Source organism: Marinobacter alkalisoli, assembly GCF_045449795.1.
Classification (GTDB): Bacteria; Pseudomonadota; Gammaproteobacteria; order Pseudomonadales; family Oleiphilaceae; genus Marinobacter.
Genome location: NZ_JBJJLB010000006.1, coordinates 288,358 through 330,425 on the forward strand (window position 1 = coordinate 288,358; position 42,068 = coordinate 330,425).

At 55.9% G+C, this 42,068-nt stretch carries 47 protein-coding genes (1 of these 47 running past the window's edge); 23 read left to right on the top strand and 24 right to left on the bottom strand.

The window, feature by feature from the left end; all coding sequences use genetic code 11:
- From ACJO3M_RS03080 to ACJO3M_RS03100, 5 genes are all read left to right on the top strand, one after another.
- Nucleotides 1-425 carry the end of an 8-oxoguanine deaminase gene (locus ACJO3M_RS03080; RefSeq protein ID WP_406999609.1) on the top strand. 931 nt of this gene lie to the left of the window's left edge, so the window shows 425 of its 1,356 coding nt (coding positions 932-1,356); the start codon falls outside the window, past its left edge; it ends in the stop codon at nucleotides 423-425.
- Between the two features lie 56 nt (nucleotides 426-481).
- A complete protein-coding gene (locus ACJO3M_RS03085; RefSeq protein WP_406999611.1) occupies nucleotides 482-1,840 on the top strand; it encodes a uracil-xanthine permease family protein in 1,359 nt (452 codons plus the stop codon).
- A complete protein-coding gene (locus ACJO3M_RS03090; RefSeq protein WP_406999613.1) occupies nucleotides 1,837-2,238 on the top strand; it encodes a heme-binding protein in 402 nt (133 codons plus the stop codon). Before ACJO3M_RS03085 ends, ACJO3M_RS03090 begins: the two co-directional genes overlap by 4 nt.
- 65 nt (nucleotides 2,239-2,303) lie before the next feature.
- A complete protein-coding gene (locus ACJO3M_RS03095) occupies nucleotides 2,304-4,226 on the top strand; it encodes a methyl-accepting chemotaxis protein (protein ID WP_406999615.1) in 1,923 nt (640 codons plus the stop codon).
- Between the two features lie 54 nt (nucleotides 4,227-4,280).
- Complete coding sequence (locus tag ACJO3M_RS03100) at nucleotides 4,281-5,102, top strand: transporter substrate-binding domain-containing protein (protein ID WP_406999617.1); 822 nt, start codon at nucleotides 4,281-4,283, stop codon at nucleotides 5,100-5,102.
- A gap of 44 nt (nucleotides 5,103-5,146) precedes the next feature.
- Here ACJO3M_RS03100 and ACJO3M_RS03105 read toward each other — a convergent pair whose 3' ends face one another.
- The 3 genes from ACJO3M_RS03105 to ACJO3M_RS03115 are packed head-to-tail and all read right to left on the bottom strand — an operon-like array spanning nucleotide 5,147 to nucleotide 7,170.
- On the bottom strand, nucleotides 5,147-5,872 hold the full coding sequence (locus ACJO3M_RS03105; protein WP_406999619.1) for a J domain-containing protein: 726 nt from the start codon (nucleotides 5,870-5,872) through the stop codon (nucleotides 5,147-5,149).
- A gap of 56 nt (nucleotides 5,873-5,928) precedes the next feature.
- Nucleotides 5,929-6,624, bottom strand: a complete 696-nt coding sequence (locus tag ACJO3M_RS03110; RefSeq protein WP_406999621.1) for a VWA domain-containing protein — start codon at nucleotides 6,622-6,624, stop codon at nucleotides 5,929-5,931.
- Nucleotides 6,625-6,651: 27 nt separating this feature from the next.
- Complete coding sequence (locus ACJO3M_RS03115) at nucleotides 6,652-7,170, bottom strand: class I SAM-dependent methyltransferase (protein ID WP_406999623.1); 519 nt, start codon at nucleotides 7,168-7,170, stop codon at nucleotides 6,652-6,654.
- Nucleotides 7,171-7,535: 365 nt separating this feature from the next.
- On the opposite strand from ACJO3M_RS03115, the gene ACJO3M_RS03120 reads away from it, so the two are divergent.
- Nucleotides 7,536-8,345 carry a hypothetical protein gene (locus tag ACJO3M_RS03120; RefSeq protein WP_406999625.1) on the top strand — a complete coding sequence of 270 codons (810 nt, stop codon included), beginning with the start codon at nucleotides 7,536-7,538 and terminating at the stop codon, nucleotides 8,343-8,345.
- A gap of 112 nt (nucleotides 8,346-8,457) precedes the next feature.
- The gene (locus tag ACJO3M_RS03125) at nucleotides 8,458-9,672 is read left to right on the top strand and encodes a hypothetical protein (protein WP_406999627.1); all 1,215 of its coding nucleotides are present in this window, start codon (nucleotides 8,458-8,460) and stop codon (nucleotides 9,670-9,672) included.
- Between the two features lie 154 nt (nucleotides 9,673-9,826).
- On the opposite strand, the gene ACJO3M_RS03130 is transcribed toward ACJO3M_RS03125, so the two are convergent.
- Nucleotides 9,827-10,465, bottom strand: coding sequence for an SDR family oxidoreductase (locus ACJO3M_RS03130; protein WP_406999629.1), 639 nt, complete (start codon nucleotides 10,463-10,465; stop codon nucleotides 9,827-9,829).
- 490 nt (nucleotides 10,466-10,955) lie between these two features.
- Here ACJO3M_RS03130 and ACJO3M_RS03135 point away from each other — a divergent pair, with 490 nt between their 5' ends.
- Nucleotides 10,956-12,077, top strand: a complete 1,122-nt coding sequence (locus ACJO3M_RS03135) for an aminotransferase-like domain-containing protein (protein ID WP_406999631.1) — start codon at nucleotides 10,956-10,958, stop codon at nucleotides 12,075-12,077.
- Between the two features lie 38 nt (nucleotides 12,078-12,115).
- Entirely contained in the window at nucleotides 12,116-13,090 is a 975-nt protein-coding gene (locus ACJO3M_RS03140; RefSeq protein ID WP_406999633.1) for a helix-turn-helix domain-containing protein, read from the top strand.
- Here the strand turns inward: ACJO3M_RS03140 and ACJO3M_RS03145 are convergent.
- The 4 genes from ACJO3M_RS03145 to ACJO3M_RS03160 form a co-directional block, all read right to left on the bottom strand.
- Entirely contained in the window at nucleotides 13,036-14,358 is a 1,323-nt protein-coding gene (locus ACJO3M_RS03145; protein ID WP_406999635.1) for an MFS transporter, read from the bottom strand. The two genes, ACJO3M_RS03140 and ACJO3M_RS03145, sit on opposite strands and share 55 nt — an antisense overlap.
- A gap of 110 nt (nucleotides 14,359-14,468) precedes the next feature.
- Nucleotides 14,469-14,843 (bottom strand): TM2 domain-containing protein, encoded by a 375-nt coding sequence (locus ACJO3M_RS03150; protein ID WP_406999637.1) that lies wholly within the window; start codon nucleotides 14,841-14,843, stop codon nucleotides 14,469-14,471.
- Entirely contained in the window at nucleotides 14,821-15,078 is a 258-nt protein-coding gene (yidD, locus tag ACJO3M_RS03155) for a membrane protein insertion efficiency factor YidD (RefSeq protein ID WP_406999639.1), read from the bottom strand. Before yidD ends, ACJO3M_RS03150 begins: the two co-directional genes overlap by 23 nt.
- Nucleotides 15,079-15,081: 3 nt before the next feature.
- On the bottom strand, nucleotides 15,082-15,303 hold the full coding sequence (locus ACJO3M_RS03160) for a DUF4177 domain-containing protein (RefSeq protein ID WP_406999640.1): 222 nt from the start codon (nucleotides 15,301-15,303) through the stop codon (nucleotides 15,082-15,084).
- Nucleotides 15,304-15,651: 348 nt separating this feature from the next.
- Here ACJO3M_RS03160 and ACJO3M_RS03165 point away from each other — a divergent pair, with 348 nt between their 5' ends.
- Both ACJO3M_RS03165 and ACJO3M_RS03170 read left to right on the top strand, forming a co-directional pair.
- Complete coding sequence (locus ACJO3M_RS03165) at nucleotides 15,652-16,320, top strand: glutathione S-transferase family protein (RefSeq protein ID WP_406999642.1); 669 nt, start codon at nucleotides 15,652-15,654, stop codon at nucleotides 16,318-16,320.
- Nucleotides 16,313-16,885, top strand: coding sequence for an NUDIX hydrolase (locus ACJO3M_RS03170; RefSeq protein ID WP_406999644.1), 573 nt, complete (start codon nucleotides 16,313-16,315; stop codon nucleotides 16,883-16,885). The genes ACJO3M_RS03165 and ACJO3M_RS03170 overlap by 8 nt, the downstream gene beginning before the upstream one ends.
- Nucleotides 16,886-16,910: 25 nt before the next feature.
- On the opposite strand, the gene ACJO3M_RS03175 is transcribed toward ACJO3M_RS03170, so the two are convergent.
- Together ACJO3M_RS03175 and ACJO3M_RS03180 are read right to left on the bottom strand one after the other, a co-directional pair.
- Nucleotides 16,911-18,014, bottom strand: a complete 1,104-nt coding sequence (locus ACJO3M_RS03175) for a mandelate racemase/muconate lactonizing enzyme family protein (RefSeq protein ID WP_406999646.1) — start codon at nucleotides 18,012-18,014, stop codon at nucleotides 16,911-16,913.
- Nucleotides 18,015-18,104: 90 nt separating this feature from the next.
- The gene (locus ACJO3M_RS03180) at nucleotides 18,105-18,839 is read right to left on the bottom strand and encodes a ZIP family metal transporter (protein WP_406999648.1); all 735 of its coding nucleotides are present in this window, start codon (nucleotides 18,837-18,839) and stop codon (nucleotides 18,105-18,107) included.
- Nucleotides 18,840-18,985: 146 nt separating this feature from the next.
- Between ACJO3M_RS03180 and tenA the strand changes: the two genes are divergently transcribed.
- The 3 genes from tenA (at nucleotide 18,986) to ACJO3M_RS03195 (ending at nucleotide 21,211) form a co-directional block, all read left to right on the top strand.
- A complete protein-coding gene (gene tenA, locus ACJO3M_RS03185; protein ID WP_406999712.1) occupies nucleotides 18,986-19,654 on the top strand; it encodes a thiaminase II in 669 nt (222 codons plus the stop codon).
- Between the two features lie 7 nt (nucleotides 19,655-19,661).
- Nucleotides 19,662-20,153 carry an MOSC domain-containing protein gene (locus ACJO3M_RS03190; RefSeq protein WP_406999649.1) on the top strand — a complete coding sequence of 164 codons (492 nt, stop codon included), beginning with the start codon at nucleotides 19,662-19,664 and terminating at the stop codon, nucleotides 20,151-20,153.
- Nucleotides 20,154-20,230: 77 nt separating this feature from the next.
- The gene (locus tag ACJO3M_RS03195) at nucleotides 20,231-21,211 is read left to right on the top strand and encodes a GlxA family transcriptional regulator (protein ID WP_406999651.1); all 981 of its coding nucleotides are present in this window, start codon (nucleotides 20,231-20,233) and stop codon (nucleotides 21,209-21,211) included.
- Nucleotides 21,212-21,252: 41 nt separating this feature from the next.
- Here the strand turns inward: ACJO3M_RS03195 and ACJO3M_RS03200 are convergent, their stop codons facing one another.
- Nucleotides 21,253-22,542: an MFS transporter gene (locus tag ACJO3M_RS03200; protein WP_406999653.1), complete on the bottom strand. Its 1,290-nt coding sequence runs from the start codon at nucleotides 22,540-22,542 to the stop codon at nucleotides 21,253-21,255.
- A gap of 460 nt (nucleotides 22,543-23,002) precedes the next feature.
- Between ACJO3M_RS03200 and ACJO3M_RS03205 the strand changes: the two genes are divergently transcribed.
- Both ACJO3M_RS03205 and ACJO3M_RS03210 read left to right on the top strand, forming a co-directional pair.
- Nucleotides 23,003-23,965, top strand: a complete 963-nt coding sequence (locus ACJO3M_RS03205) for a DUF6635 family protein (RefSeq protein ID WP_406999655.1) — start codon at nucleotides 23,003-23,005, stop codon at nucleotides 23,963-23,965.
- Nucleotides 23,966-24,235: 270 nt separating this feature from the next.
- Nucleotides 24,236-24,442, top strand: coding sequence for a cold shock domain-containing protein (locus ACJO3M_RS03210; RefSeq protein WP_406987203.1), 207 nt, complete (start codon nucleotides 24,236-24,238; stop codon nucleotides 24,440-24,442).
- Between the two features lie 76 nt (nucleotides 24,443-24,518).
- Here ACJO3M_RS03210 and ACJO3M_RS03215 read toward each other — a convergent pair whose 3' ends face one another.
- From ACJO3M_RS03215 to ald, 9 genes are all read right to left on the bottom strand, one after another.
- The gene (locus tag ACJO3M_RS03215; RefSeq protein ID WP_406999657.1) at nucleotides 24,519-24,725 is read right to left on the bottom strand and encodes a PFL_1563 family small protein; all 207 of its coding nucleotides are present in this window, start codon (nucleotides 24,723-24,725) and stop codon (nucleotides 24,519-24,521) included.
- A 32-nt stretch (nucleotides 24,726-24,757) separates the two neighbouring features.
- Nucleotides 24,758-25,225, bottom strand: coding sequence for a hypothetical protein (locus tag ACJO3M_RS03220; protein WP_406999659.1), 468 nt, complete (start codon nucleotides 25,223-25,225; stop codon nucleotides 24,758-24,760).
- Nucleotides 25,226-25,529: 304 nt separating this feature from the next.
- Nucleotides 25,530-25,979, bottom strand: coding sequence for a hypothetical protein (locus ACJO3M_RS03225; RefSeq protein ID WP_406999660.1), 450 nt, complete (start codon nucleotides 25,977-25,979; stop codon nucleotides 25,530-25,532).
- Between the two features lie 393 nt (nucleotides 25,980-26,372).
- Complete coding sequence (gene trxC / locus ACJO3M_RS03230; protein WP_406999662.1) at nucleotides 26,373-26,813, bottom strand: thioredoxin TrxC; 441 nt, start codon at nucleotides 26,811-26,813, stop codon at nucleotides 26,373-26,375.
- A 188-nt stretch (nucleotides 26,814-27,001) separates the two neighbouring features.
- Nucleotides 27,002-27,949 (bottom strand): DUF4124 domain-containing protein, encoded by a 948-nt coding sequence (locus ACJO3M_RS03235; RefSeq protein WP_406999664.1) that lies wholly within the window; start codon nucleotides 27,947-27,949, stop codon nucleotides 27,002-27,004.
- A gap of 6 nt (nucleotides 27,950-27,955) precedes the next feature.
- Nucleotides 27,956-28,813, bottom strand: a complete 858-nt coding sequence (locus ACJO3M_RS03240) for an ion transporter (RefSeq protein WP_406999666.1) — start codon at nucleotides 28,811-28,813, stop codon at nucleotides 27,956-27,958.
- 49 nt (nucleotides 28,814-28,862) lie between these two features.
- A complete protein-coding gene (locus tag ACJO3M_RS03245; protein ID WP_406999668.1) occupies nucleotides 28,863-29,318 on the bottom strand; it encodes a CopD family protein in 456 nt (151 codons plus the stop codon).
- A 291-nt stretch (nucleotides 29,319-29,609) separates the two neighbouring features.
- On the bottom strand, nucleotides 29,610-30,998 hold the full coding sequence (locus tag ACJO3M_RS03250) for an alanine/glycine:cation symporter family protein (RefSeq protein ID WP_406999670.1): 1,389 nt from the start codon (nucleotides 30,996-30,998) through the stop codon (nucleotides 29,610-29,612).
- Between the two features lie 115 nt (nucleotides 30,999-31,113).
- Nucleotides 31,114-32,238 carry an alanine dehydrogenase gene (ald, locus tag ACJO3M_RS03255; RefSeq protein WP_406999672.1) on the bottom strand — a complete coding sequence of 375 codons (1,125 nt, stop codon included), beginning with the start codon at nucleotides 32,236-32,238 and terminating at the stop codon, nucleotides 31,114-31,116.
- Nucleotides 32,239-32,428: 190 nt separating this feature from the next.
- On the opposite strand from ald, the gene ACJO3M_RS03260 reads away from it, so the two are divergent.
- From ACJO3M_RS03260 to ACJO3M_RS03270, 3 genes are all read left to right on the top strand, one after another.
- The gene (locus ACJO3M_RS03260; protein ID WP_428922320.1) at nucleotides 32,429-32,917 is read left to right on the top strand and encodes an Lrp/AsnC ligand binding domain-containing protein; all 489 of its coding nucleotides are present in this window, start codon (nucleotides 32,429-32,431) and stop codon (nucleotides 32,915-32,917) included.
- A gap of 158 nt (nucleotides 32,918-33,075) precedes the next feature.
- Nucleotides 33,076-35,064, top strand: a complete 1,989-nt coding sequence (locus ACJO3M_RS03265; protein WP_406999674.1) for a hypothetical protein — start codon at nucleotides 33,076-33,078, stop codon at nucleotides 35,062-35,064.
- Between the two features lie 19 nt (nucleotides 35,065-35,083).
- Nucleotides 35,084-36,097 (top strand): MBL fold metallo-hydrolase, encoded by a 1,014-nt coding sequence (locus tag ACJO3M_RS03270; RefSeq protein WP_406999676.1) that lies wholly within the window; start codon nucleotides 35,084-35,086, stop codon nucleotides 36,095-36,097.
- Here ACJO3M_RS03270 and ACJO3M_RS03275 read toward each other — a convergent pair.
- A complete protein-coding gene (locus ACJO3M_RS03275) occupies nucleotides 36,082-36,864 on the bottom strand; it encodes a helix-turn-helix domain-containing protein (protein WP_406999678.1) in 783 nt (260 codons plus the stop codon). The two genes, ACJO3M_RS03270 and ACJO3M_RS03275, sit on opposite strands and share 16 nt — an antisense overlap.
- 151 nt (nucleotides 36,865-37,015) lie before the next feature.
- Between ACJO3M_RS03275 and ACJO3M_RS03280 the strand changes: the two genes are divergently transcribed.
- Nucleotides 37,016-37,423 (top strand): hypothetical protein, encoded by a 408-nt coding sequence (locus ACJO3M_RS03280; RefSeq protein WP_406999680.1) that lies wholly within the window; start codon nucleotides 37,016-37,018, stop codon nucleotides 37,421-37,423.
- Between the two features lie 96 nt (nucleotides 37,424-37,519).
- Here the strand turns inward: ACJO3M_RS03280 and ACJO3M_RS03285 are convergent, their stop codons facing one another.
- The 3 genes from ACJO3M_RS03285 to ACJO3M_RS03295 form a co-directional block, all read right to left on the bottom strand.
- On the bottom strand, nucleotides 37,520-37,915 hold the full coding sequence (locus ACJO3M_RS03285; protein ID WP_406999682.1) for a hypothetical protein: 396 nt from the start codon (nucleotides 37,913-37,915) through the stop codon (nucleotides 37,520-37,522).
- Nucleotides 37,916-38,062: 147 nt separating this feature from the next.
- A complete protein-coding gene (locus ACJO3M_RS03290) occupies nucleotides 38,063-38,458 on the bottom strand; it encodes a hypothetical protein (RefSeq protein WP_406999684.1) in 396 nt (131 codons plus the stop codon).
- Nucleotides 38,451-39,392: a hypothetical protein gene (locus ACJO3M_RS03295; protein WP_406999686.1), complete on the bottom strand. Its 942-nt coding sequence runs from the start codon at nucleotides 39,390-39,392 to the stop codon at nucleotides 38,451-38,453. The genes ACJO3M_RS03290 and ACJO3M_RS03295 overlap by 8 nt, the downstream gene beginning before the upstream one ends.
- Before the next feature lie 334 nt (nucleotides 39,393-39,726).
- Here ACJO3M_RS03295 and tnpA point away from each other — a divergent pair, with 334 nt between their 5' ends.
- The 3 genes from tnpA (at nucleotide 39,727) to tnpC (ending at nucleotide 42,053) form a co-directional block, all read left to right on the top strand.
- Nucleotides 39,727-40,101: an IS66-like element accessory protein TnpA gene (gene tnpA, locus ACJO3M_RS03300; RefSeq protein WP_406999688.1), complete on the top strand. Its 375-nt coding sequence runs from the start codon at nucleotides 39,727-39,729 to the stop codon at nucleotides 40,099-40,101.
- Complete coding sequence (tnpB, locus tag ACJO3M_RS03305; RefSeq protein ID WP_406999690.1) at nucleotides 40,098-40,433, top strand: IS66 family insertion sequence element accessory protein TnpB; 336 nt, start codon at nucleotides 40,098-40,100, stop codon at nucleotides 40,431-40,433. The genes tnpA and tnpB overlap by 4 nt, the downstream gene beginning before the upstream one ends.
- 75 nt (nucleotides 40,434-40,508) lie before the next feature.
- A complete protein-coding gene (tnpC, locus tag ACJO3M_RS03310) occupies nucleotides 40,509-42,053 on the top strand; it encodes an IS66 family transposase (RefSeq protein ID WP_406999692.1) in 1,545 nt (514 codons plus the stop codon).
- Nucleotides 42,054-42,068: the final 15 nt, after the last annotated feature.

The window sequence follows — 42,068 nt, forward strand, 5'->3', positions numbered from 1 at the left end:
CCGCAGGCGCACCGGTTGGGTTGGCGGTCGATGGTTCAGCCTCGAACGACCACTCAAACCTTGCTTCGGAAATGCGTCAGGCACTGCTTCTGGGGCGCTTGCGTTATTCCCCGAGTGACGTGACCCACGAGGCCGTAATCCGCTGGGCAACAGAAGGCTCGGCCCGATGCCTGGGACGAACGGACATCGGCGGACTGGAGCCTGGCCAACAGGCTGACCTGGCACTGTTCAAACTTGATGAGCTGCGCTTCTCAGGCGCAGAGAATCCATTGGCTGCATTGCTGCTGTGTGGCGCTCACCGCGCTGACCGGGTCATGGTCGCCGGGCGCTGGAGAGTTACCGGCGGTCAACCCTGCGATATCGATCTTGATGCGCTGATGGCACGCCATGACGAGGCTGCCCGCCAGCTTAGGAGGGCTATGTAGAACCATTGGTAGCCGACCGTCAGGAATTCCTACAAAAACAACATCAGGAGAGACCCATGACCATAAGCACATCCGAAGGGCTGGACACCCGGCCGAGCGAGAATTACAGCACCACCGCCAGCGCCCGCGACGTCAATTCCATGCCACCATTGAGTCGCGCGATACCCTTGGGCATCCAGCACGTTCTGGCGATGTTTGTTGGCAACGTGACAGTGCCCATCATAATCGCCAGGGCAGCGGACCTGCCTCCCGATCAGACCGCTTTTATGGTTCAGGCGGCGATGTTTGTTGCAGGCGTCGCCACTCTATTGCAATCGCTGGGCGTCGGGCGAATCGGTGCTCGCCTTCCAATCGTCATGGGGACCAGCTTCGGATTCGTACCAGTCCTCATTCCCATCGCGGTCGGCATGGGGCTGCCTGCCGCCCTGGGGGCGGCGCTTTGCGGAGGCGTCGCGATGGCACTGGTGGGACTGTTTCTTCCCTGGTTTCGATTTCTGTTCCCGCCAGTGGTGACCGGAACCTTTGTCGTTATGCTGGGCATTTTGTTGATGCCCGTTGGCCTTGCCTACGCTGGCGGCGGTTTCGGCGCATCGGATTTCGGCGCTCCCCACCATCTGGGGCTGGCATTTCTTGTTCTTATCGTAACAGTCGGTCTTCATCAGTTCGGCCGAGGTATCTGGAGTGAAATTGCCCCATTGGCCGGCTTGCTGGCTGGCTTCGCCGTCGCCACGGCTTTTGGCTATGTGGATTTCTCCAAAGTGGGCAATGCAGACTGGGTGACGCTCCCCTCCCCGCTCAGCATTGGGCTCGAGTTCCATATGGCGGCCATCATCCCCGTGGTGCTGCTGTCACTGGTGACCGTTGCCGAATCCATTGGCGACATAGTGGGCACCACTGCGGGCGGACTGAATCGTGAGCCCACCAAAAAGGAGCTCTCCGGCGGCGTAATGGCCGACGGTATCGCCAGCGTGTTTGCCGCCATTTTTAATGCTTTTCCCCAGGTCAGCTTCAGCCAAAACGTCGGCATGGTCGCGCTGACAGGCGTCGTTAGCCGCTATGTCGTCGCGATCGGCGGCGGATTCCTGATGTTGGCCGGTCTCCTGCCCAAACTCGGCGGCCTCGTTTCCAGTATTCCGAACGCCGTACTCGGCGGCGCGGTGCTCATCATGTTCGGCATGATCGCCAGTGCAGGCATCAAAATGCTCAGCGGCGTCCCGTTCGACAAGCGCAACATGCTGATCATCGGCACCTCTCTCACAATCGCGGTGGGTTTGCCGGCGCAAGAGGGACTCTACGCCAACCTGTCTGAGAACCTGCAAGCCATGATCGAATCCGGTTTGATCCCCGGGGCCATTACCGCCATCGCGCTGAACCTGATCCTTCCGAAATGCCCTGAATCAAGGAGAACACAATGAAGACAAAACCGGTACTGGACCTGACAGACGTCAATCTGATTCTTGATGCGGCTCAAAAAGAAGCCGAAGCCAACAGCTGGCCGGTGACCATAGCGGTGGCTGACGACGGCGGCTATTTGCTGGGCCTGCGCCGGCTGAATGCAACGGCACCATTCACCGCGGCTGTCGCTACGGAAAAAGCCCGTAGCGCCGCCATCGGCCGGAAAGAAACCCAGGTCTTTGAAGACATGATCAACAACGGGCGAAATGCGTTTCTTTCCGCACCGCTTCAGGGGCTTCTCGCCGGCGGCGTGCCGGTGATCCTGGACGGTCAGGTAGCCGGGAGCGTGGGCGTCTCCGGCGTTAAGCCCGACCAGGATGTGCAGATAGCCAAGGCCGGCATTGGCGCGATCACCTGATCCTCGAAGCGCCCTGAAAAACCGGCTTTCATGCTGGGTATCGACGCAACCGCCCTGGAGTATCAATGAGCATTCGTCTAAAGCTAATAACAGGAATGGGGGCAGCACTGTTTGCCAGCACTTTAGTGTTGGTTGCCCTCAATATCTTCCAGATGCGGGAGCTTCTGGATCGGTACCTTCTCAATTCAGCACTTCCGGCCAGCCTGGAGGCCATAGCAAGCTCCGTTGAGCGAGACCTCCAGGCCCCTATCACGGCCTCGCGCTTGGTTGCTGAGAACAGCTACCTCAAAGAGTGGATCAGCGACCGCGAGCCAGAGCAAGGTCTCGCGCCTGCAACCCGTTACCTGGAAGGCGTACGGCACAGCCAGGAAGCCGCTTCTGCCCATTTCGTGTCAGTGGAAACGGGTAAGTACTACACCCACAAAGGCATCGACAGAGTAGTGACCCGCCAGGAGGACTCCTGGTTCTACGATTTTCTGAAAAGCGGCGAGAGGATGGAGCTTTCGCTGGACGTGGACAAAGCGACGGGCAGGCCCACCCTGTTTATCAATGCGCGCATGGAGGATCGCGGCGAAGCGGTAGGGGTAACCGGGATCGGGATCGGGCTTGATCAGATGGCTGAACGGATCAGGGCGTTCCGCTTTGCCGAAACCGGTATCGTGTACCTGGTGTCTGCAAAGGGCCAGGTCAACATACATCCAGACCTGCAGCAAACAGACCAACCCCTATCGAAGGTTATTTCTCCAACGTCCGCCGAAGAGTTGCTGGAAGGCTCGACATTCCAACTGACCGAGTTTGATCGTGAGGGCAGTCGCTACATCGCCGCCAGCTTGCCTCTGTCGATAACGGACTGGCGCATCGTAGTAGAGGTTCCGTCTGCCGAGATCTATGGCGAGGCAAACCGTGCCAACCAGATCTCGTTACTCGTTGGCGTCCTCGTTGCCCTCGTTTTCCTGGGCATCATAGCCCTGGTCGCCACCCGCATGACGCAACCACTCACAAAAATTACGCGAGCACTGACCGAAATTGCCAAAGGTGGCGGTGATCTCACCCAGGAACTGACGGTCGAAAGCAAAGACGAGCTGGGCCAACTGGCGGATGGGTTTAACCGCTTTGTAGGGGCTCAACGAGAGATGGTTCGGGGTCTTTTAGAGACAGCGGTCCGGCTCAAGTCATTTGTCGAGCAAACCTCCACCGTCATGTCCGCCAACACCGGCCGAGCCAAGGAGCAAAGCAGCCTGACGGACTCCGTTGCCACGGCGGTATGCGAAATGGAAGCCACGGTTCAGGAAATTGCCAGAAGCGCTACGGATACTGCAAACCAGCTGGAGCAGGTCGGCAAGAGCGCAAATGATATTCGTGAAGGTATGTCTCGTTCTATCGCTCAGGTCGGGGGAATGGCGGATAATATTCGCGAGTCAGCCTCGGCGATCCAACAGCTGGCTGTGGAAGCGCAGGATATCGGGCAGGTGATTGAAGTGATCAATGCCATATCCGAACAGACCAATTTGCTGGCTTTAAATGCCGCTATCGAAGCAGCCCGGGCCGGCGAGCATGGTCGTGGGTTCTCCGTAGTCGCTGACGAGGTTCGCAGCCTGGCACAGAAGACGCAATCATCGACCCAGGAAATTCGAACCATCATCGAACGTTTGCAGGAGGGCTCCGAGCAAGCGGTCAAGGCAATGGCCGCCAGCGAGAAAGCGACCGAAGAGACCGTCAGCACCTCTGCAAGCATGGGCGAAGCTCTGGACAGCATAGGCGAGAACGTAGACCGGATTGTCGAGATGAGTCATCAGGTGGCTGCGGCAACCGAGGAGCAAAGCTCCGTCACTGAGGACATTAGCTCCAACGTTCAAAACATCTCTCATCTCAGCGCCGGTTCAAGCGAAGACATGGTTGCAGCCAGCCGTGAGATTGACGAGTTACGTGCAATGGCACAAAAGCTTGAAACACAAATGAAAGCTTTCCGGCTCGACCGCCAGCGCTAATGAAGGAATGAGTCGGTCGGAATGCAGCTCACCCAACAATTATAAGGAGCCATCATGAAACACATACTCGCCTGCTTGCTGTTTGCCTTATCGGCCCATGTGGCTGCGCAGACGTACGTGGTTGGAGTGGAGAAAGGAAGCTTCATTCCCCATTACGGGGTTGATGAGCAAGGCCAATATCGCGGCTTCGCCCGTGAGCTACTGGACTTGTTCGCCCAATACGCCGGAGTGACATTCACCTACAAACCATTACCTGTCGATCAATTAGTGCCGGCCCTGGCCGAAGGTAAGGTGGATTTCAAATATCCGGACCATCCCGACTGGGCCCATTCGGCTCAAACCGCTGATCGGATGAGCTATAGCCAACCCATTGTAGAGTATGTGGACGGCGTTCTGGTGACCCCGCGGCGCGTTGGCCGGGATCCAGATCATCTGAAACGGCTTGGCCTCGTCGATGGCTGGACGGCCAGGGGGTACCAGGAAAAGATTGAAGCCTCACAGATACTCGTGGTGCCCAGCGACAGCCTACCCGAGATGATTCGCCAGGCACTGCTGAAGAATAGCGATGGGGTTTACTACAACGTGGTGGTCGCCCTGCATTATATCAATAATATTCGGGCCAGACCGGGCGTCCTCGTATTCGATCCAACTCTCCCGCATACCCGGAGTGCCTATCGGCTTTCAACGATAAGGCATGCCGAGTTGCTACAGCGTTTCGACAGCTTTCTCACGGAGCGCCAAGAGGAAATAGCCGCTCTTAAGGACAAGTATCAGGTAGAAGCCAACATTGGATCCGAATACTTCGGCATGGAGAAATGGAAAGTGGACTTTCTCAAGCGGCAAAAAGCGAAAGACGCCAGTACTTCTTCAGAGTAATCTGGGGGCAACAGGAAGAAAAAAGCGGATTCAATACCAGGAAATCAACTCAGCAAGCACTCTTTGGCTTCATTGATACGAGCTGCCAGATAGTTACTTCCGCCATGGTCCGGATGCATTTTCTGCATCATCCGGCGGTGGGCCTGGATGATCTCTTCCCGGCTGGCACCGGCCTCCAGCCCGAGGATACCCAGGGCTTCGCTCTCGGTCAGAGGACCGCCGGCGTTTCCACTATCACCGGATTCCCCGCCGCCAGCGCTGGCCTCGTCGTCAGCACGCCAGGAATCCCCAAATCGGCGGTCGAGGTAGGTTTCCAGCAGTCGGGCAGAGTCCTCGTCATGTTCCCGGCAATATCGTAACAGCTCGATAAACTCGCTCTCGCCCAGGTCCGCCAGCTCTCGCCCCTCCATGGGGCCTTTCAGGATCTTGCCGCTCATGGTTCCGGAGTCATGGTCCAGGCTCATATCAAGGATATCGCTGGAAACATGGGATTGGTTGCCGGGCTTGGCTTTTGCGTCGCCCCTTCCTGCCCCCGCCATGCGTCCCATCAATAGCGATGGCAGCACCCGGCGCAGCAGCGGGAAAAGAAAGGCCAACAACACAAACAGAAAGTGCAATCGGCCGGTCAGGGCCAGCACAACCACCATCCCGATACCGGCAATCAACGCCAGCTTGATAATGGCCGGTTTGCGTTGGCTGGGCGGCTGGTTGCGCAGCCAGACCCACGCGACAACCGACAATACGATAACCAGCAGTGTTACTAGTGGCACTCAGATACTCCGGGCTCACCGGCCCATTGATGGATTGAAGATAATTGAAACAAGCGCTATCGGATCTGCCGGGTCAGGCGCTTCACTTCCGGGGAGCTGTGGCTGGAAAAGTCCTGCAAAGCCTTGGCTCCCCCGGAAGCATAGACCGCAACAGCGGCCATAAGATCCTTGAGAACCTGCGGGCTGTTACGATCAAAGGGGGCGTAGGCGCCTCCGGACAGCTTACTCACCTGCTGGAACACCGCCCGGGCATGGGCATCGGCGCCCTCATGGAACATGAACACCGGCGTTCGCAGCATGCCCAATTCGCCAGCGGTATGGCAGAGTTCGTCCACCGGCTCCTCGCAACAATCCCCGATAAACACCACGGCTTTGACGGCCTCTGCGCGGGTTTCTTTCACGGCGTGGGCCAACACCCGGCTGATCTGGGTGTGGCCACCCAGGCAGGAAACGCCGTTCATCAGGTTCAGCAACTGACCGGTCTCGGTAACAAATCCTGTAGCCTTGAATTCGCCAAAGCCACGGTAGTAGCAAAGCTGAATGGCCAGGCCGCCCAAATCCCGGGTCGCCATGAACAGTTCACTCTGCAAGTGGCATGCTTGATCCCAGGTTGCCTCCCGGCTTGCGGTCGCGTCCAGGGCGAAAATCAACCGGCCCTGCCCGCCCCCCTGCTTTGGCAGCGTGCGGACCTGGTGGATAAACTGGTCAATAGACTGTTTATCGGATTTGGTGCGTAACTCTTTATCAGACATAAGCTTCTTAAAACCACCTGAGCTGGCTCAACCATTCGCAGCCTTAAACCAACTATAAACCCACATCGGAGGGATGTTCAGCAGTTCCAACGTACAGCTGGCAGGCGCCCCCATGATCGGATCAGTAATCCAGGCCACATCCCGGCGGAACTGATAGGCAATGAACCGCCCGTCCTCGGCTAAATTGTCCTTCACCGCCTGCGCCACCCGGGTAGCAACGGATTCCGGCATTTTCGAGAAGGGAATGCCAGAGATCACCACATCCGGCTTCCCCATATCGTGCAACGCCAGAATCTCTGCCATATCCTCAGCCCTGCCCAGGTGGTTGGTAAAGCGCGGGTCTGCGATCTCACCAAGCAGCTCATGAAAGTAAGGACTCAATTCGATTGATAGCAGCTGCGCATCCTGAGCAAGGTGCCGCAGAAACGTTCGCGTGGTACCGCCGGTACCGGGCCCCAGTTCCACGACCCGCCTGGCGGCAGACAGGTTCGACGCCTCGACGATTCGCTGCTCCAGGAATCTCGAACTGGGGATCACCGATCCCACCTGACGCGGTTCCCGCAAGAATCCACGGAAGAAAGCCGCCGGACTTGTTCTCCGGTTTGAATCGCTCTTCGGGCCGCTGCGTTCTCCTACCATAGCGCTATCTCAACCTTGCCGCCGGGATCGTTAATCGATTATAGCAGTGCGACCTGTACACAACGCAGTCAAAAGCGGAAGCCCGAAAAAATGCGAAGCTATACTGGAAGTGATCCCCGACACCCGGGACGGACGCTAGTCGTGTGCATGGCGTTGCCAACGATATTGTGGGTAAGCAAGTCTGAATACCTCTGATGACTGGGGACAGTATTACGTTCACGGGGCATTGTTTTCAAACCATAGGTCGTGCGACTTCGTGGTTATTCCCTCTGGTGTTTTTTCTGGTAGCCGCCCTGGCCCTGACGCGCACCGTTCAGGCCTCAAGTGATGTCTACCTGCTGTACCGCCAGTGGCAGCCCTACGACTGGCCGGACGATGTGCCGTCGGCCACCGAGGTGAGCCGTTCCCAGCGTGGACTGGGCTGGCGTCGCCAGGGTGCTGCAGGCGCGTTCGGCGTTGATTACGACTATCAGCCTCTGCGCATACGCACCGGTGAACCCGCGCACAACGGCCACTTGCACCGGCTGACCTTCGGGGGTCACTGGCAGCATCCGCTTTACCGCGTGGAAGCGGGGGCTGGCCTTGCCGGTACATCCAATATGTTCAAGCATCAAGCATTTCATAGTGATGTGGTGAATGGCCGTGTGGCGATGTTCCGGGCAGTAAGTGAGGACTCGCCCCTGAGCCTTGGGGTCGGCGGCGATCATCGCTTCGGTTCTTTCCGCTGGCTTCCCAGGGTGCGTTGGGAGCACGCGGGGGATAACGGCCACTGGCTGATGGACCTGCCGGTCATGCTGCGATGGCAAAGCCCCGATGAACGCTGGGAACTCCGACTGGAACGCGAGGGAGATCGCTGGGCCACGCTTGATCCGGCTCGGGAGGTCAAAAGCGCGCTCTATCTGCGCGAGTGGCGAACGGAGCTGACGTACAGGATCGGCTCAGGTGGCAGGTTATGGCCAGCGCTCGTTCTGGGCATTGGCGCGAGCGTGGACACCCGTGTCCGATACAGGGATCAGGACGCAGGTACCCTGGATCTACGTCTGGGCGATTCCCTTTTTGGGAGTGTAAGGCTCGGCTGGTAGATCGGTTATCCACCAAAGGCCGATAGCCTGCCTTGTGGTACGGCCGCAGAATCCGTTAGCATCCGACCTTGATTTGATGGAACTAAATCAGGCCCGTTTGAAAAGGACGTTCATGGTAAAACACTGGCTTTCCGTACTGTGCTGTGCCCTTGCATTGGCAGCTACATTTGACGCTATCCATCGAATAGCGCTGATTTGGAACACCCAAGATATCCCGGATCAATTTTTTTCCCGCACCATTACCGCGGATAACGTTGCAACTCAGCGGGAATGCAGGCGGGCGGGCAACCATCGCATCTGTCGATACCAAGCCTACCTCGAAAGTGAGAATGGCCAACGCTACAAAGTGTACATGCGGCCACTGCTCGAAAAAGGCCTGGACAGGATTTACAGAATACCAGAAGGCTCCGAAGTGAAAGTGAGCACCGATGGTCCCCACTTGTACGCCTTCGAAATCATCGATGCGAAAGACCAAACAGTACCGGTAGCGCAACTTCCGCTGTCGGAATTCGAAGAATGGCGATCAAACAGCTTATTCAGTGCCGTCGGCTTTCTCATTCTTGATGGGCTCATTGTTCTTTTGCTGCGGCGCAAAGTCTCGTCAATGTCAATTGACGAGACCAGAGCATTTGTAAAGTTTACCCTTGCAGCGGGAGCCATCCTCTTCGGCTTCCTGTACTTTTCCGCCAGCGACCTGCCTCAACCCGAAGAGATGCACAAACGAGAAATCATCTTCAGCCACATCTCAAGAGAATCAGATTGCCCGCTGGTCTGGCCAAAACACGTCAGGAACACCTGCGATTACACCCCATACCTTGTTTCGACGACCGGAGAGCGCTGGACCTTCGGACACGGGTACAAGCTAGCAACTCTGGCTGTCAGCATGCCGGCATCCGGCACAACTCTTTATCTCGACACGTTTAAACCCGGAGTTTATCGGATACAGAAGGCACCTGATTGGGCAAAAGAACAAACAAAGCCAATGAGTTCGGAATGCAACACCCGCCTTGTACCCGTTGAAGACGAGGGAGTGGTGCATTGGGTCTGTAAAGGTCAGCGCTATCACCGCCCCGCAGATCATGATCAGAAGAAGAGCGCATTTTACGAGCTGGCCAACCGAAAGCTATCCAGCAGCCAGGAAACAGAAAAAGAACGGCGAATCACTGTCCTTTCCTACGATAATATTAAAGACCATCACGAAATTTTGAGTCAGAACAAGCGGTTTCTCACAGGAGCGCTTTTCTTCGTCATCTTTATCGTGGCGTTCTCAATATTACTCTTACGCACGTTCTGGCCAGGAAAACCGGATGGGTCGGCCAGTCGATAGAGCTTGAAGGTTGAACACGCCCCCAAGGAATCATGCGTGAGCGACTACCTCACCCCGTAGCTGGCATAACAACGGGGAACTGGAGAAGTCAATCTGGGCAGATAATTGCGCCCGCCATGGTCAGGCGGGCCAATAAAGCGGTACCTGGTAAACGCTATAGATTTGCCAGTGCCTCAGGCACCGGCGTATCGCCGGACACCACATCAAAGACGCGGTTAGTGGTTGTATCCGAATCCAGCACCGCCAGCAGTACGCGGGCAACATCCTGCCGTGGAATCTTACCGAAATCCTCAAGCCTCGCACTCACCGCAACCTCGCCCGTACCGTCATCATCGGTCAGCTGACCCGGACGAACAATGGTGTAATTCAGGCCGCTGTTCTTCAGGTGCTCATCGGCGTTGCGTTTGGCACGAAGATAATGGCGGAGTTTTTCCGGCCCCTTTTCCGGCTCTTCAGCCCGCATACTGCTCACCATGATAAAGCGCTTTATACCCATGGCCCTGGCGGTATCCACCAGCCGGATAGCACCGTCCTGATCCACATCGATGGTTTTATCCGGCCCGGTATGAGGGCCTGAGCCAGCGGTAAAAATGACCGCGTCGCAGCCTCTCATGGCCTCGCTGCAGTCCTGTTCCAGATCGCCCAGCACGGTTTCCGTAGCGCCCAGCTGCTGCAACTCCGGCCCCTGCCCCGGGTGCCGAATCAGGGCCCGCGCCTCGTGATCGCTGTCTGCCATTTCCCGCAACAAGTGTTGCCCGATCTGCCCGTTGGCTCCTGCAATGAACACATGCATGGCGGCTCTCCTGGTTAGCTGTTTGGCGTGAATATCTTTTATAGCTGAGTGCGCTACGCGCACAATTCAAGGTACCGGTGACCTGAACTGCGTTATTTTCTCAAACCAAAACAACGCTATCCGCTATAAAAGTGCCTATGGGCCAGGACAAAAGCAAGATAAAACAAATCCCGCAATCCGAGCCAAGACAAGCATTCTGATCCAGCTCTACAATTTTTTACGTCGGAACACCGTTACCACGAACCCAAGCATCAACAATCGCCTAATAGCTACCAACTGACCTGATGGTCCATAGAGGGGGATTCCTAAGCCCCCCTGTGCAGTGCCTAGCAGGGCTACCTGCACGCCCAAATATACTGATAGATAATCTAATAGGTCTGAAATGAGCAGTCAGTCAACAGCCTCTTCCGAGAGTACTCTTTCTCATCGAATGCAGACAACAAGCAGTTCCGCAATAAGGGACCTGCTCAGGCATTCCAAAATCCCTGGTATGATTTCACTGGCAGGAGGGATACCCGCACCAGACCTTATAGATACTGATGGGCTTGAGTTGGCCACTGCCCGTGCCCTGGAAAGCGCAAAAAACGTCATCTACCAGTATGGACTGACCGAAGGAGAACCATTCTTAAAGGAAGAAATTGCCTCTCGCATGGTAGCGCAGGGAATCAGCGTAGAACCAGACCATATCCTTGTGACGACCGGCTCGCAGCAAGCGCTCGACATTGTAGCCAGAACCTTTCTTGATGAGGGTGATAGTGTGTTGGTTGAAGAGCCAACCTATCTGGCTGCATTACAGATTTTCGATATGGCAGGAGCCAACACAGTAGCGTTCGAAGGTGATCAGCACGGTATTGATTTCAAACGATTGGAATCATTGGTTGCCAAGCAGCGCATTAAACTGATGTATCTGGTTCCGAACTTCAGTAATCCAACCGGCAGAACCCTATCACTTCCTGAAAGAACGGATCTTGTTGAGTTTGCTATCCGTCATGACATCCTGATCGTTGAAGACGACCCGTACGGTGAACTCCGATACGATGGAACACACGTTGCGTCACTCTTCGAAATAGCCGAACAGTCATTTAACTCAAAGAACCGGGTTATTTATATCTCGTCATTTTCAAAGATACTCGCCCCTGGATTACGCCTGGGTTGGTGTATCCCCCCGGAGAACTATTTCCACCTTCTATGTCGTGCCAAGCAATCTATGGATCTTCACAGTAGTACGCTATCGCAATATATTACGGGTTACTATCTGAAAAGCGGACGTCTTGATAGCCGGCTTCCACTTCTCAAAAAGGCCTACAAATCCCGGCGCGACGCACTGATCAACGCTGTTTCAGAGCATTTGCCAGACACCTTCGAGCTTAACGTGCCGAAGGGCGGGATGTTCCTTTGGGGACGATTTGCGAACGAACTGGATGCATCACTCGTTCTTCAGCAAGCACTGAGCCATCATGTGATGTTCGTTCCGGGGAAGTATTTTTATAGCGGAACACCAGACTTAAGTTCGGTTCGCCTTTCGTTCTCAACGATCACGCCCTCCCTGGCAGGCGAAGCTGTTAAGCGGCTTGCGATTGCGATCCAAAAAACGGAGCAACGACAAGCTTAGGAGTAGCGAAAACACCGACCATTTTAAACGGAGTTTTTATGGGTCTAAAGCAGTTCAATTTCCAGTGCGAAGATGACCGACAACAACTTCTTGCCAACAATGATGGCAGAGGAAGCCGTGAGTATGGGTGGCAAAGCATTTTTTTCGAACGGGTAGAAAAAGATCACTTTGAAACGATTGAGCATTCCTTGAGCGGTCATTACTTGATGGTGAAGCTCAATTCGGTCGCTAAGGCAGATCGACGCGTAGATGGTACCGTCCGAAGAGAATCGCAAAACAGGGGCTCTGCAGTGTATCTGCCCCACAACTGCCCTCACCAGGTCAGTTATACATCGCCATTGGGCAAACTGCTGTTGATGACCATCCCAGATTGGCTTGTTTCAGGCGTAGCAGAGGAAATGGGCGTTAGCCGTTTCCAGGGGCATCCTCTGTTTTTCAAACAGAACAAACTGCTTCTGGAAACCGCTTTGGCAATCGACGATGAAATACGGAACGGTAACCCGCATGGCCCGATGTTTGCCGAGTTCTATGGCAAAGCGCTAGCGGCTCAGATTATCTGCGAAAATACAAAGAGCACGCGCACCGATGAAACGCCCAGGTCGCCCCTGACAGCCGGGCAACTCCGCTGGCTCAACGAATATATTGAGGCTAACCTTCCCTACCGAATATCGGTTGACGACTTGGCTCGGCAGGTAGCACTAAGTCCTTTTTACTTCTGCCGCATATTCAAAGTCGCTACAGGTACCTCACCCCATGCTTATATCCTGGAAAAGCGCCTGGAATATGCACGCCAGTTACTCCAACGGGAAGAGCACTCCATTTTGGACATTGCACTTTCGTCCGGCTTTTCCGACGCCTCCAACTTTTCGAGGCAGTTCAAAAAGTCCACGGGGCAGACCCCATCCTGTTATCGTAGAGAACTTAATAAACAATCAATTTTCATCAAAGGCCAAAGTAATTATGGCCCTGGCTTATCCTTGTCGTCGCCCCCGGAAAGCTCCGGAACCGACTGAACAAAAGCGTTTTCTTCCGTGGCATAAGTAAACGGCTCGCCCGCCTCATCCTGAAGCTGATGATCGTACGCGGCCTGGAGGCCGGAGTCTTTCCCTGACTCTTCGTCGGACCCTTGTTCAATGTTGCGCGGGTACAGTGGCGACAGGAGTGCCACCACGATGCCGATCGCGGAGAACATGGAAAACGCATTACTGTAGCCAAAGCTGTCCACCAACATGCCGACGACGGGTGAACCGGCTGCCTGACCGAGCGAGACCGCCATGAATGGCAGTACCGGCCCCATAGAAAGCCGGCCCGGCAACAGCCGGATACCTGTCATCAAATAGAGCCCCGTCAGACTCATGTAGGCCAGGCCAAAGACCAGTCCGGAAAACGCCGCAAGCACCAATTGCCCGGGACTGGCCGCCAACAATGCCAGGCTCGCGGCCAGCATCATCAGCATCAGTGCCTGAGTGATGGGCGGGTTGTTTCGATCGGCCAGGTCCGCCACCACAGCCCCCCCGAGCCCGGCGGCACCCACCGCCAGCCAAAGCCACCCGGTTGCCGCGGGAGGCAGCTCGCCGAGAGTGACCACAAGATCGGGCGCAAAGATCCAGTAAGCAGAGGAAACGAAACCCATCACAAAGGCAAACAGCGAGAGCCTGAACAGACGCCACCACTGCAGCGCGCTGATGGGAGGCGGCGGCGCCGCGTTCGACGGAGTGACCCGGGACACCGAGGGAATAACATACCAGGCGGCGAACACCCCGATAACCGCAAGAACGGCAAAAGACATGTACGCGTAGCGCCAGATACCGGCCATAAACAGAACGGCAGGTACGGCGACCATGACACCGATACTCGTACCGGCATTCATTACAGAGCTGACGCGGCCGTGTACGGAACGATCGACCAGCACCTGCATGGCAGACGTAAGCGCCGGCATCATCAGGCCGGTACAGATGCCGCAAGCAAACACCCCCACCCCGAGCGACAGGGCACCAGAGGACTGGCTGATCAATGCCAGACCCACCGCTCCGAATACACCGGACAGCACCGCCGTGTTGCGGGCACCAAGGCGCACAGCAGCCACCGGTGCAACCGACGTAGCCAGCAGGAAACTGATGAGCGGCAGTGCACCGATGATACCGACCAGATAGGGTGTCAGGCCAAGCTCTGCGCGGATGGGCGGTACAAACAGACCAAAAGCAAAACGCGCAAGCCCGTAACTGATCGCAATCAGCAATGCGCCGAAAAGAGCAAACCCTGTACTCGAGACGGACTTCACAATACGTTCTCCAACGGTAGCGCGCTGAAAACCCGTCATTCCAGAATAGGAGTTGTTATTGCCAGCATCAAACTCTTTTGATTGTTGTGGAAAAGATCTGTCCCCGCTCCTCAATATCGGCGTAACAAATCCCGGTACAGACGATTATTCCAGTCCTGAACAATGATCTGAGATCTGAAAAGCTCCCACAGTTCCCAGGCATAGACGATGGAGAGCAGGCATACCCCAATCAAAACCCAACCGGACATGAAGAGCCCCACGGCGATCAGCAGGGAACAGAGATTAATCATCCCTCTTCCCCAGCGACGTAAATAGAAGTGGTGCAACCCAACGACAAAAAACCAGTTTAATACAGCGTAAGTGTCCGGATCTTTGATCGCTGTCCTGGCACGCTGATAGAACTCACTCTTTTGTTCGTCCGACAGTTCGCGGATGGCCCGGCGAAGAGATTCCTCTTCGGAATCAACGTCTGCTTGTCTCAACATACTCAATATCCCGTGGAACGGGCTCCAGACATTTGCATATGGCATCAGGCCTGTTGCACCTGCGAAGACGGCTCCACGTCAGTTTCAGTCCAGGGAAGAGGCCAAAGCGTACAATGGCCTCTTCGGAATAGGCTGAACAACTCGGTTCAAAATTGCAGTCGATTCCGAACCATCGGGTTCCGCCCCCGGTCTTTCGGTAAAAACGAATCCCTTTGAGTGCGAGCGCCTTCAGCACAAATTACCGCCCCAAAGTAACGATGACGGCTTCACGCTGCCAGAATAACCAGAAGCGTTTCATTTCAAGTACCTGGAAAACAACCTGCCAGCCTTCAGAAGCGTAACGGTTTAACTCCGCTTCGATTTTCTTAAGGGGCAGCCCGGAAGATCCGAGAAGTAGCGTGCCACACCCGCCTTCCGCAATATGAACCATCTTGTATTCCGTAAATCGCTTCTCTGTCATGTATCCTCCATGTTTTTAACAACGCGAGCACGATCACTCACTTCCAAGCTGTATAGGGTACCGAAACCCAGGCCATACAAGCACTAAAAGTCTCACCCGATTTACAAAAAATTGCATTTTAATCATTGGTTTGACAATAGAAATCACTGCACAACCACCTCGCTGACCATCATTGTGGGACACCCCATCCGAGTCGTAACGCACCACAATGCGCACCGGCGAGATGTGGAGCAAAGTCACGACTTTTCCCAAAAAAGCGACTCAAAGCACGATGGCGGTGAACCAAAAAGCCATTAGCAAAGTACTCTGCTAATCTGCTCATTCTTTTGATGCGAACGGAGTTTCTGCATGATTACAGTTCACCACCTCAACAATTCCCGCTCACAACGCGTTCTCTGGATGCTGGAAGAGCTGGGCGTGCCCTACGAGATCCAGCGTTACGAGCGAGATCCCCAAACCATGCTGGCGCCGGCAAGCCTCAAGAAAATACACCCTCTGGGAAAATCACCGGTGATCACCGACGGCGATCTGGTGGTGGCGGAGTCCGGCGCCATTATCGAATACCTTGCCCACACCTATGGCAAAGACAGCATGCTGCCGGAGGCCGGCGGCCAGGCATGGCTGGATTACACCTACTGGTTGCATTACGCCGAGGGCTCTTTGATGCCGCCGCTGGTTATGCGCCTGGTATTTCAAAAGGTAAAAACCAGCCCGATGCCGTTTTTTGTCAAGCCCGTGGCAAAAGGCATTGTCGACAAGACCAATGAAACGTTCATCGGGCCGATGATCAAAACGCACCTGGATTTTATCGAATCACACCTGGCGAAAAACACCTGGTTTCTCGGGGATAACCTCAGCGCGGCGGATATTCAGATGAGCTTTCCGTTGGAAGCCTCCGTGGCACGGGGTATCGTCGGCAAGAACCGCCCCCATATCAACGCCTGGGTGAAACGAGTACACGCCAGACCGGCTTACCAGAAGGCGCTCGAAAAGGGCGGGAAATACGATTTTGCCTGAGTTTTCGCTTACCCTGCGCCCCCGAAAGTTACCGTTTCGGCGTCGCCTTACCCGGGCCTCGGTGGCTTTAATCTATCGGCTGACTGAAGATGGTGGCGTGGAGTTGCTGTTTATCCAGCGGGCCCGACGGGAAGGCGATCCCTGGTCCGGGGACATGGCCTTTCCCGGGGGGCGCATGCAACCGGATGATGCCACACCCCGGGCGACCGCCGAACGGGAAACCCTAGAAGAAACCGGTGTCGACCTGATACGCCATGGCCGCTTTCAGGCCCGGCTGTCTGACCTGATTACCCGCCATCACAACCGCTGGCGACCGATGGTCGTCACGCCCTACGTTTACGAATGGCAGGGAACGCAGCCCGTCACGCTGAACCATGAAGTCGAGCAGGTGGTGTGGATTGCCCTCGACTACCTCGCTGCCAAAGAAAACCAGAGCAGACTTCCCTGGCGCACGCCTCTCGGCACCGTAAAACTCCCCTGCTGCCGATATCAGGACTACTGCATCTGGGGGCTGAGTTATAGCATGTTGCAGGAGTTGCTGGCGCTAGACATGGTCAGCCATTAATTACGATGCCCGCGCCTTATTTTCATTATGCCTCGTAGACGTCGCGCAGAGTCAGCATGCTGAAATCCGGAACCACGCCCAGCCCGGGGCGATCACTCAGCGTCATTCGACCACCGGACACTTCGGGGGCACCGGTGGCAAGCTGATCGGTGTTGTAATTGTGAAGATCCGTTGTATTCAGCAAAGCCCTGGCCGGTGTACTCGCCGCCAGATGGGCATAGGCTGCCGTGGCGATGCCGCTGCCCCACGCATCTTCGATTGTCATGGGTATTCCGGCATCCACGCACACATCCCTTATGATTCGGGAGGGTGTCAGGCCACCGAACTTGCTGACCTTCAGGGCCATCGCATCCATGGCGTCGTCTCGGAGCGCCCGTTGTACATCTGCCAGGGAGTTGAGGCTCTCATCCAGCTTGACTGAATGCCTTATCCGACGCCGGACCGACAGGCATTCCTCATAGCCCCGGCAGGGCTGCTCCAGATAAAGGTCCACCCCGCCGATCGCCTGTGAAAAGCGTACGGCCTCATCCCGCCGCCAGGCTCCATTAATGTCTCCAACCCAGAGCTCATCGGACTGCTTGAGCTTGCTCAGAACCCGGATGAGGTCGATGTCCTCCTCAACCCGATGCCCCAGTTTGATCTGAATGTGCCGAAACCCTTCAGAGCGATAGAGTTGCAAAGACGCTGCCATCTCGTCCGGCTCATCCAGGGGAACAATCCTGTGCAAAGGCATGGAGGGCATCTGGAGCCCGCCCAGTAACGTGTACACGGGCAGTCCGGCCGCTTTGCCCAGTATGTCCCAGCAGGCGATATCAATGGCTGCCTTGGCAACAGCGTGTCCGGTCAGCGCCTGATCCATGCGCTCATGGATGAAAGAGGTCTGACGTGGATCTTCTCCGATGACAACGGGCGCCAGCAATGACAAGCACGAGGGAAGCCCCTCGGCGAAAGCGGCCATGTAGTTGGGACCGCAGGGACAAACCTCGCCATAGCCAGCAACGCCCCTATCCGTGGTCAACACGACCACGGTACTGGTAAACCTTTTATGCGATCGCCCACCCGCAAAAGCATACGCCTTGCCGGCGTATTCCAGGTCTGCGGTATACACTTCCACACTCGTGATGCGCATGATAAGCCTCCCGATCCAGGCAGATTGGGCCTCTTATCATCATAGTCGGCACCTGGCTCCCGGGCGCGGCGTATTCGCCATTGACCACCTTTAGCCGGACACAGCAACTTTGCCCACAACGCCAAGCAGAAACCCCGCCAGCGCTCCCAATGCTGGCGCCCAATGCTTCTTGAGCTTTGCCTGTGGCGCAATATCCTGAAAGATGATGTACAGAATGCCCCCCGCCGCAAACAGCATAATACCGGACACAACCTGTGGGGCATCCGACAGCAGAAAGTACCCGACAGCACCCGCCGCCGGCCCTAACAGCGCCATAAGGGCAAACCCACCAACGATTTTCAGGCTGCGGTAATGGGTCGCTCGCGCCAACTCGCGATAGGAATTGAAACCCTCCGGAAGGTTCTGGAGGGCAATGATGCCTGCGAGCAGAACGCCGCCCTCACTGGAGATCGAAAACGTTGCGCCCAACGCCATGGCCTCCGGCACAAAATCCGAGAGCATCGCCACCAGTTGGCTTGCCGGGGTATCGTTTGCCGACAACCACATATCCAGACCCATGAACGTGATTCCGCCAGCGGCAAAACATGCAACAATGGCGGGCAAAGGCAGATTGCTGGTGCCCTCAGGCACCAGAACCAAGGCGACGGCTGCCAGCAGCGCGCCTCCGCCGAAAGCGATTACACTGTGACGAACCTCCGTTTCCAGCCAGCGCGGGTGAATCCTCTCAACAGAGGCAATCGCAGCCCCCAGGGGCATCGCCAGCCCCGCCATGAGCGTCAGCAGAACAATCTGCAGCAGGCCGTTCGTTTCCAGCATCGAAACCATGCACAATACCTACCTTATTCCTTGTTTCCGTCAATTGAACAACGCTTCCATACTCAAACCCCGCCGGGCAAACTGAGATCCTGGCAACACCAGCAACCGATTGAGTTTTGGAATAATGCGGTTAAATGCATCAGAAGAGCAAATCCATGCCCTATCAGTTTGAAGACCTCAAAAAGCACTGCCCAACCGAATGGCGTGACTACATTGAGCACAGCTTTGTTCGGCAGCTGGGCGATGCCTCACTGACCCCGGAGGCGTTCCAGCATTACCTCAAGCAGGACTACCTGTTCCTGATCCAGTTTGCCCGCGCCTTTGCCCTGGCCGCCTACAAAAGCCCGACCCTGTCAGACCTTCGGCAAGCCAAAGACGGGTTGCAGGCCATCCTGGATACCGAGCTGGACCTGCACATCCAATACTGCAACGAGTGGGGAATTTCAGAGGACGAACTGGCCAACCTGCCGGAAGCCCGCGCCACCCTCGCCTACACCCGCTATGTGCTCGACACCGGCAACCGCGGCGACCTGCTGGACCTGCACGTGGCCCTGTCCCCCTGCATGGTGGGCTATGGCGAGATTGCCAATTGGCTGAACCACCGCGCGGAAACCATTCGGGGCGAAGCCAACCCGTATGATGCATGGATCGCCATGTATGAAAGCGACGAGTTTCAGGACGCCATGCAGGCGGAGATTCACTGGCTGGATGAACGACTGGCCGACGTGTCCCCCGCCCGGTTCGAGCAACTGACCCGAATCTTCCGGGACGCGACCCGCCTGGAAATCGACTTCTGGGACATGGGATTGAACCTGAGCGACTGAGCCGTCTATGCCTGAACCAACCCCACTTCAAACCCTACTCGACACCCTCCCCCAATGCGGCCGGGTGGAATGGATTGGTATCCGCCCTGCCCGTGGTGAGGTGATGAAAGCGCTCGACAGCGTGACGGTCACCCCGGGTAAGGGCCTGGAAGGCGATCGCTTCAAGGGCCGCGAGACCAGCAAACGACAGGTCACCCTCATCCAGAAAGAGCACCTGCATGCCATTGCCTCCTGCTTGCATCGGGAAGCCATTGGCCCCGAGATGTTCCGACGCAACATCGTGGTTTCTGGCCTGAACCTGCTGGCCCTGAAAGGCAAAACCTTCCGCATCGGGGGTGTGGTGCTGGAATACACGGGCCTGTGCCACCCCTGCAGTAAAATGGAGACCGCACTCGGGCCGGGCGGCTACAACGCCATGCGCGGGCATGGGGGGATTACTACGCGGGTGGTTGAAGGGGGTGAGGTGGCGCTTGGTGACAGCGTACAGGCCTGTCTATAAGGCAGAAAGTTTGACTATCCAGCAAGTCAACGACGAAGCGGCTGTACTGCACTACTTTTCTGACGCGAGCGACGTAAATGGACGTTTACTTCCTGATTTTGCCCAACATTCATCTGATGGATTTATCAGGCCCGGCCCAAGCACTGGCAGACTGCAACGAGCTACAGGGAGAACAATTTCGCTGCCACTACATCAGCCACCAACAAACGGTCTCTAGCTGGCAAGGTTTGGCCCTTTCCACAATGTCGGCACTTCCGGAGGTAGTCCAACCGGGAAGTCTAATTTATATTCCGGGCATGAAACTTAGCGCTGGAAAAATAGATCCAGGGCTGAATCAAGAAGTTCTTGATTGGCTTCAAGAAATGGATAGGCAGAACGCACGGCTGATTGGCGTTTGTACCGGATCTTTCATACTCGGTGCAGCCGGGCTATTAGATGGCCGAAAATGCACAACGCATCATCGGCAGCTAAGGCGGCTGGCCGAAGAATTCCCGAATGCTGAGGTCCTTCAGGAGCGTATGTTTGTCGAGGATCAGGGTTTATATACCTCGGCAGGTGTCAGTGCCGGCATCGATCTAACCCTGCACCTCATCACCGAAATCGTCGGCCCTGATGCTGGCGTTGCTGTTGCCAGAGAAATGGTCGTGTGTAGCCGACGAATGGGGGATGATCCTCAGATTGCACCGCAATTTCTTTATCGCGATCACGTCCACCCGACGATTCACGAGGCCCAGGATATTATTGCCAGCAAACTTAATCGGCCGTTAACTGCAGAGTCGGTCGCGCGCCAACTCAATATTTCAGCCCGCCACTTCCAGCGGTTGTTTCGTCAGGCAACGGGCGTGACATTCAAGCAGTACGTGAACGAACAGCGAATTCAGAAGGCTGATCAGCTACTAAAATCCACGAATCACTCGATCGAATGGGTGGCAGAGCTCGCTGGTTTTCAAAGCACCAAGACTTTTAGAGACGCATGGGGCAGAAAGTTTGACTACCCCCCCAGTCAACGACGCACGTCCAGTCGTAATGACAATCAAGCCGGGGCACAGCAGTCTTGATTGTCATAGCAAATCCTGTCCATTTTTCGGATGAAATATCATCACTGATTTTCAGTTACGGCCCGTTCAGCAATGCGGTTAGGTTCCGGCTCTACAGCAAGATTGCTCTGGCTTGTCTTGATGCCCTTAAGAGACAGTGCAGCAATCACTGACAGGAGGCACACAGTCGTTACAGCTAGCGTCGTCAGTGTGTAATCACCCGTTACATCTCGAGCAAAACCTCCAAGCCAAGCGGTTAGGAAGACGGCTACTTGGTGAATACTGAATAGCAATCCAAACATTTTTCCTTTTATCTTTGGACCATAACAATTCAAGCAAATCATGGAGGTCAGGATGACTGTTCCCATGTACGTCAGCCCGAACAGTACGGCAAAGAGGATGAAGAGAGCCGGGGAATGTGTAACAGAGAGCATTCCCAGGGATAAGGCGCGCGCACCGTAGAGAATCGCGAGCAACCGGGAAACATTGAGTTTGCCGGCGATATAACCGACGACTACCGCACCTACCAGCTCGAATAGACCCAAAACACTGAGCATCAGCGCAACCGTGGATGTTCCTCCCCCACCCAGCGAAAGCGTTCGTTCCTGGACGAGTGGCACCAGATGGATATCAATGAACGCCATTGAAGAACCACATCCAGCGAAACTCATGGCAAGTAGCAAAAACAAAGGTTTCCTCAGGTGTGCGCTGACCTTGTCGGAATTTTTATTCTGCTCAATTGCGCTTGTGTCACCGGGGACCGGGAAGACTCGGCTTACGAGAAGAACAGGTATGGTTATGAGCAATGCGAAAGCGATGGCGAGGTAGTTTGAAAGACTGTTCCAAGTCATCCAGTTATTCAACCATACCCATAATGGAGAAAGGACAATGAATCCTATTGCCACACCATTGCTAACGGCTGCAAAGATCAATCCCTTGTGACGCCGGGTGAAAACCCTATCAATCAGTATCCCCACAGGGACAAAACTTAATGCCGCTAATGCATATGCGGCAAGAACGCCGTATGCAAAGAGGAATACTCCGTACTCGCTGGCATTGCCGAGAAGGAAAAACGCTAGTGAGGCTACCGCACCCCCTGAGAGCAAACACAAGTACGGGCCATATCGGTCACACACCGCACCTGCAACTGGAGAAAAAAGTCCAAGGCTCAGCCCAAACAGAGCCCCGGACAAGGCAAAAGCACCTCTGCCAACGCCAAAAAAATCGGCCAAATCGCGAAAGTATATTTGGTAAGTTCCTTTAATAGAGGAGCTTAGAAACATAACGATGAAGCCAATCAGTGCGACACCCCACATTACGCCAGCAGTGTTCACCTTGCTTGATTCAGGCATACGAGGGTTCCTCTGCGCGAATGTGGTACCGGTCAGTACTGGTACAAGCTTTCACTCTGAAATCTATTAGCTCTTGAGTAGCGGCAAGAGCAGCTGCAGCATCCCGCTCTTGATCACTGATTCCTAATGCTTTAATGAAATTCCGCATTAACAGGCTCCAAAGGTCATCACCAATGACATCAATTACCAAGAGGGAATCAATCCACGAATAATTCATTTGCATATTCAGCTCTTTGTATTGCCTTATGCTGCAACTGTTTTTGATGCCCCAAAAGGCTAAAAACGGACTCACATGCGGCGGAAAGGTGACAAGCTGTGTAACCGAAGAGGGACGGGAGCGCCCGATAGCGCAACCTGGGTACGCTGGATCAGTCCCATAATACTTCCAAGAGTGGCCCGGCTTGCTCAATTGCGGTTTAATGCGCCAGACACTCACTCGCCTGCAGACACGCCTGCCACTATGCACACGGTCACATCACCCGAACAAAACGTCTCCGAAGCTGAGATAGACCTGGCAATCCGCACAGGCATTGAGCGCTACTTTGACGACTGCCGGGCGCGGGTACCGGCGTTTATTGATCGTCATTTCCATTACCCCGGCGCCATCGCGACCAACCGGAGGGCGCTGGGATGGGACATGTTGCGGGCGCCCATCAATCTACTGTGGGCGCCGGTGTACGCCCTGGCCTGCCTGGTAAAAATTCTGACTCCCAAACGAACAGGCCTGATGTGGCTGCACGGTCTGGTAGATCGTGTACCCGCCGGCTTCACCACCCGGGTACAACAACACATCTCGCACCTGATCCTGGTGGACCTGTTGAACAATGGTCAGGAAGACCCGCTGCTGGAGAGCTATCTGATAGAGGCGCTGGAGGCGGTCTATGAGCGCCATACCTGTGAGCCGGTCAATCACCAGCGGTTCAGCAGGCTGATCGAGCCGCTGGTCGCGGACGCGCTCAGTCAGTACCGGGTAACCCGGACAGCGTCTGCCGATATCACCAACAGTATTTCATGCACGGTGTTGGGCGCGTTCGCATTCCAGAAGTTTACCCCGGGTGGTATCGGGCTCGGGGTGGTGCTTGCTTCCATAGTCGCAAAGACCCTGGCCGCCAGGGACTTTATCCTGGGGGAAACCATCGGCGGGTGGTACTACAGCGTATTCCCACCGGAGCCTTCGCTGGCGACGACGGCCATCGTTATGGTCGCCGTGATGGCCGCACTGGCGGCGTTTGCAGCATTGTCCGGTGTTATTTTCGATCCCGTACAGGCAGCGGTCGGTTTGCATCGCCGGCGCCTGCACAAGCTACTGGATCACCTGCAGAGGGACGTGACACTCAGCACTCAAAGCAGCTTTCGCCCGAAAGACCAGTTTGTAGCGCGGATTCTGGACACGTTCGACATGATCAGATCGGGTTTACTCTAGCTCACGGCGCTCGACCAATACCGGTTACCCCAGGCTGGATGGGGCTGAGTGAATAATTGAAAACTAGGCTATGCAATGCCTCTTAATTAGCGTACCGTCTCTCTTGTTGGAAAGATTTAGCAAAGCATTTCACGAATAAGACCTTCTGTGTTGTCACACCTTTTGTCCTGTTTTTGATTCCGCACGTTTTTTTGTTTCCCGCATACCGCTGATCAAGGATCACAACGATCTCTTGACGGCACATTATTGATTAATCTCAGGATATTTATTATGTCTACAGTTAAAGGCAACGTTAAGTTTTTCAATGAAGCAAAAGGTTTTGGCTTTATTACTCGTGAAGGCGACGCGGACGTTTTTGTTCACTACAGCTCTATTCAGGGTAGCGGTTTCAAAACTCTGGCCGAAGGCCAGGAAGTTGAATTCAGCGTGACCCAGGGCCAGAAAGGTCCACAGGCAGAGAACGTTATTGGCCTGTAAATAACAGCCAATACGTGATGAAAAAAGGCAGCCTCAGGCTGCCTTTTTTATTGAATACCGAAAACCGGACCACTCATTAGCCACTTTTCAGGTTGATCTGCTTTGAACCTGTAGAGGCGAATTGTCCACTTTTCCCTTTGCCCACATACTCAACGACCCCGCCGGACTTTAAAAAAGCAGCAGTCTGTTCCTCAATCGTGGCAGTCGTTAATGTAGCTTTTACGGGTTTCTTGCTCATCATATTCCCCAGGTTAAATTTGGCTTTTTCGCCAACATCAAACAACCATCATATCCGAAACAGGAAAAAATTGTTGATCAGTTCTCCTCGAGGGCCTGACCGACACTCTGCTCTGCGTTCTGCCAGGCCTCAGAGAATTTTTCGAAGGCGTCGGTGAAGCCTTCCTTCATGGACTCCCAGGTAAAATCAGCGCTGTCCTGCATACGCAGGTGCCATTCCGTCACCCGCGCCCGCTCCCGGTGCAGAGACGCCAGCGCAGTCTGCGCCTGGGCCTCGGCTATCTTGTCGGCCTCCTCCCGCCCCCCTTTCAGGCGATTCTCCAGGGTTGCGATACGGTCATCCATGGCGCCAAGCACGTCCTCGATGTCCGTCATTAACCGTTCACGCCGCTCGGCGGTGAAATTCGACAGCTCCTGATTGAGGCTCTGAACCTCCTGCCGCAATGATTCTACGGTCGCCTCGCTGTCATCCTCCGCGGCCTGTGCCAGTGGCATCACCATGGCCAGCAGCAGGGCACTGGCCTGTAATCGCAATGGGAATCGCACTATCTGATACCTCTTCTGAATTAGAATTGAAAATCCCGGTCCTCAAGGCCACCGTCATCGGACAGGTAGCTGCCCCCTCCTCTCACCACCACTGACATCTTTCTGATGCTGCTCCTCGATTGCATTGGTGCCGGACTGATGGTAATGCCGTGGTTTATAAATATCTAGAGGACAGAGCGGGGGGGAGCAGCCCTTTCAACAACTAGGGCTGGCTTTTCAGCCGAAGCCTCTTGATTACAAGCACCGCAATCATCGCCGGATGACTGCTAATCTGCAGATACGCGATTTGACACAACAGCCATGATTAAATCGACTTTATTTCCCAACGCAACAACTCTAATCCGCTGTAATTGATAACAAAATCGACTACCGCCATCCCCCTACCTTTTTCAAAAGAGCATTTTGATTCCCAGCGCCAGAAATAAGTCTCTTCTGTAATAAAATAATCCCTCTTCATATATTTAAAAGGCACTGTGGCGCATTGTTCTGTAGAGCCATATTTTTCCTTTAGCTCGCTAAGAGTATCACCGAACTTAAAATTCGCTTTACGTTCTCCTAACCCAGAGTATTTCGCCCATGTTTCTATTGAATATTCTCCTATAACTGCATCTAATGCTGCTTGAATTTGATACCCATGGCTCATTAGTTCGCGCCCTGGTGAATTTTCCACCTCAACTTCGTAGTCATGAGTAAAAATAAGTAGAGCAACTATCCCAAGAGAAACTTTTAGGAGAATAGAACGTACGTTTTTCACTTACAGATTCCTATAACATTTTTAGCAAAGAGGTCATCAAGTATCATTGGCCGATACTTGCATCAACATCAGGAGTAGCGACGTAACCCGAACTGCAAGACGCACTCGAACATAGAGCAGATAGAAGGGCCAACAGGCTAAAAGAACTGGTTCGAGGTATGACCCTCTTTGCAGGCTGGGGCATCAGACAGATCCTTGTCGTTCAGAAAATTCCCGAGCAATCCATTCTCAGGCTCACAGCTTCGACACCGCGCTCGACGCAAACTATATCCGAATTGCTGAGATGTTCAAACGTGCCCCCTGATTCGGCAACCCGGTTGGCAAGATATTCCTATGCTGACCGATGGGCTGAAGGCGTTGTGTGAGGACATTGACAATGTGTGACGATCGTGGCTACCGAACACCTTTCGATTGCAGCCACTGGTTGATCTGCGCTTGGTTCATGGCACCACTCTGGCGGGCCACTTCCCGGCCATTCTGAAACAGGATCAGCGTAGGTATGCTGCGAATACCAAACTGACCGGCTGGCCCGGGGGATTGTTCGGTGTTCAGCTTGGCAAAGCGTACCTTACCACGCCAGGCTTTCGCTACCTGCTCAAACTGGGGCGCCATCATCTTGCAGGGACCGCACCAACTGGCCCAGAAATCCACCAGCACCGGCACATCACTGCGCCCTGTATGGACCGCAAAGCTCTGGTCACCGAGCTCCAGAACCTGATCCGGCCACAACGGCTGTTTGCATGCGCCACAATTGCCGCCGGATGACAGCTTATCCACGGGTACGCGATTCACTTTGTGGCAATGGGGGCACACGAGGTGTCGGATGTCGGCCATGATTGAACTGCCTTTGAATTGTTGGTCACAGGAATAATCAGGGCAAAGCGAGAGAAATCAAGCGGCGCAGCTCCGTATAACCTCCCCCAATGTGGCCGGGTGGAAGGTCGGGAACAGGCACCGGGTAGCGGCAGCTCCTATCGCTACCGGAGAGGAAACGATACCCGATCAAGAACAAAGACAGTAGGCTAAAGCCTGTTGATCCCTTTACCCTGCTGGAGCAACCAACGTCTCCAGTCCAAATCCAGCATACTGACCCCGCCAATGTAATTATCATCCACCAGGTAATACGCAAGGGTACGATCACCCCGGTTAAAGTTGTGCATCAGCCGCACCACAAAGTTACGGCGGGTCGGTTTGGAAAGCAGGAAACCAACGAACTGGCCGGCCTGGGCCCGCAGGCTGCTGGCTCCCGACATATCGGAATGTCGCCACTTATTACTGGGTAGTTTCAAAAACTGTTCGATGCCCGCCAAACGGCCCTGTTCACGGGCCTGAGCGACAACCCGCCGGTTGTCCTCGTGACGCTCAAAATACAAACCCGCTTGATCATGCTCCAGCACCTCCATCTGCTCGGCAAGCCCTTCATTCAACCAGGCAGGCGCATAGGGAACAATGGTATCGACCACCGCGTGACTCACCTCGTGCTTGATTGTTTTGAAGGTACGGCTCCTGTTTTCCTGTACATAAACGACGATCTGATGTTCTGACGATATGTACACGCCGTACGACGCAACCGCCATGCCTTTTTCCTTGCGAACAAGGTAGTTCTGGTATTCCGTTCTATCCTTCAAAATCAATATATTGACGGGCACCGTCCGGTACATGTCAAAGGACATCACACGATCAAAAAACTCATAGACATTGTTCACGCCGTCAACAATCTGCTGGTTTTCCTCGTCGCTCAGCTCCACATCGACTGCTTTAATCCGGATATCAAAACGCGACCATTTCGACGCGCCAGGCTTTACGTTGACCACTTCCTGCTCAACGCTGCGGTCTTCCCGATCACTGAAATGAACCTTCCCGTCTTCATCAACCCATTTATAAATCTTTGCATAACCCATGTTTGCAGCGATCATAAAGAGCGAAAACACAAGGACCGGATGTACGGCTTTTCGTAACTTTTTAAACATTGCGTTTCACCCGGAGCCGCCCGGCTCGGACTTCTCCTCATCAAGCCAGGTACCGCAATATTTACAGTAGTTGGCGTCGGTTTCATGTCGATGTTTACCGCACCCCGGACAGGCTTCATCAGAGTAACGTTCCGCACGCAGGGTGCGAATAACTTCCGCGGAAAAAACGCCGACGGGAAGCGCGATAATCGAGTAGCCCGTCAACATGATCATCATGGAAATAAATTGCCCCCAGGGCGTAACCGGCGTTATATCGCCATAGCCCACCGTCGTCAGTGTCACGATCCCCCAGTAAATGGATATAGGAATACTGGTAAAGCCTGCTTCGGCCGGCTCAATGAGATAGAGAAGCGAAGAGAAGATGGTCACGAGCATCAGCACTGTGAACAGAAAAAGCAGGATCTGGGCCCGACTGCGAAGCAGTGCGTCCAGCAGCAGCCGGCCCTCGCCCACTACCGTCATCATTTCCAGCACCCGGAACAGGCGCAAGGTACGCAGCAAGCGCAATACGACGAGAGTCTGCGTACCCGGGAACAAAAGTGCCAGCCAGGTCGGCATAACCGCCAGAACGTCAATAACCCCGTAAAAGCTTTTCAGATAGAGCTTCGGTTTCTCCAGGCAATAAATACGCAGGCCGAGTTCAAGCGTGAACAGCAGCGTTACACCCCATTCCAGCACATAAAAGAGCTCACCGAAGCGGGCATGATATTCCGGAACACTGTCCAGAAGAATAATCCCGACGCTGAGAAATATCAGCAAAGCCAAACAAACATCAAAGCCTTTGGCCAAGCGGGTGTCTGATTCGAAAATGATTTGAAACAGGCGCGTTTTGATTCCCTGGCCGTCCGGTTTTTCTGTCGCCATCTAAGCTGCCTCTTTACCTGTCATTCAACATCCCGGGATTCCGATGGACTTACAGATACCGGCCGCCGGCACCGACCGCCACCACGATCAGCCCAAAAATCAGGTTGATGCCCACCAGCTTACGGATCTGCCCCACCTGGCGCCCACCTTCCTGGGGATCCTGGTTGGCAACGGCCTGCTTCAGCCGCCGAAAAGGGGCGAAATAAACGTGAAAATAAATCAGGATCATCACAATCCCCAGCCCCTGCATGACGTGGATATGCCAGCCGGCACCCGCCATGCCACCGAACACGCTGAAGATCATCCAGTAACCGGTCACCAGCAACAGGATCACGGCCACCCATACCCACCGGAAAAACCGGGACAGGGTGTGACACCAGAGCACGCCCCGTTGCGACGCATCAATCACCTCAACCACCGCCGGCCGCATGGCCATGTAGGCGAAAAACATACCGCCAACCCAGATCACGGCAGAAAGAACATGCAGTGCAACAGCCAGACTCATAAAGCGATTCCCGAATGAAAAATGTGTGTGAAGAGCATAAGCCTCATCTCTCCTCAGAGCCAGTGTGACACCACGGCGGCGATATCGTCGGAAACGCCGGCGCCAAGCCCATGCTGTCACAGGCCTCATGGAACATGGCCTCGCCAGTTGGCTGAGATTCGTACTCACTGTCAGGAAACCACACTGACCTCTCACCCGTGAGGTGCAACCAGTTTCCACTCCTGAAGGTCGGCCAGATAGGCCTGGAGCCCCAGTATCCAGGAGCTCCAGGCCAGGGGAAAGCCACTGACCTCAGGAACCAGTGCCCGAGGGTTCAGCCGCCAGCGCCAGCCTCTGGCGATCAAAGTAGTCCCGGGTCAGCCGGAACACCACCGGGCTGAGCGCGACAATGGCGATGAGGTTGGGGAGAGCCATCAACGCATTGAGTGTGTCGGCCACCAACCAGACGAAATCCAGGTTGAGAACGGCCCCCAGGGGGACAGCGAGCACCCACAGCACCCGGAACGGCTTGATGGCCCTGGTGCCAAACAGGTATTCCACGCATTTTTCGCCATAGAATGACCAGCCCAGAATGGTGCTGAAGGCAAACAGCGCCAGTGAAATCGCGACCAGGTAATTGCCCACCCCGGGCAAAGCCAGGCCAAAGGCTGTCGAGGTCAATGCAGCCCCAGACTCTCCGGAATCCCAGGCGCCAGAGGTAATGATCACCAGGCCGGTGATGGAACAGACGATCAGGGTATCGATCAAGGTGCCCAGCATGGCGATCAAGCCCTGGCGAACTGGGTCGTTGGTCTTGGCAGCAGCATGCGCAATGGGAGCGGAGCCCAACCCGGCCTCATTGGAGAAGACACCACGGGCCACCCCGAAACGAATGGCGGCCCAAACGGCCGCTCCCGCAAAGCCCCCTTGCGCGGCATGGCCGGAGAAGGCACTGTCGAGAATAAGGGCCAGAGCCGGGCCAATCTGGTCAGCATTGATCGCCAGCACCACCAGCCCGGCCAGCATGTAGGCAACCGCCATAAAGGGCACCAGCTTTCCGGCTACCGCTCCGATACGCCGTATTCCTCCCATCAACACAGCCCCCACCAGCACCATCGCCACAAGTCCGGTTACTATCACCGGTACACCAAAATTGGCGTCAATTACCTGGGCGATGGAGTTGGACTGAACGGTATTGCCAATGCCGAACCCCGCCACCGCGCCAAAGATGGCGAAGGCGGTGCCCAACCAGGCCCATTTCCGACCCAGGCCATTCTTCAGGTAGTACATCGGGCCCCCAACGTGGTTGCCCTCGTCATCCACCTCACGGAATCGGACCGCCAGCACCGCCTCGGAGTATTTAGTGGCCATGCCCACCAGGGCAGTCACCCACATCCAGAACAGGGCGCCGGGGCCGCCCAGGAACACCGCAGTGGCCACACCCGCAATATTGCCGGTGCCAACCGTTGCTGCCATCGCCGTCATCAGCGCCTGGAAAGGCGATACTTCGCCAGCCTGTTCGTCACCATGGCGGACCGGTTCGCGACTGAACAGCAGCTTAAAGCCAGCGCCAATCCGGAGGATGGGCATCAGCTTCAGGCCAAGACTCATAAACAGGCCCACGCCCAATATAAGAATGAGCATGGGCCAACCCCAGACGATTCCGTTGATGGTTCCCAATACAGAACTCAGTAAATCCATGGGATCAATACCTCTTGTTGTTGTCGTGTAATGCAGGGAGCGTTATCGACCTTGCCGATAACGAACTCGGGTAGAACCGTTCTGCGGGCAGCATCCGCCCGCAGAAGTGGCACGGTCAGTTCATCAGCGCCAACCCCTGTTCGGGGGTGATGGATTCGATGCCCTGGGCGACGCCCACGGACGGACAGGTCAGCACTCCGTTGAACACATTCAGGCCCTGCAGCAGCCCCGAGCTGTCCTCCAGCGCCTGACGCGGGCCTTTGTTTGCGATCTGCAGAACATAGGGCAAGGTGGCGTTGTTCAGGGCATAACTGGAGGTCCGGGCAACCGCGCCGGGCATGTTTGCCACGCAGTAGTGAACCACACCGTCAACCATGTAAGTGGGCTCGGCATGGGTGGTCGGCGTCGACGTCTCGAAACAGCCGCCCTGATCGATCGCCACATCAACCACCGCCGCCCCCGGCTTCATCCGGGAAATCAAGTCACGGTTGACCAGTTTGGGTGCCGCAGCCCCGGGGATCAGCACGCCACCGATCACCAGGTCCGCCTGTAACAGCACTTCCTCGACCGCCTTTGACGACGAGAACAGGGTCTGGACCCGGTTGCCGAACACCGCATCGAAACGGCGCAGGACGGCAATGGACTTGTCCAGCACGATGACGCGGGCTCCCAGACCCACCGCCATCTGGGTGGCATTGAAGCCCACCACGCCACCACCAATCACCACCACGGTGGTGGCGTCTACGCCGGGCACCCCGCCCAGCAGCTGGCCCCGCCCCCCTTGGGATTTCTCCAGGCAGTGGGCACCGGCCTGAATACTCATACGACCTGCCACTTCCGACATGGGCGCCAACAGCGGCAGCGCTCCGTTGCTGTCGGTAACGGTCTCATAGGCGATACAGGTCGCGCCGCTGGCCAGCAGCTCGTTGGTTTGGGGCACATCCGGGGCCAGGTGAAGGTAGGTAAACAGGGTGTGATGAGGCCGTAGCAGGGCTCGCTCGACGGCCTGCGGTTCCTTGACCTTGACGATCATCTCCGCCTGTTCGAAAACCGATTCCGCAGTGGCGGCGAGTTTGGCGCCTGCAGCCTGGAACTGATCATCAGTAAGCTCGATACCCGCTCCGGCACCAGCCTGCACAACCACCTGATGGCCATGTGCAACCAGCTCGTGGACCGCCTCTGGGGTCAGTCCAACCCGGAATTCATTGTTCTTAATCTCTTTGGGTACACCCACAATCATAGGGTTTTGCTCCTGTCAGGTAATGAGTTAACGCGACACAACGGTCACGGTGACGCATCAAAGTCTAAATAGGCCGGACAGAAGAAAATGCTGAATTTTGCTATTTATTAGCTGTTTTAATCTTTAATTTTCTCACATACAGTATTCTCAACTGCTTTCAACAATTTCACTGGTAAAAGGAGCAAAACGCGTGCGAAAACTCGATCGAATAGACCTGTCCATCCTGGACGAACTGCAGAACAATGCCCGGATCACCAACCACGATTTGTCGAGCCGGGTGAACCTGAGCCCAACCCCCTGCCTCGAAAGGGTCCGCAAGCTGGAACGGGATGGATATATCCGGAACTTCCGGGCCATTCTCAACGCCCGCAAGCTGGGCATCGGACTCACGGTTTTTGTCGAGATCAGCCTGACCCGTACCGGTCCGGATGTGTTCGCCCAATTCAAGGAAGCGGCCATCGACGTTCCGGAGGTACAGGAGTGCCATCTGGTGTCCGGCAACTTTGACTACCTGATCAAGGCCCGGGTGGCGGATGTCGCCCACTATCGCTCGCTGCTGGGCGAAACCATTCTGGCGTTACCGGGGGTGAACGACTCCCGCAGCTACATCGTGATGGAAACCGTGAAGGAAGGGCAGTTACTGAGTATGAAGAGCGTTACCGAACATGGCATCGGCTAGGGGCGGATTGCAGGTTCTGGGCCCGACTGCGAAGCAGTACGTCCATCGGCAGACTGCCCTCGCCCGCTACCGTCATCATTTCCGGCACTCGAAACAGGGGCGAAATACCCAGCAAGCACAGTTGACATGTCCTGAGGTTCACTGAAGGATAGGGAGGTATGACCAGAGCCAACGACGGATCCAAAAACCGGAATAATGGCGTGTCAGACGAGCTCCTGAAGGCACTTGACGAGGCCATCAGCCGCCTTGCCGAAACCAATGCCACTGAGGGCGTCTCGCCGGTATTCGAGGTGATCGATGCGGCAAAACCCCTGATGTTCAGCCCGGAAGGTCTGGAAGCGCTTTACGAACGCGTGCCGGATATTGAGTCGGCCGGATTCTTTAGGGGCAGCGACTGGGACTATCCCCAGACACTGGTACCCTCCCTGGCCGCACGCACGGTCCGCCACGGGGAGCCGGCGGCAACACTGGTTGAAAGCCTGAGCCAGATTCGCCTTCTGGCGGTGGTCAAAAGCGATTACACCCACGCTTCTATCTCGGCGGAACACGCCCATCACTTTCTCGCCCAGGTACTGGCGATGAACCTCGACCTGGTGGTGGGCGATCTTAATGAGAGCGACCGGCTGAGGCCCGATCAGCTCGGCCACGCCGTTCAGACCCTGTACCACTACCTGCTGCAGCATCTGGGCTACGAAAACCTCCTGGAACATCTGGTGGCCGAAGTCTGGCGGATTCTGGCGCAACGCCCTGTCCAGGTCGCGGGCGTTAAACACATGGTGACCCAGATAGCGGTCTGCCTGGAAAAACCGGACGCGCTGGATGGCGAAGTCAGCGACGACGCGGTGCAACTGATCAACGCCGTATTCAGCCCCACCGAGGGATGCCGGGAAGATCCCGGCTTTGATGTCTACGCTGAACGACTGGCGGAAATGGACGACGCCACCCTGCTACAGGAGGCCATCGCCTTCGCCCAGGCCATGCACTCAACCGGCCTGGTGTCAGCCTACATGCCGGTATTCATACGCTACCTGCGAAACCGCTGGAACGAACTGATTCCCACGGCCCTGGGGCTGAGCAACACAGGTGCCGACGCGTTTCACTGCTACCCCGCGCTGATTCATCGCCTGATTGACGAAGCCCTGTATCCAGAGACCAGCCAGTGTGCCTATGGCCTGGCCATGATGCTCGAGCGCGGCATTCTCTACGCACCTCCCGTGGCGCCGTCTCTGTGGCGCCAGATACGCCTGCCGCTCTGCGACGCGGCGGCCGAGAAGATTGAGGCGGTCTTCGGGAACAGCCGTTCCCCCGAATGTTTTTTACTCGCCGACGAGCTCAATGTGCTTGGGCGCCCACTCGGCATCGGACAGGGGAATTATCCCACCTGCCAGTCTACGCGCGCCCTCTCCATGTGGGCCTACAACATGCCGGCAGAGCTGCTTCGGATCCTTGCCTGGGCAGCGCGCGACGATGAAATCGTGATGCGCTTTGAAGGTAACAGCATATCCTCGCGGGAACTCGGCGCCGGGCTGGCGACCGAGCCGCCGGTGGATGTGGATGCGGTATCCCTGCTGACCGTGCCGCACCTGGATCGCATCTATTTTGAAATGGGTCGACGCAGTGTCGGGCGCGGAGAAGATCCACACAAATGGGTCAACGCAGAATTCCATGGCGACCAGGTCGGCCACGGATTTCGCATTGCCGTCGACGTTTTCACGGGTAGCCTTAAAGACTTCGACGGGTTTATTCGCGATTTTTATGCCGCCTATCACCCTTTCTACAACGGCGACATCCCGGTCATCAATCCACAACCGGCCGGTATTGCGGTGACCGACAGCGCCACGCGCTTTCTTGGCTGGCACGCCATCACCATCCAGCGGCTTGCGCTGGATGCGGACAAGACCATGCGCGTCTACTTTTTTAACCCCAACAACGACAGCGGGCAGAACTGGGGCCAGGGCATCGTCACCTCAACCCACGGCCACAACGAGCGTTATGGTGAAGCCTCGTTACCGGTGGCCGAGTTCGTCTCCCGCCTGTATGTCTTTCACTACGACCCGCTCGAAAAGGGCGAGCCGGGCGATGTCCCAGCCGATGAAGTGAACCGGGCCATGCAGTTGGCGAAAGAAAGTTGGGCCTCGGGGCGCTAGAAAGGGGCTAGTTCGAGTCATGACCATCGACCGTGAACGTCTTGCAGCCCTTGCCGCGAAACCCCATTTCCATCGGGGCAGGTATCGCAATCTGGAGCGCGTAGAGCAGCATGGTCTGGGGGATTTCCTGCGCTGGCAACTGGCCCCCGGCCGCCGTTTCCCACCGGGTAAGCGCTACACGCTGCTGCGTCCGGATGCCCACTTGCTGATGAATCCGCCGACAGCACCGCAGCTGACCTGGCTGGGGCATGCGTCCTTCCTGTTCCAGTATCGGGGCCTGAACGTACTGACCGACCCGGTGTTGTCGGACCGCGCCAGTCCCTTCCGGTTAATCGGGCCGAAGCGGTTCACGCCACCCGCCCTGACGGTGGCGGACATGCCGCCGATTCACCTGGTACTGATTTCCCACAATCACTACGACCATCTCGACGAAGCAACGGTGCGCCAGCTGCACCGACGTTTCGGGGATAACCTGTGCTTCTGCATTCCCATGGGGCTGCGACGCTGGTTCGAGAAGCGCGGCATCCACAACTTGATGGAGCTCGACTGGTGGCAATCAACGCCCCTGGCCGACAAAAACGAAGTGTTCTGCCTGCCAACCCAGCATTTCAGCGGACGAACCGCCACCGACACCAACACCTCGCTGTGGTGTAGCTGGCTTCTGGAAATGGATGGCTTTCGGTTCTATTTCGGCGGTGATACCGGTTATGGTCAGGTCTTCCGGGACATTGGCGAACTGTTTGCGCCCATTGATCTGGCGCTACTCCCCATAGGCGCCTACGACCCGCGCTGGTTCATGGCCCCGGTACACGTCGCACCCGAAGAGGCGGTCAGAATTCACCAGGATATTGGCGCCCGCCAGTCTGTTGCCATGCACTGGGGCACGTTCGTGCTCACCGATGAACCCATGGACGAGCCACCGAGGCGACTACGGCTGGCGTTGGAGAGGCAAGGCATAAGTGAAGCGGCCTTCCGGGTGATGCAACACGGGGAAGTGTGGTCGCCGATTTGCATGCTTCAGCCTCGCCAATAAGCCTTGCTGCTCTCATCCATCGGAAAGAAATGCTCAATCCGCAAATTCTGAGCGGTGACATCCAAAGGCGTGCCGATGGTTGCGATGGTGGAAAAGATTCTGAGCTGTTGGTCCCCCAGATTCAGGGAGAAAGGAATCGCCGGGTAGTCCAGGTGTTCCACCACGTGGCTTTTCCAGTTTTGCGGCACGCCGGGCACAGTCAGGGCCTGTTCCAGCAATCGATTGGGCTGATCCCGAAAGGGACCGGCAAGATGCTCATGGTAGACACGTTGCAGCATGTGGCAGGCGATATTCTCCCAATCGCCCACGAAGGGTTTCATGCCGTGGTCATCCAGCAGCGACAGCAGAAAGTTTGGCCGGGCCGGAAACTGAGCACCGAGCTCCACCATTCTTACCATCATCTCCTGCATGGCCTGGTTGGCCATCACCAGATAATACTCGTGGTCGAACACCACCGCCGGGTACGGCAGGTGCCCCTGCAACAGGTGTTCAAGCGCCTCCTTGATCATGGCCATGCCGGGCGCGCTCAAGTTCTGATCGGAATAGACCTGGCTGTAACCCGCCGCCGACAACAGCCGGTTGGTCCCGGCCAGGTCCGCTTGCAGCATCTGCGCTAAATGCAGAACCATGCCTTTGCTGGGCTTGCTTCGGCCTGTTTCCAGAAAGCTGATGTGCTTTGCCGACACCTCGCATTCAAGGGCGAAATCCATTTGGCTCAACCGTTTACCCTGCCGCATTTCTCTGAATAGCGTACCGAAGGCGCTCATCGTATTTCCTGTGAATGTCCGAGTGTTCAGCGATTATCGTCCTCGAGGGTAGTCTGCACCATTACCTCACAGGTAATTGAGTCTATCACCGCCCGGGTAGAAGCTTTGTAGCGTAGTCAAACACATTGCGAAACCCGATTGAGGTGATCCCATGAAAAACCTAGTCCGTCGATTCAGTGTGAAGCAAATCCTCCTGAGCGATGTCTTCCTCTCCACACCCCTGGCATTGGCTCTCATTCTGGCCGCAGGGCCGATCGCCCAGTGGGCAGGCGGCCCCGGCGCGACCTTTTACCTGGTGGTCGGCATTGTGATGCTGCTGTGGTGTGTGGACATGGCCGCCATGGCCATCAATGAGCGGTGGCAGGAGAAATACCTGAACCTGATGATTGCTGGCGATGTAACCTGGAGCCTGCTGTCCCTTGCCCTGATGGTGTGGTTTGCGGAAAGTTTGCAGCCCCTGGGCTGGGTGCTGTTCGCCCTGAACGTGCTGGTTCCGCTGGACATGGCATGGATGAAACGGGTTGCTGGCAGTAAGCCGCACCAGCCTGCGCTCGGATAAGGATTCAGCCTCCGAGCTGATCGCGTGTGGCTGTGCGTGTCCCGCTGGCCACCGCGACCAAAAATTTCTCCACATTTCGCCTACTGACCGCACTCCCTAATCAAATGCGCCTAGATACCAGCCTGAGAAGAAAAACAGAAACGCCAGAATCCAATATATAGTGGCAGGCACGATCACCCAGAGCTTCAACGAGAGTGGTAAAGGTTCGTTCTCATCACCCATTCTGGATTCGATACGGGGTCCTACTCGTGGAAGGTTCCGGAATAGAAAGAAAGCGTATACATGAATCACCCTCATCCAGCGGCCGAGCGGGCCATTACCCCAGATTCTACGGATTCCATCCAGCTGCTTGCCTGGAGTAGCTATTCGTCGCTCAACTTCCGCAGTTTTTCGGAAAAATAGTGTGATCATTAGAAACATCAGAACGATGCCAACGCCCAGAGAAGAGGCGCCTGTAATCGCCGCTAATGCAGTTAATTGTTCCTCACTCATGAACTTCCTTGCTCAATATTTCGCCCGCGCACTCCCCGACCACTCCCAAATAATGTCAAAAATGCTGGCAAAAATTCTTCACAAAATCAGACCCGCTATTAAGAGCACGGCAAAACATCCGCATCAACCGCTTATTGACGGCGCTCACTAGTCGAATGCCCCTAGGTACCAGCTTGAGAAGAAAAACAGAAACATAAGAACTGCATACACAGTGAAAGGCACAATCACCCAAAGCTTCAATGAGAGCGGCAAAGGTTCGGTCTCCTCACCCATTCTGGATTCGATACGGGATCCTATTCGTGGAAGATGCCGGAAGACCACGAAAGCGTACACGTGCATGATCCTCATCCAGCGACCGATCGGGCCATTCCCCCAGATACTACGAATTTCATCCAGTTGCTTACCCGGAGTTGCAATTCGTCGCTCAACTTCCGCAGTTTTTCGGAAGAATAGCGTAACCATTAGTAATAGCAGAATGACACCAACGCCCAAAGAGGCCACTATCGTAATCTCAGCCAACACCGTCAATTTTTCATCACTCATGAATAGCCTTTCTCAGGATTTCACCTGCGACCTCACCACCCGCTCCGCCAGCATAGCCCACTGTTGCAGCACCAAGACCACCGACAATAACCGCACAGGCTACACCTCCGATGCCTGCAGAAGTGACTCCAAAGGCCAAACAACCATACGAAGCACCCGCTCCAATAGCGCCACCACCCACCAAGCCAACCAGCTTACCACCTTCCCGATATGAAACGACTTGGCACGCCTTATCGTCGCCTGCCGTGCAGGCTTCATTGATCTTCATAGCGGACAAAGCCGCATCCAGAGTGATCCCCAGGTAACCTACGTTTCGGACATATCTCGCACCCGTCGCCAGCCGCTCGTAGTGCGTAGCGTACCCCGGTATGCCACCGACCCCAGCCGTCTTCCAATGATGCACAGTTCTCTTCGACGACATCCCCAGCGCTCGCTTCAGCTTCACATCATCATCCAGTGACATGCCCTTGCGCGCCAAACTCCCCAGAGAAAAGTCCAGCTTCTTGAATAGCGCCCGCCGCTTCTCGAAAAACTCGGGATGGTTGAGATGACCATGCTTACGGTAACTGTCCTGATGAAGCCGCTCGATGTCTTTTAACGTCGTCTCAATACTTTTGATCTGCTTCGAGACCATTACTGCGCCGGCCCCCAGACCAGCGGTGCCCGTTGAAGTGATGGCTTCCAACAGATCGTAATAATTGACGATAAACTGCGCCTCGTCCTGCTCCAGCGACCTTACCTGGGCGTTTACCTGCGCAGCCACTTCCATCAAGTCGGCTTCTTCTTGAGTGCACTCCATACCTTCCGGGTCACCCAGAACAATCATCTCACCAGGCAACACCAGCCCGCCAAGGCCCGGATTCAACCGGTCAAAGTGATCCGGCTTTGCCGAAGCGTCTCCATACAGCTCAGCCAACAATTCCGTCTTGCTCATTGGGCTCTGGACTACGTGGTAGCCCGGTTCTACGGTGGCCTTCGGCTCACTGGTGGTTGAGGTTTGCCCAGACATGTCGGATGCGGCCGCCCCACCTGCCGTTGCGCTACTCGCACCGTTCTGTGGCCCGTTGGCGCCTGGCGATTCCGAGGCGGCGCTACCAGAACGACGGGCATTAGGAGATTGGGCCTGCGAAGCGGGCTTTGATGGCGCCGGCGAGATACCAGAAAACGGTACGGGTGAGTGAGTATCGTAAGCGTCCGGTGATCCCATCTTGAGCACGGCGCTGCCAACGTCAGGATAGTGTCCACTTATTTTCTAGTGGACACTTAACATGAACGAATTAAGCGTAACCAAGCCCTACCAACGCCGTCGCCGGTTTTCCCGCGAATTCAAAGCCGAGATTGTCGCCAAATGCCTGGAACCCGGGGCCTCCGTTTCCCGGATTTCACTGGATAACGGTCTCAACGCCAACATGGTCCGGCGCTGGATGAGTGAAGCGCAGCGAGCGGATAAAACACCAGCAACACCGGGATTTGTTCCGGTTAATCTGCCTGCTGCAACCTCTGCACCGGGCAACCAATCGGTCTCGGATAAGCGTAGCACCATCCGCATCGAGATTCCCCGCGCCGGTGGTGCGGTGGTGGTGGAGTGGCCTGCGGAGCAGGCCCACCAGTGTGCCGCCCTGTTGCGGGATCTGCTGGGATGATCCGCATTGACGAGATCTGGCTGGCCACTGAGCCGCTGGACATGCGAGCCGGGCCAGACAAAGCGCTGGCTCGGGTTATTCAGGTCTTCGGTTCTGCCAGGCCGCATTGCGCCTACCTGTTTGCCAACAAACGGGGCAACCGGATGAAGGTCTTGATCCACGATGGCCTGGGCATCTGGCTCTGTGCTCGCCGGCTGAATCGGGGCAAGTTCCACTGGGGCGAAGCCTGGCGCGGTGACCAACTGCGCCTGACTGAGGAACAGTTATCCGCTCTGGTTCAGGGCCTGCCCTGGCAACGCCTTGGCGCTGAAGGCGTGATCTCCATTCTGTAACCATAAGCTGAGTGATATCGCCATAGCCAGAACCGCGAATCGCTTGCGGCACATGGACTTGGCATACTGACGGGCATGACTCAGCGCCCCGATCTCGACCAACTCTCTGCCGATCAGCTCCGTGCTCTTGCCACGGAACTGTTCGATCGTGTCGAGAACAAGGAGCGGGCCCTGGTGCACCGTGATGCGGTCATCGAGAAGCTGACTCACGAAGTGGCCATCCTCAAGCGCCATAAGTATGCCCGGCGCAGCGAGCAACTGGACGCCGTCCAGGGACGACTGCTGGATGAACTGATCGACAGCGACCTGGCGGCTATCGAAGTCGAGCTGGAACAGGCGATGACCGAGGAGCAGAAAGCTGCCCGGCCAAAGCAAAAGCCCAAGCGCACCCCGCTGCCGCCGGAACTGCCCCGCACCCTGATCCACCACGAGCCCGAAAACACTCAGTGCCGCTGCGGCTGCCAGCTCAAGCGCATCGGCGAAGACGTCAGCGAAAAGCTGGACTACGTTCCGGGCGAGTTCACGGTGGAACGCCACATCCGGGGCAAGTGGGTCTGTGACAGTTGCGAGACCCTGGTCCAGGCACCGGTGCCACCGCAGGTGATCGACAAGGGCATTCCCACCGCTGGTCTGCTGGCTCAGGTCCTGGTGGCCAAGTACGCCGATCATCTACCGCTGTACCGTCAGGAACGCATCTTCGGTCGCGCCGGCCTCGAAATTCCGCGCTCCACCCTGGCCGAATGGGTCGGTGCCTGCGGTGTGCAGTTACAGCCCCTGGTGGATGCGCTGAGAAACACCCTGCTGGACCACAGCGTTCTGCATGCCGATGAAACCCCGGTCAGCATGCTGGCCCCGGGCAAGAAGAAAACCCACAAGGCCTACGTCTGGGCTTACTGCACCACACCGTTCTCGGACCTGAAAGCCACCGTTTATGACTTCGCGCCCAGCCGTGCAGGCGAACACGCCCGCACCTTCCTGGGTGACTGGCAGGGCAAGCTGGTCTGTGATGATTACGCTGGTTACAAGGCCGGGTTCGGCAACGGCATCATCGAGATCGGTTGCATGGCCCACGCCCGGCGCAAGTTCTACGATCTGCACGAAGCCAACAAGAGCGAGCTAGCCGCTAAGGCGCTGGAGTACATCGGAAGGCTCTACGAAATCGAGCGGGACACCAAAGACCTGCCACCGGACAAGCGGCAGGAAATCCGGGAAACAAAAGCCAAGCCGATTGCTGATGCGCTGCATCAGTGGATGCTGGCGCATCGCCAGAAAGTGCCGGATGGTTCCGGCACGGCCAAAGCGTTGGATTACAGCCTCAAACGCTGGGCAGCGCTGACGCGCTACCTGGACGATGGTGCTGTGCCCATCGACAACAACTGGGTGGAAAACCAGATCCGGCCCTGGGCGCTGGGCCGCTCCAACTGGTTGTTCGCGGGATCACTGCGCAGTGGTCAGCGTGCGGCTGCCATCATGACTCTGATCCAGTCGGCGAAGCTGAACGGACATGATCCGTATGCCTATCTGAAGGATGTGCTGACCCGTCTCCCGATGCAGAAGAACAACGCCATCGATGAGCTATTGCCTCACAACTGGAAGCCGGCTATTACTGACAAGGTGTGATGGCCGGACGCTTAC

Coding starts and splice junctions, on each gene's coding strand:
- ACJO3M_RS03085 (WP_406999611.1), top strand. CDS start 482: ATGACCATAAGCACATCCGAAGGGCTGGACACCCGGCCGAGCGAGAAT.
- ACJO3M_RS03090 (WP_406999613.1), top strand. CDS start 1,837: ATGAAGACAAAACCGGTACTGGACCTGACAGACGTCAATCTGATTCTT.
- ACJO3M_RS03095 (WP_406999615.1), top strand. CDS start 2,304: ATGAGCATTCGTCTAAAGCTAATAACAGGAATGGGGGCAGCACTGTTT.
- ACJO3M_RS03100 (WP_406999617.1), top strand. CDS start 4,281: ATGAAACACATACTCGCCTGCTTGCTGTTTGCCTTATCGGCCCATGTG.
- ACJO3M_RS03110 (WP_406999621.1), bottom strand. CDS start 6,624: ATGTCTGATAAAGAGTTACGCACCAAATCCGATAAACAGTCTATTGAC.
- ACJO3M_RS03125 (WP_406999627.1), top strand. CDS start 8,458: ATGGTAAAACACTGGCTTTCCGTACTGTGCTGTGCCCTTGCATTGGCA.
- ACJO3M_RS03130 (WP_406999629.1), bottom strand. CDS start 10,465: ATGCATGTGTTCATTGCAGGAGCCAACGGGCAGATCGGGCAACACTTG.
- ACJO3M_RS03135 (WP_406999631.1), top strand. CDS start 10,956: ATGATTTCACTGGCAGGAGGGATACCCGCACCAGACCTTATAGATACT.
- ACJO3M_RS03140 (WP_406999633.1), top strand. CDS start 12,116: ATGGGTCTAAAGCAGTTCAATTTCCAGTGCGAAGATGACCGACAACAA.
- ACJO3M_RS03150 (WP_406999637.1), bottom strand. CDS start 14,843: ATGTTGAGACAAGCAGACGTTGATTCCGAAGAGGAATCTCTTCGCCGG.
- ACJO3M_RS03160 (WP_406999640.1), bottom strand. CDS start 15,303: ATGACAGAGAAGCGATTTACGGAATACAAGATGGTTCATATTGCGGAA.
- ACJO3M_RS03165 (WP_406999642.1), top strand. CDS start 15,652: ATGATTACAGTTCACCACCTCAACAATTCCCGCTCACAACGCGTTCTC.
- ACJO3M_RS03175 (WP_406999646.1), bottom strand. CDS start 18,014: ATGCGCATCACGAGTGTGGAAGTGTATACCGCAGACCTGGAATACGCC.
- ACJO3M_RS03180 (WP_406999648.1), bottom strand. CDS start 18,839: ATGGTTTCGATGCTGGAAACGAACGGCCTGCTGCAGATTGTTCTGCTG.
- tenA (WP_406999712.1), top strand. CDS start 18,986: ATGCCCTATCAGTTTGAAGACCTCAAAAAGCACTGCCCAACCGAATGG.
- ACJO3M_RS03190 (WP_406999649.1), top strand. CDS start 19,662: ATGCCTGAACCAACCCCACTTCAAACCCTACTCGACACCCTCCCCCAA.
- ACJO3M_RS03195 (WP_406999651.1), top strand. CDS start 20,231: ATGGACGTTTACTTCCTGATTTTGCCCAACATTCATCTGATGGATTTA.
- ACJO3M_RS03200 (WP_406999653.1), bottom strand. CDS start 22,542: ATGCCTGAATCAAGCAAGGTGAACACTGCTGGCGTAATGTGGGGTGTC.
- ACJO3M_RS03205 (WP_406999655.1), top strand. CDS start 23,003: ATGCACACGGTCACATCACCCGAACAAAACGTCTCCGAAGCTGAGATA.
- ACJO3M_RS03210 (WP_406987203.1), top strand. CDS start 24,236: ATGTCTACAGTTAAAGGCAACGTTAAGTTTTTCAATGAAGCAAAAGGT.
- trxC (WP_406999662.1), bottom strand. CDS start 26,813: ATGGCCGACATCCGACACCTCGTGTGCCCCCATTGCCACAAAGTGAAT.
- ACJO3M_RS03235 (WP_406999664.1), bottom strand. CDS start 27,949: ATGTTTAAAAAGTTACGAAAAGCCGTACATCCGGTCCTTGTGTTTTCG.
- ACJO3M_RS03240 (WP_406999666.1), bottom strand. CDS start 28,813: ATGGCGACAGAAAAACCGGACGGCCAGGGAATCAAAACGCGCCTGTTT.
- ACJO3M_RS03245 (WP_406999668.1), bottom strand. CDS start 29,318: ATGAGTCTGGCTGTTGCACTGCATGTTCTTTCTGCCGTGATCTGGGTT.
- ACJO3M_RS03250 (WP_406999670.1), bottom strand. CDS start 30,998: ATGGATTTACTGAGTTCTGTATTGGGAACCATCAACGGAATCGTCTGG.
- ald (WP_406999672.1), bottom strand. CDS start 32,238: ATGATTGTGGGTGTACCCAAAGAGATTAAGAACAATGAATTCCGGGTT.
- ACJO3M_RS03265 (WP_406999674.1), top strand. CDS start 33,076: ATGACCAGAGCCAACGACGGATCCAAAAACCGGAATAATGGCGTGTCA.
- ACJO3M_RS03270 (WP_406999676.1), top strand. CDS start 35,084: ATGACCATCGACCGTGAACGTCTTGCAGCCCTTGCCGCGAAACCCCAT.
- ACJO3M_RS03275 (WP_406999678.1), bottom strand. CDS start 36,864: ATGAGCGCCTTCGGTACGCTATTCAGAGAAATGCGGCAGGGTAAACGG.
- ACJO3M_RS03280 (WP_406999680.1), top strand. CDS start 37,016: ATGAAAAACCTAGTCCGTCGATTCAGTGTGAAGCAAATCCTCCTGAGC.
- ACJO3M_RS03285 (WP_406999682.1), bottom strand. CDS start 37,915: ATGAGTGAGGAACAATTAACTGCATTAGCGGCGATTACAGGCGCCTCT.
- ACJO3M_RS03290 (WP_406999684.1), bottom strand. CDS start 38,458: ATGAGTGATGAAAAATTGACGGTGTTGGCTGAGATTACGATAGTGGCC.
- ACJO3M_RS03295 (WP_406999686.1), bottom strand. CDS start 39,392: ATGAGCAAGACGGAATTGTTGGCTGAGCTGTATGGAGACGCTTCGGCA.
- tnpA (WP_406999688.1), top strand. CDS start 39,727: ATGAACGAATTAAGCGTAACCAAGCCCTACCAACGCCGTCGCCGGTTT.
- tnpB (WP_406999690.1), top strand. CDS start 40,098: ATGATCCGCATTGACGAGATCTGGCTGGCCACTGAGCCGCTGGACATG.
- tnpC (WP_406999692.1), top strand. CDS start 40,509: ATGACTCAGCGCCCCGATCTCGACCAACTCTCTGCCGATCAGCTCCGT.